This window comes from Variovorax sp. GW821-FHT10B04 (assembly GCF_059415645.1).
Genome location: NZ_JBWKNQ010000012.1, coordinates 169,202 through 220,119 on the forward strand (window position 1 = coordinate 169,202; position 50,918 = coordinate 220,119).

52 protein-coding genes and 1 tRNA gene (1 of these 53 cut by a window edge) are annotated in these 50,918 nt (G+C 68.1%); 27 read left to right on the forward strand and 26 right to left on the reverse strand.

Annotation, left to right across the window (positions count from 1 at the left end):
* Positions 1–388, reverse strand: the beginning of a protein-coding gene (locus tag AC07PZ_RS25435) for a CapA family protein (protein ID WP_495297937.1). The gene continues 2,702 nt to the left of window position 1, outside the view; only the first 388 of its 3,090 coding nucleotides appear in the window; the start codon lies at positions 386–388; its stop codon lies beyond the left edge, outside the window.
* Positions 389–501: 113 nt separating this feature from the next.
* Here AC07PZ_RS25435 and AC07PZ_RS25440 point away from each other — a divergent pair, with 113 nt between their 5' ends.
* Positions 502–1,206 (forward strand): glutathione S-transferase N-terminal domain-containing protein, encoded by a 705-nt coding sequence (locus AC07PZ_RS25440; protein ID WP_495297938.1) that lies wholly within the window; start codon positions 502–504, stop codon positions 1,204–1,206.
* 56 nt (positions 1,207–1,262) lie between these two features.
* Here the strand turns inward: AC07PZ_RS25440 and AC07PZ_RS25445 are convergent, their stop codons facing one another.
* Positions 1,263–2,810: a helicase HerA-like C-terminal domain-containing protein gene (locus AC07PZ_RS25445; RefSeq protein ID WP_495297939.1), complete on the reverse strand. Its 1,548-nt coding sequence runs from the start codon at positions 2,808–2,810 to the stop codon at positions 1,263–1,265.
* A gap of 96 nt (positions 2,811–2,906) precedes the next feature.
* Here AC07PZ_RS25445 and AC07PZ_RS25450 point away from each other — a divergent pair, with 96 nt between their 5' ends.
* The 11 genes from AC07PZ_RS25450 to AC07PZ_RS25500 all read left to right on the forward strand — a co-directional run bounded on the left by AC07PZ_RS25450 (position 2,907) and on the right by AC07PZ_RS25500 (position 13,802).
* Complete coding sequence (locus tag AC07PZ_RS25450) at positions 2,907–3,218, forward strand: phosphopantetheine-binding protein (RefSeq protein WP_495297940.1); 312 nt, start codon at positions 2,907–2,909, stop codon at positions 3,216–3,218.
* Positions 3,218–3,868 carry a COG4648 family protein gene (locus AC07PZ_RS25455; protein WP_495297941.1) on the forward strand — a complete coding sequence of 217 codons (651 nt, stop codon included), beginning with the start codon at positions 3,218–3,220 and terminating at the stop codon, positions 3,866–3,868. Before AC07PZ_RS25450 ends, AC07PZ_RS25455 begins: the two co-directional genes overlap by 1 nt.
* A complete protein-coding gene (locus AC07PZ_RS25460) occupies positions 3,865–5,565 on the forward strand; it encodes an ApeI family dehydratase (protein ID WP_495297942.1) in 1,701 nt (566 codons plus the stop codon). Before AC07PZ_RS25455 ends, AC07PZ_RS25460 begins: the two co-directional genes overlap by 4 nt.
* Positions 5,562–6,575, forward strand: a complete 1,014-nt coding sequence (locus AC07PZ_RS25465; protein ID WP_495297943.1) for a lysophospholipid acyltransferase family protein — start codon at positions 5,562–5,564, stop codon at positions 6,573–6,575. Before AC07PZ_RS25460 ends, AC07PZ_RS25465 begins: the two co-directional genes overlap by 4 nt.
* Positions 6,547–7,191, forward strand: a complete 645-nt coding sequence (locus AC07PZ_RS25470; protein WP_495297944.1) for a LolA-related protein — start codon at positions 6,547–6,549, stop codon at positions 7,189–7,191. The genes AC07PZ_RS25465 and AC07PZ_RS25470 overlap by 29 nt, the downstream gene beginning before the upstream one ends.
* Positions 7,188–9,560 (forward strand): MMPL family transporter, encoded by a 2,373-nt coding sequence (locus AC07PZ_RS25475; RefSeq protein WP_495297945.1) that lies wholly within the window; start codon positions 7,188–7,190, stop codon positions 9,558–9,560. Before AC07PZ_RS25470 ends, AC07PZ_RS25475 begins: the two co-directional genes overlap by 4 nt.
* Before the next feature lie 48 nt (positions 9,561–9,608).
* Complete coding sequence (locus AC07PZ_RS25480) at positions 9,609–10,403, forward strand: polysaccharide deacetylase family protein (RefSeq protein WP_495297994.1); 795 nt, start codon at positions 9,609–9,611, stop codon at positions 10,401–10,403.
* Positions 10,400–11,155, forward strand: coding sequence for a class I SAM-dependent methyltransferase (locus AC07PZ_RS25485; protein WP_495297946.1), 756 nt, complete (start codon positions 10,400–10,402; stop codon positions 11,153–11,155). The genes AC07PZ_RS25480 and AC07PZ_RS25485 overlap by 4 nt, the downstream gene beginning before the upstream one ends.
* Positions 11,152–11,631 carry a hotdog family protein gene (locus tag AC07PZ_RS25490; protein WP_495297947.1) on the forward strand — a complete coding sequence of 160 codons (480 nt, stop codon included), beginning with the start codon at positions 11,152–11,154 and terminating at the stop codon, positions 11,629–11,631. The genes AC07PZ_RS25485 and AC07PZ_RS25490 overlap by 4 nt, the downstream gene beginning before the upstream one ends.
* Positions 11,628–12,359 (forward strand): 3-oxoacyl-ACP reductase FabG, encoded by a 732-nt coding sequence (gene fabG / locus AC07PZ_RS25495; protein ID WP_495297948.1) that lies wholly within the window; start codon positions 11,628–11,630, stop codon positions 12,357–12,359. The genes AC07PZ_RS25490 and fabG overlap by 4 nt, the downstream gene beginning before the upstream one ends.
* Before the next feature lie 189 nt (positions 12,360–12,548).
* Complete coding sequence (locus AC07PZ_RS25500) at positions 12,549–13,802, forward strand: hypothetical protein (protein ID WP_495297949.1); 1,254 nt, start codon at positions 12,549–12,551, stop codon at positions 13,800–13,802.
* Between the two features lie 12 nt (positions 13,803–13,814).
* On the opposite strand, the gene AC07PZ_RS25505 is transcribed toward AC07PZ_RS25500, so the two are convergent.
* From AC07PZ_RS25505 to AC07PZ_RS25575, 15 genes are all read right to left on the reverse strand, one after another.
* Complete coding sequence (locus AC07PZ_RS25505) at positions 13,815–14,621, reverse strand: cyclase family protein (RefSeq protein WP_495297950.1); 807 nt, start codon at positions 14,619–14,621, stop codon at positions 13,815–13,817.
* A 24-nt stretch (positions 14,622–14,645) separates the two neighbouring features.
* Positions 14,646–15,413 (reverse strand): ABC transporter permease, encoded by a 768-nt coding sequence (locus AC07PZ_RS25510; protein WP_495297951.1) that lies wholly within the window; start codon positions 15,411–15,413, stop codon positions 14,646–14,648.
* Positions 15,410–16,204, reverse strand: a complete 795-nt coding sequence (locus AC07PZ_RS25515; protein ID WP_495297952.1) for an ABC transporter permease — start codon at positions 16,202–16,204, stop codon at positions 15,410–15,412. Before AC07PZ_RS25515 ends, AC07PZ_RS25510 begins: the two co-directional genes overlap by 4 nt.
* Entirely contained in the window at positions 16,197–16,985 is a 789-nt protein-coding gene (locus tag AC07PZ_RS25520) for an ABC transporter ATP-binding protein (RefSeq protein WP_495297953.1), read from the reverse strand. Before AC07PZ_RS25520 ends, AC07PZ_RS25515 begins: the two co-directional genes overlap by 8 nt.
* 2 nt (positions 16,986–16,987) lie before the next feature.
* Positions 16,988–17,962, reverse strand: a complete 975-nt coding sequence (locus AC07PZ_RS25525) for a Bug family tripartite tricarboxylate transporter substrate binding protein (protein ID WP_495297954.1) — start codon at positions 17,960–17,962, stop codon at positions 16,988–16,990.
* A gap of 47 nt (positions 17,963–18,009) precedes the next feature.
* Positions 18,010–19,020, reverse strand: a complete 1,011-nt coding sequence (locus AC07PZ_RS25530; protein ID WP_495297955.1) for a tripartite tricarboxylate transporter substrate binding protein — start codon at positions 19,018–19,020, stop codon at positions 18,010–18,012.
* A gap of 72 nt (positions 19,021–19,092) precedes the next feature.
* The gene (locus AC07PZ_RS25535) at positions 19,093–20,073 is read right to left on the reverse strand and encodes an NAD-dependent epimerase/dehydratase family protein (protein ID WP_495297956.1); all 981 of its coding nucleotides are present in this window, start codon (positions 20,071–20,073) and stop codon (positions 19,093–19,095) included.
* Positions 20,070–21,074: a fumarylacetoacetate hydrolase family protein gene (locus AC07PZ_RS25540; RefSeq protein WP_495297957.1), complete on the reverse strand. Its 1,005-nt coding sequence runs from the start codon at positions 21,072–21,074 to the stop codon at positions 20,070–20,072. Before AC07PZ_RS25540 ends, AC07PZ_RS25535 begins: the two co-directional genes overlap by 4 nt.
* Before the next feature lie 55 nt (positions 21,075–21,129).
* Positions 21,130–21,930, reverse strand: a complete 801-nt coding sequence (locus tag AC07PZ_RS25545; RefSeq protein WP_495297958.1) for an SDR family NAD(P)-dependent oxidoreductase — start codon at positions 21,928–21,930, stop codon at positions 21,130–21,132.
* On the reverse strand, positions 21,927–23,213 hold the full coding sequence (hisD, locus tag AC07PZ_RS25550) for a histidinol dehydrogenase (RefSeq protein WP_495297959.1): 1,287 nt from the start codon (positions 23,211–23,213) through the stop codon (positions 21,927–21,929). The genes AC07PZ_RS25545 and hisD overlap by 4 nt, the downstream gene beginning before the upstream one ends.
* Before the next feature lie 37 nt (positions 23,214–23,250).
* Positions 23,251–24,192, reverse strand: coding sequence for an ABC transporter substrate-binding protein (locus tag AC07PZ_RS25555; RefSeq protein WP_495297960.1), 942 nt, complete (start codon positions 24,190–24,192; stop codon positions 23,251–23,253).
* Positions 24,193–24,227: 35 nt separating this feature from the next.
* Entirely contained in the window at positions 24,228–25,043 is an 816-nt protein-coding gene (locus AC07PZ_RS25560; protein ID WP_495297961.1) for an SDR family NAD(P)-dependent oxidoreductase, read from the reverse strand.
* A complete protein-coding gene (locus AC07PZ_RS25565) occupies positions 25,040–26,077 on the reverse strand; it encodes an SMP-30/gluconolactonase/LRE family protein (RefSeq protein WP_495297962.1) in 1,038 nt (345 codons plus the stop codon). Before AC07PZ_RS25565 ends, AC07PZ_RS25560 begins: the two co-directional genes overlap by 4 nt.
* Positions 26,074–27,171 carry an amidohydrolase family protein gene (locus AC07PZ_RS25570; RefSeq protein WP_495297963.1) on the reverse strand — a complete coding sequence of 366 codons (1,098 nt, stop codon included), beginning with the start codon at positions 27,169–27,171 and terminating at the stop codon, positions 26,074–26,076. The genes AC07PZ_RS25565 and AC07PZ_RS25570 overlap by 4 nt, the downstream gene beginning before the upstream one ends.
* Positions 27,172–27,173: 2 nt before the next feature.
* A complete protein-coding gene (locus tag AC07PZ_RS25575) occupies positions 27,174–28,259 on the reverse strand; it encodes a fumarylacetoacetate hydrolase family protein (RefSeq protein WP_495297964.1) in 1,086 nt (361 codons plus the stop codon).
* Between the two features lie 138 nt (positions 28,260–28,397).
* Between AC07PZ_RS25575 and AC07PZ_RS25580 the strand changes: the two genes are divergently transcribed.
* Positions 28,398–29,294, forward strand: a complete 897-nt coding sequence (locus tag AC07PZ_RS25580) for a LysR family transcriptional regulator (RefSeq protein WP_495297965.1) — start codon at positions 28,398–28,400, stop codon at positions 29,292–29,294.
* A gap of 3 nt (positions 29,295–29,297) precedes the next feature.
* On the opposite strand, the gene AC07PZ_RS25585 is transcribed toward AC07PZ_RS25580, so the two are convergent.
* From AC07PZ_RS25585 to AC07PZ_RS25610, 6 genes are read right to left on the reverse strand one after another with little or no spacing between them, the layout of a single operon-like run.
* Positions 29,298–30,527: a beta-ketoacyl-[acyl-carrier-protein] synthase family protein gene (locus AC07PZ_RS25585; RefSeq protein WP_495297966.1), complete on the reverse strand. Its 1,230-nt coding sequence runs from the start codon at positions 30,525–30,527 to the stop codon at positions 29,298–29,300.
* A 38-nt stretch (positions 30,528–30,565) separates the two neighbouring features.
* Positions 30,566–30,805 (reverse strand): acyl carrier protein, encoded by a 240-nt coding sequence (locus tag AC07PZ_RS25590; protein ID WP_495297967.1) that lies wholly within the window; start codon positions 30,803–30,805, stop codon positions 30,566–30,568.
* Entirely contained in the window at positions 30,802–31,530 is a 729-nt protein-coding gene (locus tag AC07PZ_RS25595; RefSeq protein WP_495297968.1) for a phosphatase PAP2 family protein, read from the reverse strand. The genes AC07PZ_RS25590 and AC07PZ_RS25595 overlap by 4 nt, the downstream gene beginning before the upstream one ends.
* A 9-nt stretch (positions 31,531–31,539) precedes the next feature.
* Complete coding sequence (locus AC07PZ_RS25600; protein WP_495297969.1) at positions 31,540–32,316, reverse strand: glycosyltransferase family 2 protein; 777 nt, start codon at positions 32,314–32,316, stop codon at positions 31,540–31,542.
* Positions 32,283–33,098, reverse strand: coding sequence for a lysophospholipid acyltransferase family protein (locus AC07PZ_RS25605; protein WP_495297970.1), 816 nt, complete (start codon positions 33,096–33,098; stop codon positions 32,283–32,285). The genes AC07PZ_RS25600 and AC07PZ_RS25605 overlap by 34 nt, the downstream gene beginning before the upstream one ends.
* Entirely contained in the window at positions 33,095–34,120 is a 1,026-nt protein-coding gene (locus AC07PZ_RS25610; RefSeq protein WP_495297971.1) for a chorismate transformation FkbO/Hyg5 family protein, read from the reverse strand. The genes AC07PZ_RS25605 and AC07PZ_RS25610 overlap by 4 nt, the downstream gene beginning before the upstream one ends.
* A gap of 259 nt (positions 34,121–34,379) precedes the next feature.
* On the opposite strand from AC07PZ_RS25610, the gene AC07PZ_RS25615 reads away from it, so the two are divergent.
* From AC07PZ_RS25615 to rng, 8 genes are read left to right on the forward strand one after another with little or no spacing between them, the layout of a single operon-like run.
* Positions 34,380–35,105, forward strand: a complete 726-nt coding sequence (locus AC07PZ_RS25615) for a YebC/PmpR family DNA-binding transcriptional regulator (protein ID WP_495297972.1) — start codon at positions 34,380–34,382, stop codon at positions 35,103–35,105.
* Positions 35,102–36,391, forward strand: a complete 1,290-nt coding sequence (gene purD / locus AC07PZ_RS25620) for a phosphoribosylamine--glycine ligase (protein WP_495297973.1) — start codon at positions 35,102–35,104, stop codon at positions 36,389–36,391. Before AC07PZ_RS25615 ends, purD begins: the two co-directional genes overlap by 4 nt.
* Entirely contained in the window at positions 36,391–37,305 is a 915-nt protein-coding gene (gene hemF / locus AC07PZ_RS25625) for an oxygen-dependent coproporphyrinogen oxidase (RefSeq protein ID WP_495297974.1), read from the forward strand. Before purD ends, hemF begins: the two co-directional genes overlap by 1 nt.
* Positions 37,305–37,931 (forward strand): nicotinate (nicotinamide) nucleotide adenylyltransferase, encoded by a 627-nt coding sequence (gene nadD / locus AC07PZ_RS25630; RefSeq protein WP_495297995.1) that lies wholly within the window; start codon positions 37,305–37,307, stop codon positions 37,929–37,931. The genes hemF and nadD overlap by 1 nt, the downstream gene beginning before the upstream one ends.
* Positions 37,931–38,626 carry a ribosome silencing factor gene (gene rsfS / locus AC07PZ_RS25635; protein ID WP_495297975.1) on the forward strand — a complete coding sequence of 232 codons (696 nt, stop codon included), beginning with the start codon at positions 37,931–37,933 and terminating at the stop codon, positions 38,624–38,626. Before nadD ends, rsfS begins: the two co-directional genes overlap by 1 nt.
* Positions 38,623–39,090 (forward strand): 23S rRNA (pseudouridine(1915)-N(3))-methyltransferase RlmH, encoded by a 468-nt coding sequence (rlmH, locus tag AC07PZ_RS25640; RefSeq protein ID WP_495297976.1) that lies wholly within the window; start codon positions 38,623–38,625, stop codon positions 39,088–39,090. Before rsfS ends, rlmH begins: the two co-directional genes overlap by 4 nt.
* The gene (locus AC07PZ_RS25645; RefSeq protein ID WP_495297977.1) at positions 39,087–39,686 is read left to right on the forward strand and encodes a Maf family protein; all 600 of its coding nucleotides are present in this window, start codon (positions 39,087–39,089) and stop codon (positions 39,684–39,686) included. The genes rlmH and AC07PZ_RS25645 overlap by 4 nt, the downstream gene beginning before the upstream one ends.
* 11 nt (positions 39,687–39,697) lie before the next feature.
* Positions 39,698–41,224 (forward strand): ribonuclease G, encoded by a 1,527-nt coding sequence (gene rng / locus AC07PZ_RS25650; protein ID WP_495297978.1) that lies wholly within the window; start codon positions 39,698–39,700, stop codon positions 41,222–41,224.
* A gap of 44 nt (positions 41,225–41,268) precedes the next feature.
* Here rng and msbA read toward each other — a convergent pair whose 3' ends face one another.
* Entirely contained in the window at positions 41,269–43,053 is a 1,785-nt protein-coding gene (gene msbA / locus AC07PZ_RS25655) for a lipid A export permease/ATP-binding protein MsbA (RefSeq protein ID WP_495297979.1), read from the reverse strand.
* 148 nt (positions 43,054–43,201) lie between these two features.
* Here msbA and tolB point away from each other — a divergent pair, with 148 nt between their 5' ends.
* The 5 genes from tolB (at position 43,202) to AC07PZ_RS25680 (ending at position 46,761) form a co-directional block, all read left to right on the forward strand.
* Positions 43,202–44,518, forward strand: coding sequence for a Tol-Pal system beta propeller repeat protein TolB (tolB, locus tag AC07PZ_RS25660; protein WP_495297980.1), 1,317 nt, complete (start codon positions 43,202–43,204; stop codon positions 44,516–44,518).
* 20 nt (positions 44,519–44,538) lie between these two features.
* A complete protein-coding gene (pal, locus tag AC07PZ_RS25665) occupies positions 44,539–45,066 on the forward strand; it encodes a peptidoglycan-associated lipoprotein Pal (protein WP_495297996.1) in 528 nt (175 codons plus the stop codon).
* A complete protein-coding gene (gene ybgF, locus AC07PZ_RS25670) occupies positions 45,066–45,818 on the forward strand; it encodes a tol-pal system protein YbgF (protein ID WP_495297981.1) in 753 nt (250 codons plus the stop codon). Before pal ends, ybgF begins: the two co-directional genes overlap by 1 nt.
* A 21-nt stretch (positions 45,819–45,839) precedes the next feature.
* Entirely contained in the window at positions 45,840–46,637 is a 798-nt protein-coding gene (locus tag AC07PZ_RS25675; protein WP_495297982.1) for a tRNA threonylcarbamoyladenosine dehydratase, read from the forward strand.
* Positions 46,638–46,685: 48 nt separating this feature from the next.
* Positions 46,686–46,761: transfer RNA gene (locus AC07PZ_RS25680), tRNA-Lys, on the forward strand.
* 378 nt (positions 46,762–47,139) lie between these two features.
* On the opposite strand, the gene AC07PZ_RS25685 is transcribed toward AC07PZ_RS25680, so the two are convergent.
* Positions 47,140–47,265, reverse strand: a complete 126-nt coding sequence (locus AC07PZ_RS25685; protein ID WP_495297983.1) for a hypothetical protein — start codon at positions 47,263–47,265, stop codon at positions 47,140–47,142.
* Positions 47,266–48,024: 759 nt separating this feature from the next.
* On the opposite strand from AC07PZ_RS25685, the gene AC07PZ_RS25690 reads away from it, so the two are divergent.
* Positions 48,025–49,362, forward strand: a complete 1,338-nt coding sequence (locus AC07PZ_RS25690; protein WP_495297984.1) for an ATP-dependent nuclease — start codon at positions 48,025–48,027, stop codon at positions 49,360–49,362.
* Positions 49,363–49,394: 32 nt separating this feature from the next.
* Here AC07PZ_RS25690 and AC07PZ_RS25695 read toward each other — a convergent pair.
* Positions 49,395–50,557 (reverse strand): IS3 family transposase gene (locus tag AC07PZ_RS25695; RefSeq protein WP_495297985.1). Its coding sequence is split into 2 segments (ribosomal slippage): positions 49,395–50,290 and positions 50,290–50,557, totalling 1,164 coding nucleotides; the frame shifts between segments, so codons are not numbered across the junction.
* Positions 50,558–50,918: the final 361 nt, after the last annotated feature.

A 50,918-nucleotide genomic window follows, 5' to 3' on the forward strand; every position in this document is an offset into this window, starting at 1 on the left:
GGTTGTCGAGATGCGCCAGCAGGGCGTCGGCACCGTAGTCGCCGCTGTGGCCGTTGGCCGTCGCCACAAGGTCGATGCCGGCCTCGGTCAGCACGGCGGCCATCTCGGGACGCGCGCGGCGGTAGAGCGGGGCGCTCTCGCCCTTGTCCGCGCACGGTTCGCCCTGCGTCGCAACGACGCAGGCCAGGCTGGCGATGCGCAGGTCGGCCGCACGCAGGGCGGCGATGCCGCCGAGCACCTGCTGCGGGCCATGAAGCGCCTGCAGGTCGGCGTGCAGATGGCCTCCGAGGTCGATCTCGCCGCCCCACGCGACGCACGCCCTTCCGTCGGCACGCGATGGCATGGCGGGAGCGACGGGAGCGACGGGGTCGAGGGGCACGGCTGGCATGGTTCGGATGGCGCGACAGAGCCTAGGTCGGCCTACCTGACCGCTTCCTGTCTTCGGCCGGCGGGCAACCCCGGCTGCACGCCGGCCGCGCCGCCGCGCTAGGATGCCGCCCCATGACCGATCTTTCAGCCTTCCCCATCACGCGCAAGTGGCCGGCCCTTCACCCCGACCGCCTGCAGCTCTATTCACTGCCGACCCCCAACGGCGTCAAGGCGTCGATCATGCTGGAGGAGACCGGCGTGCCCTACGAGGTGCATCGCGTCGCTTTCGACAGCAACGACCAGATGTCGCCCGAGTTCCTTTCGCTCAATCCGAACAACAAGATCCCGGCCATCCTCGACCCGAACGGGCCGGACGGCAAACCGTTCGCGCTGTTCGAGTCGGGCGCCATCCTGCTGTACCTGGCGGAGAAGACCGGCAAGTTGATTCCGAAGGACGCCGCCGGCCGCTACGAGGCGATCCAGTGGGTGATGTTCCAGATGGGGGGACTCGGTCCGATGTTCGGCCAGCTGGGTTTCTTCCACAAGTTCGCCGGCAAGGCCTATGAGGACAAGCGGCCGCGCGATCGCTACGTGGCCGAGTCGAAGCGACTGCTGGGCGTGCTGAACGGCCGGCTCGCGGATCGCGCGTGGATCCTGGGTGACGACTACAGCATCGCCGACATCGCGAGCTTCCCGTGGATCCGCAACCTGGTCGGTTTCTACGAGGCGGGCGATCTGGTCGGCTTCGGCGATTTCCCGCATGTGAAGCGCGCGCTGGACGCCTTCGTGGCGCGTCCGGCGGTCATCGCCGGGCTGGCGATTCCGAAGGCGCCCTGAGCGCGGCGGCAGCGTAGCGCGACCGTTCGGCGCCGCTACGTGCCGTTCAACGCCGCTCAACGTCGGGACTTGGCGCCGAAGATCCCGCCCAGCACCCCGCGCAGGATCTCCTTGCCGACGTTCGTTCCGATGGTCCGCACGGCCGACTTGGCCATGGTCTGTGCCAGGCCGTCGCGCTTGCCGCCGCGCGGGCCGGTCGAGCCGAACAGGATCTCGTTGAGCCCGCCCATCAGCCCGCCGCCGGATTCGTCCGCGGCCGGTGCGCCCGGCTTGCCGGCGGTCCTTCCGGCTGGGGTCGTCGTGGATGTGGCGGGCGCATTCGGCGCAGTCTCGGCGCGGCCCTTGAGCTTCTCGTAGGCCGATTCGCGATCGACGGACTTTTCGTAGACACCCGCGACCAGCGAGCCGGCGATCAGTTGCTGGCGCTGCGCCGGCGTGATCGGGCCGAGCTGGCTGGCCGGCGGCAGCACGAACACGCGTTCGGTCAGGCTCGGCCGGCCTTTTTCGTCGAGCAGGCTGACCAGCGCCTCGCCGACCGCCAGTTCGGTGATCGCCGCCTCGATGTCCAGGCCCGGCTTGGGGCGCATCGTGGTCGCGGTCGCCTTCACGGCCTTCTGGTCGCGCGGGGTGAACGCACGCAGCGCGTGCTGCACGCGGTTGCCCAGTTGGGCCAGCACCGTGTCGGGGATGTCGAGCGGGTTCTGCGTGACGAAGTACACGCCGACGCCCTTGGAGCGCACCAGCCGGACCACCAGCTCGATGCGTTCCACCAGCGCCTTGGGCGCGTCCTTGAACAGCAGGTGCGCCTCGTCGAAGAAGAAAGCCAGCTTCGGCTGCTCGGGGTCGCCGATCTCGGGCAACTGCTCGAACAGCTCCGACAGCATCCACAGCAGGAAGGTCGCGTACAGGCGCGGCGCGTTCATCAGCTTGTCGGCGGCCAGGATGTTGATCACGCCCCGGCCCGACACGGTCTGCATGAAGTCGGCGATGTTGAGCATCGGCTCGCCGAAGAACTTGTCGCCGCCCTGGGTCTCGATCTGCAGCAGGCCGCGCTGGATCGCGCCCACGCTGGCGGCGCTGATGTTGCCGTATTCGGTGGTGAACTGGCTCGCGTTCTCGCCGACGTGCTGCAGCATGGCGCGCAGGTCCTTCAGGTCGAGCAGCAGCAGGCCGTTGTCGTCGGCGATCTTGAAGACCAGGTTCAGCACGCCGGCCTGCGTGTCGTTCAGGTCGAGCATGCGCGCGAGCAGCAGCGGGCCCATGTCGGAGATCGTGGCGCGCACCGGATGGCCTTGTTCGCCGAACACGTCCCACAGCGTCACCGGGCAGGCCGATGGTTCCGGCGGCGCGATGCCGCGTTCCTTCAGCGTGGCGGCGAGCTTGTCGCCGATGTGGCCGGGCTGGCTGATGCCCGTCAGGTCGCCCTTGACGTCGGCCATGAACACCGGCACGCCGATGTGCGAGAGCTGCTCTGCGAGCGTCTGCAGCGTCACGGTCTTGCCGGTGCCGGTGGCGCCGGTGATCAGGCCGTGCCGGTTGGCGAGCGCCGGCAGCAGAAAGCACTCGGTGGTGTCGTGGCGGGCAATCAGGAGTGGGTCGGCCATGGCGGGTCCGGTGGTGGGAAGGCAGCCAGTCTATCCAAGGCGGCCTCCTATAATCCGCGGCCCTACGCGACCTTCCCAAAAAGCCCAGGAGTCCCTGTGTCATCGACCGCCCAGCCCCCCATTTCCGCCGCCGGCGATGCCTCCGAACAGACACCGCTCGAACAGGAGCTGGCCGTGCTGCTGGTCGAATCGCTGAATCTCGAAGTCGCACCCGCCGACATCGCCCCGACCGCGCCGCTGTACGGCGACGGGCTCGGCCTCGATTCCATCGACATCCTCGAAGTGGCGCTCGAAGTGTCGCGCCGCTACGGCTTCCAGCTGCGCTCGGACGACGAGCGCAACCAGCAGATCTTCCAGTCGCTGCGCAGCCTCGCGACGCACGTCGCGCAGAACCGCAGTCCGGGCTGATGTCGCGCTGGCGCATCGCGCTGCTGCTGCTGGCGGGCGGCGCCTACGCCGGGCTGTCGCACTGGATGATGGTCTGGCACGCGGCCGAGCCGTGGGCCATGGCGGCATTGCTGGGGCCGATGTGGCTCAGCGTGTTCGGCCTGATGGGCGGGCGTTTCGGCAAGCCGGGCATGGCGGCGACCGTGGTGCTGGGCATCATCGGCTTCGCGCTGGTGCTGCACGGCGACGCCGGCAACCCCGATCGCCTCTACGTGCTGCAGCACGCCGGCATCCATGCCGTGCTGTGCTGCTGGTTCGGCGGCACCCTGCGCGCCGACCGGCTTTCGCTGATCGGCCAGTTCGCGCAGCGCATCCATCCGCTGTCGCCGGGAATGCGTGACTACACGACCTTGCTCACGCGCATCTGGACGGTCTATTTCGCCGGCATGGTGGTCGCATCGATCGCGATCTACGCATGGCTGCCGTTCGGCGTCTGGTCGGTGTTCGCGAACCTGTTCACGCCGGTGTCGGCCGTGACCCTGTTCGTCGGCGAGCATCTGCTGCGCTACCGCATCCATCCCGAATTCGAGCGCACGCGCCTCATCGATGCGTTCCGCGCCGTGTACGAAGGCAACCGCGCGGACGGTGCCGCCGGGCGGAGCGGCGCGTGACGCCAGCGCCGATCCGACATCCGTTGCTGGGCGCGCGCGACCTGGACGCGCCGCTGGCCTGGCGCCACGGCGTGCCGATCAGCGGCCACGACTTCCTGGCCGACGTCGCCGAACAGGTGCCGCTGATGCCGGCGCAAGGCCCGGTCGTCAATCTCTGCGGCGATCGCTACGCGTTCGCGGTGGCGCTGTACGCGGCCATGCTGCGCGGCCACGCGAGCCTGCTGCCGCCGGACGCGCGGCCCGAAACGCTGGCACGGCTGTGCGACCCGGCCGGCCGGATCTTTGCGGTCACCGACGACCCGACGCTGCCGACGCCCGGCCTGCCGAAAGTGCTCGTGACGCCGCGCACGCACGCCGGCACGCCGCCGCAGGCCGTGCCGCTGGTCGACGGCCATCTGCATGCCGCCAGCCTGCTGACCTCCGGCTCGACCGGGGTTCCGCAGCCGCACGCCAAGACCTGGCACACGCTGGTCGGCGACGTGGCCGCCGCGGCCGGGCCGCTCGCACGGCGCCTCGGGCGCACGTCGATGGCGGGCATCAACCTGGTCGCCACGGTGCCGGTGCAGCACAGCTACGGGCTCGAGTCGACGGTGCTGCTGGCGCTGCTGGGGGGCGCCGCTTTCGACAGCGGCCGGCCGTTCTATCCGGCGGACATCGTCGCCGCGCTCGAATCGGTGCCGCAGCCGCGTGCGCTGGTCACCACGCCTTTCCACCTGAAGACGCTGTTGCTGTCGGGCCTCGCGCTGCCGCCGGTCGAGCTGATCCTGTCGGCCACCGCGCCGTTGTCGCCGCAACTCGCCGCCCAGGCCGAGCAGGCCACCGGCGGCGCGCTGATCGAGATCTACGGCAGCACCGAAACCGGCCAGTTGTCGCATCGTCGTCCGTCAGAGAGCGAGGTCTGGGAGAACTTCGGCGACATCCGCGTGCACGCCGAGCCGGGCGCCGACGGCACCGATCGCTTCGTTTTCTCCGGCGACTTCATGCCCGAGCCGATGCCGATGGCCGACGTGCTCGAGCTGATCGACGATCGCCGCTTCAAGCTGCTCGGCCGGTCGAACGACCTGATCCACGTGGCCGGACGGCGCAGTTCGCTGGCGCACCTCAACTACCACCTGAACAGCATTCCCGGCGTCGACGACGGCGCTTTCTGGTTGCCCGACGACGTGACCGACGGTGTGGTGCGGCCGATCGCCTTCGTGGTCGCTCCCACGCTGGCCGCGGCGGATGTCATCGCCGCGCTGCGCCTGCGGCTCGAGGCCGTCTTCGTGCCGCGTCGCGTGGTGCAGGTGGCGTCGCTGCCGCGCGAGGGCACCGGCAAGCTGACGGCGCGCCGGCTGCGCGAGTTCGCGCTGGCCCAGTTAGCGGCCGACGACACGCCGGTTCAGATCACGCACGAGGTGCCGGCCGACCATCCGGCCTTTGCCGGGCACTTCCCGGGCCAGCCGTTGCTGCCGGGCGCGTCGCTGCTGTCCGACGTGCTGGCGGCGGCGCAGGGTGCGCCCGCCATCGCCGCGCGGCTGGGCGCCACGCCGACCCTGGCTGCCGTGAAATTCCTCGCGCCGGTGCGGCCGGGCGATCTGCTCGCCATCGCGCTGTCGCCGGAAGCCGGCGCGGCGCGCGGCGTGCGTTTCGAGGTGCGCCGCGGCGACGTCGTCTGCGCCAGCGGCCGCTGGACGCCTGCGGAGGGCGCGGCGTGAGAAAGCAGTTCGACGATTCCTCTGCATCGGCCGAGACCGGCGCGCGGGCGCACGACGGCGCCAAGGCCCAGGCCGACTGGTCGCGCACGCCCGAGCGCAGCAACATGCTCGCGCTGCGCGTGATCGTCTGGATCGCGCTCACATTGGGCCGGCGCGCGGCGCGTCTGCTGCTGGTGCCGATCAGCCTGTATTTCCTGCTGATGCTGCCGACGCCGCGCCGCAACATCAAGCGCTACCTGTTCCGCGCGATCGGTCCGCAGGCCGGCTGGAGCGACGGTTATCGGCTGCTGCACGCCTTCGCGGCGACGGTGCTCGACCGCATCTACTTCCTGCGCGGGCGCATGGACCTGTTCGACGTGCGCATGAGCGGCAACGCACCGGTCGAGGCCGAGGTCGACAGCGGGCGTGGCGCGTTCCTGATGGGCGCGCACGTCGGCAGCTTCGAGGCGCTCGGTGCGTGCCGCCAGCACCGTCCCGGCCACGGCACGCTGCGGCTCGCGATGCTGATGTTCACCGAGAACGCGCAACGCATCGTCGCCGTGCTGAATGCGCTGGCGCTGCCCGAACTGCGACCGCACGTGATTCCGCTCGGCCGCCCGAACTCGATGCTCGCGCTGCGCGACTGGCTCGACACCGGCGGGCTCGGCGGGCTGCTGGCCGACCGCACGCTGCCGGCCGCCGAGGATGCGCCCGCGCAGCAGCGCGGCAACACCATCGAGCTGTCGTTCCTCGGGCATCCGGCGACCTTCAACGACGGGCCGTTCCGGCTGGCCGCGCTGCTGCGCCGCAAGGTGTTCTTCATGTCGGGGATGTACGCCGGTGGCAACCGATACGATGTCCGATTCGAGCCGCTGGCCGATTTCAGCGAGCGGCCCGCCGACGCGGCAGCCCGGGAACGCCTGATCCGCGAGGCGCTCGAAGCCTATGTCCGGCGGCTCGAATCCCTCTGCCGCGCGTATCCCTACAACTGGTTCAATTTCCATGATTTCTGGCTCGAAGACACGCGCTGAAGCCAGCGTGCCCAACCGGTTGCTGGCGGCCCTCAAGGTCCTCGTGGCCTTCAACGCGGGCCGCGCGCGCGCGCTGCTGCTCGCGCTGCTGTGCGCCGCCGCGCCGGCGTGGGCATTCGACATGCCCGAGCTGATGGGCCTGCTGGCCAAGCAGAAGCAGGGCGAAGCCACCTTCACCGAACAGCGCTACGTGCGCGGTGTTGATGGTCCGCTGGCTGCGAGCGGCACGCTGAGCTTCTCCGCGCCCGACCAACTGATACGGCGCACACTGTCGCCGCGGCCCGAGACCATGGCGGTGGAAGGCAACACGCTCACGCTGTCGCGCAGCGGTCGCACGCGCACCATGCCGCTCGACAGCGTGCCCGAGCTGCTCGGCCTGGTCGAGGCGATGCGCGCCACGCTGGCAGGCAACGCGTCGGTGCTGCAGCGCTACTTCAGCGTCCGGCTCACGGGTTCGGCGACCGAATGGGCGCTCGACCTGTCGCCCATCGACGGCCGGCTGTCGTCGCAGATCGCCGCGCTGCGGCTGGTCGGCCGCGCGGGCGAGGTGCTGGGCATCGAGATGGAGTTCCGCGGCGGCGACCGCTCCGTCATGACGATCGTTCCGACGCGATGAGCGCAGCCCCGAGCCGCGGCCGCCGTTCGGCGGTGCTGCTGATCTGGCTGGCGCTGGTGCTGGCCGGCGTCGCCGTGATCGCGCGCACGCAGTTCAGCGCCGACCTGTCGGCTTTCCTTCCGGCCAGCCCGGATGCGCGGCAGCGCGTGCTGATCGAGCAGTTGCAGAGCGGCGTGGCGTCGCGCACGCTGATGATCGGGCTGGAATCCGGCCGCGATGCGGCGCAGCGTGCCGACGTGTCGCGCGCGCTCGGCAAGGCGATGCGTGCCAGCGGCCTCTTCGAGCAGGTGCAGAACGGCGACCACAGCGATCTGCAGGAAGCCGGCACCTTCGTGTTCGACCATCGCTACCAGCTGTCGCCGGACGTGTCGCCCGCGCGCTTCACGGTCGATGGCCTGCGCGACGCCATCGACGACACGCTGTCGATGCTGGGCACACCGGCGGGCAACATCGTCAAGCCGCTGCTCGAACGCGATCCGACCGGCGAAACGCAGCGCATCGCCGAAGGGATGATCCCCGCGACCTCGCCGCGCACGGAAGAGGGCGTCTGGGTGTCGCGCAGCCAGCCGCGCGCGTTGCTGCTCGCGACCACGCGTGCGTCGGGCAGCGACATCGATGCGCAGTCCGCCGCGGTGGCGCGGATCGAGGCCGAATACGAGCGCGCCACGCGTTCGCTGGGTGCCGGCGCGCCGCGGCTGCTGCTGAGCGGCGCGCCGGTGTTCTCGGTGCAGAGCCGCGACCAGATCAAGGGCGAGGCGATCCAGCTCGCGGCGGTGGGCGCCGTCGTGATGGGCGGGCTGCTGCTGCTGGCTTTCGCGTCGCCGCGCGCGCTGGTGATCGCGCTGCTGCCGGTGCTGACCGGCGTGGTCGCCGGTACGGCCGCGGTCGCGCTGGTGTTCGGCTCGGTCCACGGGCTCACCATGGGCTTCGGCAGCACGCTGATCGGCGAGACGGTCGACTACGCGATCTACTACCTCATCCAGGCGCGCCAAACCGTTCCCGGCGCGGTGCGCGGCACCGGCTGGCAGCGCTGGCGCGAACTGAACTGGCCGACCGTGCGGCTCGGCCTGCTGACGTCGGTCTGCGGCTTCGCGGCGCTGCTGTTCTCCGGCTTCCCCGGATTGGCGCAATTGGGCGTGTTCTCGATCGCCGGCCTGGTCGCCGCGGCGCTGGCCACGCGCCATGGCCTGCCGGTGCTGGCACCGGACGGCGCCACCGGCATGGGCATGCGGCGCCAGATGGCGCGCCTGGCCGGCGGCATCGTGCTGGCCATGCCGCGGCTGCGCCTCGCGTTCATGGCCCTCGGCATCGCGGCCGTCGGGCTGATAGCCTGGCAGGGCGGCGATCTGTGGCGTGCCACGCTGTCGTCGATGAGCCCGATTTCCAAGGCCTCGCAGGATCTCGACGCGAGCCTGCGCGGCGACATCGGCGCGAGCGATGGCGGCACGCTGGTGGTGGTGCAGTCGGCCGACGAGCAGGGCGCGCTGCGCGGTGCCGAGGCCGCGAGCGCGAAGCTCGAAACGCTGGTGTCCGACGGCCAGCTGCTGGGCTTCGAGACGGTCACGCGCATGCTGCCGAGTGTCGCCACACAGCGTGCCCGGCTGGCCAGCCTGCCGGATGCGCAGACGCTGCGCACGCGGCTCGAGGAGGCGACGGCCAACGGCCCGCTGCCTGCGGCGCGCCTCGAACCCTTCATCGCGGCCGTCGACGCCTCGCGCGGGCTCGCGCCGATCGTGCGCGCGGATCTCAAGGACGGGCCGCTCGCGCCGGTGATCAACGCCTTGCTGTTCGAGCGGCCGGGCGGCGGCTGGTCGGCGCTGATCGCGCTGCATCCGTCGGAACGCTTCGACCCGGCACGGCTGGCGGCCGAACTCGCACCGCTGCCCGAGGTGCAGGTGGTCGACATCGGCCGCGAACTCGGCAGCCTCTATTCGCGCTATCTGCACGAGGCCTTCGTGCAGGTGATGGCCGGCGCGCTCGCCGTGGCGGCGTTGCTCGGCCTGTACCTGAGGTCATGGCGACGGCTGCTGTCGGTCTGCCAGCCGCTGGTGCTGGCGGTGGTGCTGACGCTGGGTGGCATGGCGGTGCTGCATGTGCCGCTCGGCATCCTGCATCTCGTCGGCTTGCTGCTGATCGTCGCGGTGGGTTCCAACTACGCGCTGTTCTTCGACCAGTTGCAGGCCACCGGCCGTGCCGACGAGGACACGCTGGCCTCGCTGATGCTGGCCAACCTGACGACCGTGGTGTCCTTCGGGTTGATCGCGATCTCCGACATACCGGCCTTGTCGGCGATCGGGCGTGTCGTGGCGCCCGGTGCGTTGCTGGCGCTGCTGCTGTCCGCGGCCTTCATGCGCCGCCCGGCGCGCTGAACGGACGTCACCATGCCCAGGCGCGCCGCCAAGTCCTCCGTCTTTCCGATGTCGCGGGTCACGGCGGTGTTCCTCGCGAGCGCCGCACTGCATGCGGCGGCGCTGGTCGTGGCGCTGTCGGTGACCGGCGCCTGGCCCTGGGCATTGGCCGCCGTCGTGCTCAACCATGCGCTGATCACGGTGGCCGGACTGCTGCCGCGCAGCCGCGTGCTCGGCCCCAACGTGACGCGCCTGCCCCGTGCCGCGGCGCTGCGCCGCGAGGTTGCGCTGACCATCGACGACGGCCCCGATCCCGAAGTCACGCCGCGGGTGCTCGACATGCTCGACGTCGCCGGCCATCGCGCGACCTTCTTCTGCATCGCGGACCGCGTGGTCGCGCATCCGGCATTGGCGCGCGAGATCGTGGCGCGCGGCCACAGCATCCAGAATCACACGGCACGTCACCGGCACAACTTCTCGCTGCTCGGACCGCGTGGCTACGCCGCCGAAATCGCCCGTGCGCAGCAGGTGCTTGCCGATGTCGCGGGCGAACTGCCGGTCTGTTTCCGGGCGCCGGCGGGGCTGCGCAATCCCTTCCTCGAACCTGTGCTGCATCGCCTGGGCCTGACGCTCGTGAGCTGGACGCGGCGTGGCTTCGACACCCGCGAGACCAACGCGGCCAAGGTGCTCGCGCGGCTGACCCGTGGCCTGGCCGCCGGCGACATCCTGCTGCTGCACGACGGCAATGCCGCCCGCACGGTGGCCGACCGGCCCGTGATACTCGACGTGCTGCCGCCGCTGCTGCGCGCCTTCAGCGCCGCGGGACTGCAAGCCGTGACACTGCCCGAGGCCTTCGACGAATGACCGTTCTCCACGACATCCGCCACCACGCCGCCTGGCGCCAACTGCATGACCTGGCGAGTGCGCCATATCGGCGCGCCGGCCGCTTCGCCTGGCATTTCGCGCGCGGGAAGCTGGGCTACGACCCGGTGTTCCGCGGCCTGATCCAGCGCGGACTCATCGGCCGGGAACGCCGACGGGTGCTCGACATCGGCTGTGGCCAGGGGATCTTCGCGAGCCTGCTGGCATCGATGGCGGCCATGCAGGCGCAGGGCCGCTGGCCAGCGGCCTGGGCCGGCACACCCGCCGGCGCGCACTACACCGGGATCGAGCTGATGTCGCGCGACGTCGACCGTGCACGCGCCCTGGTCGGTGCGCTGCAGCCGGCACCGAACTTCGTCTGCGGCGACATGTGCAGCGCCGAGTTGCCGGCGAGCGACCTCGTCGTGATCCTCGACGTGCTGCACTACGTGGACCTCGACGCGCAGGAAGCCGTGCTGCGCCGCGTGCATGCCGCGTTGCCGCCGGGCACGGGCCGGCTGTTGCTGCGTGTCGGCGACGCCGACAACCGACGCGGTTTTGCGATCAGCCAGTGGGTGGACCATGCCGTGACGCGCGTGCGCGGCCACCGCGTGTCTCCAACCTGGGGTCGGCCGCTGCGCGAATGGACGATGCTGCTCGAGCGGCTCGGCTTCTCGGTGCAGAGCATTCCGATGAGTGCGGGCACACCCTTTGCCAACGTGCTGCTGGTGGCCGATCGGCCATCCTTGCCATGACATCTTCCCTGCAGCCAAAAACGCTCGACGCCGCTGGCATTGCGGCGCGCATTCCGCATGCGGGCCGCATGTGCCTGCTCGACCGGCTCGTCGACTGGGACGCGGACACCGTCCATTGCACCGCCACCAGTCACGGACTTCCCGGCAATCCGCTGCGGACCGCGGTCGGCCTGCTGGCGCCTGCCGCCATCGAATACGCGGCGCAGGCGATGGCCCTGCACGGTGGGCTGCTTGCGAGCGATGGCGAGCCGCCGTCCGCCGGGTTCCTCGCCAGCGCCCGCAACGTGCGGTTCGGCATCGTGCGGCTCGACGAAGTGGCCGGTGCGCTGCAGGTGCGCGCGCGGCGGCTGTCGGGCGATGCACGCCAGGTGCTCTACGAATTCGATGTCCGTGACGCGACCGATGCCGTGCTGGCCGCGGGCCGCGCCGTGGTCGTGCTCAACACGCCTTTGCCTGAGGAGAGATCTGCCCCATGAGCCTGTCCGGAAAACGTGCGTTGGTCACGGGCGCCAGTGGCGCGCTGGGCGCCGCCATTGCGCGTCGCCTCGCGCGCGACGGCGCCCACCTGTTGCTGCATGCGAGCTCCCGGCCGGAGGCCGTGGATGCCCTGGCCGCCGAGATCGTCGCGGCTGGTGGTTCCGCCGAATGCCATGTCTTCGACCTGCGCAGCGACGACGCCTGCGCCGCGGCCTGTGCCGCGATGCTGCTGGGCGGCCCGGTGCAGGTCATCGTCAACAACGCCGGTGTGCACGACGACGCCGTGCTGCCCGGCATGCGTGCCGACCAGTGGCACAAGGTGGTGGACGTTTCGCTCAACGGCTTCTTCCGCGTCACGCAGCCGCTGCTGCTGCCGATGCTGCGTACGCGCTGGGGCCGCATCCTGAACATCTCGTCGGTGGCCGCGCTCACCGGCAATCGCGGGCAGGTCAACTATGCAGCCGCCAAGGGTGCGCTCAACAGCGCGACCAAGGCGCTGTCGCTGGAGGTGGCCTCGCGTGGCGTGACGGTCAATGCCATTGCGCCCGGGATCATCGCGTCGCCGATGGCGGACGCGGCCTTCGACGAGGCGATGGTGCGGCAATTGGTGCCGGTCAAACGCGCAGGCAGGCCGGACGAGGTGGCCGCACTCGCGGGCTTTCTGGCGAGCGACGACGCGGCCTACATCACGGGGCAGATCATTTCGGTGAACGGCGGGATGGTCTGACAGCCGGTCGTTGCGACTGAGGCATTGGCGTCGAGCGGCGAAATCGGTGCGCCGAGACGCCTTCTTCCACCGTTCGTTACCTCGCCTCGCGACAGGTCGCAGGTTGCATCAAGCTCCCGGCGCGCAGCCACCCCTTCCGGGTGGCCTCGCGCGGCAGGGAGCCCCGACAACAGCTGATGCGCCTGCGCGATGTCCGCGCGCATCCCCCTTACGGCAAAGCGGCGCGTGCATGTTTTCCGGATTCCTTCCTGCCTTTGTTCGGTCAAGCCAATGAACTCAGGGGAATCCATGAAAAAGCAAATCATCGTTCAGCTCTTCTGTCTGCTCACGATCGGCGCCCTCCACGGCTGCGGGGGAGGTTCCGGCGCAGAGGCCGCGTCCAGTTCCGCGTCCAGCGCGCCGATCAGCCTGGACATCTCGGGCGGTTCGAACACATCGAACACGACGGCGCCACAGGTGGCCGATGTGGCGGTCGTCGCCGATGGGAGTGACGCCGCCGTCCGACCGCAGCCGACCATCCGGCGCGCGCTCGACACGGTCAATCCTGTCGCGGCCAGTGGCGATCTCGACATCGAGTTGTCGACGTACCTTGCCACGGCAGAAACCATCGCCTACACGCTGGAGGACGCGAGCGGAACCGTGGCCGTGCCGCTGTCACCGCGGACGGCGGCATCGGGCACCTACTTCCCGAACACGCCCACGCTCGTCAGGCTGGCCGTGCCCGCGACCATCGCACCGGGCACGTACACGCTGAAGGCAAAAGGCCGGCTGGCGGCCGGTGCATCCGCGCCCCGGGACATGCCGGAAGCGACGCTGACCATCGCAGTGAACGCGCTGCTGGTGAAGATGGCAACGCTGACCGGCACGCACGGCAGCCAGACGATGAGTCTGAAGTTCGAGACGGCAATGCAAGGCCGGTTGTACGTCTACCCGTTGAACCGGGCATCCGAAACCTGCCGCCGTTTGACGGGCGGGGAACTCGCCTCGGTCGCGAACGCAGGCATGTTCACGGTGCCTTCGATGTTCCTGGCGAACGAGGTTGCCGAGACTGCGGATCATGGTCGCTACCTGGATTCGGACACCGTCTGCGCACAGTTCATTCGCAGCGGCGACTCCGTGGCCGAAGCGCCCTATACCTTCAACCTGCGCTGGCTCGCGCGACCTTCGGGCGACGCCGTCTTCTCGTTGGAAGCCGACCCGCTGTCCGTCGCCGCGGGCAGTCTGAGCCTGATGTCCGTGCCGTCCCTGGATTGGGCCGATCGCCGGCAGATCTATACGGCTGGCGACGTGCATCAGCAAACCACGTCCAGCAGTGACCGGATCAGCCTGGTCCAGTCCAGCGGCAGTTGGGCATACCGGCTCACGGGCATATTGCCCACGGACGAACCGGCGTACATCGTGCAGGCCGAAGGCAAGCCGCCGATCGTCTACACGCTGAATTGATATCAGCGGGCTTCAGGCGTTCGGCAGCGCTGCGTCCTCGAATATCGCCACCGCCCGCGTCCACCCCGCCGACGCCGCGCGGATCTTGTGCGGGAAGCAGCTGATCGTGAAGCCGTCGGGTGGCAGCGACTCCAGGTTGTGCAGCTTCTCCAGGTGGCAGTAGCCGATGTCGCGGCCGGCCTTGTGGCCTTCCCAGAGCAGGCTGCGGTCGCCGGTTTCGGCGAACTTCTTCGCGGTGTACGAGAAGGGCGCGTCCCAGCTCCAGGCGTCGGTGCCGGTGACGCGGACGCCGCGCTCCAGCAGGTACATCGTCGCCTCGTAGCCCATGCCGGCGCCGGCGCTCACGTAGTCGCCGTGGCCGTAACGCGATCCGGCGCGGGTGTTGACGACCACGATCTCCATGGGCGCCAGCGTGTGCCCGATGCGGGCCAGTTCGGCCTCGACGTCGGCCGCCGTCGCCACGTAGCCATCGGGGAAGTGGCGGAAGTCCAGCTTCACGCCGGGCTGGAAGCACCAGTCGAGCGGCACCTCGTCGATCGTCATCGACGGCCGGCTGCCGCCGAGCTTGCCGTCCATGGTGGAGTGGAAGTGCCAGGGCGCGTCCAGGTGCGTGCCGTTGTGCGTGGTCAGCGTGACGCGCTCCACGGCTGCGGCCTCGCCGTCGGGGAAATCCTCCGGCCGCGTGCCGGGCAGCATCTGGACGAACTCGTGCACGGTGTCGGCATGCGTCTCGTAGACGATGTGCGGCGCGAGCGGTGGCGGGTCGGAAAGCACGTCGTTCTCCAGGTAGATCGACAGGTCGACGAAGCGGCGGGGCATGGTGGGGTCTTTCTTCGGATCGGATCAGCGGTTCTGGAAGCGCAGGAAGCGGCGTTCCGCGAGCGCCAGCAGCGCATTGCTCGCGAAGCCGATGGCGCCGAGCAGGATCACGCCGGCGAACAGTTCGCTGGCGCGAAAGGAGCGCGCCGCCAGCAGGATGGCCTGGCCCAGGCCGGGCTGGGAGGCGAGCATCTCGCCGACCACCGAGATGATCAGCGCGACGGTCATCGCCAGCCGCATGCCGGCGACGATGTCGGGCAGCGCGTTGGGCAGGCCGACCTTCCAGACGAAGGCGGCGCGCGACAGCTGCAGCGCCTGTGCCACTTCGCGCAGCCGCTCATGCACCGACGCGAAGCCGTGCACGGTCGCGAGCAGCACCGGCCACATCGCGCCGAACGCGACCACCGTCAGCACCATCGTCGGACCGAGGCCGAACAGCGAGATGGCGAGCGGCATCACGGCGGAAGCCGGCAGCGGGCGCACGAATTCCAGCGTGGGCTGCAGCCAGGCGCGCGCGGCGGCCGAGCTGCCGATCAGCGCACCGAGCGCGACGCCGGCGAGCGACGCGAGCAGCCAGCCGACCAGCATGCGTCCGGCCGTCGCGAGCGTGAAGCTGGCAAGTTCGCCGCCGAGCCAGCCGTCGCGCAGGCTGTGCACGGCGGCCATCGGCGTCGGCAGAAAGACCGCGCTGACCCAGCCGCCATGGCTCGCGACGCTCCACGTGGCCAGCAGAGCAGCGAGCACGGCCAGCGACGAGGCCGCGGCGCCCCAGGGAATACGGCGCGCGCTCATCCCCGCACCTCGCCCATGGCGCGTGCGGCTGCGCGCTGCGCCCCTTGCGCGGCAGCGTTGACCGCTACGCCGACGACACCGATCCAACCGAGCCAGGCCAGCATCAGCGCCGGGTCCAGGCTTTGCTGCGCAATGATCAGCGCGTAGCCCATGCCGTGCGGGTTGGCGGCGATCTCGACCGTCACGGCCACCACCAGCGCGACCGCGACCGACAGCCGCAAGGCGACGAAGAGCCGGGGCAGCGCGGCCGGCAGCACGATCTTGCGGATGCGTGCCGCGGGCGTGAGTTCGAGCGCGCGCGCCACTTCCAGCAGCCGCGGCTCGACCTGCCGCACGGCTGCCTGCGACAGGATCAGCATCGGCCAGAACACCGCGAATGCGATCACGCCGATCTCCATGCGGAAGCCGAAGCCGAACACCAGCATCGCGAGCGGAATCAGCGCGACCGACGGGATCGGCCGCAGCACCTCGATCGTCAGGAAGCCGGCCTGCGCGGCGCGGCGCGACAGGCCCAGCAGCAGGCCGATCGCAACACCGGCCAGCGTGCCCAGCAACAGCCCCGCGGCCGCGCTGCCCAGCGTGAAGGCGGTGGCGCGCAGCAGCCCGTCGGGCGCCATCGACGGCAGGAGCTGTGCGAAGGACGCGGCGGCTGCACTCGGCGCCGCCAGCGCTTCGCTGCCGCGGCCGGCCGTGCGTGCGTACAACTCGAGCGCGGCCAGCAGCAGCGCGGGGAAGGCCCAGGGCCGCAGCCAGCGGCAGGCCGCGCGGGGCAGGGCGGCGGCGCTAGCCATGGCGCTGGCCCCCATGGCCGAGGAAGCCGTAGAGCTCGCGCCGCAGCCGCAGGAATTCCGGATGCTCGCGGGTGTCGAGCTGTTGCCGGGGCCGCGGGATCGGCACGTCGACGATCGCCGCCAGGCTGGGCCAATCGGGCGTCGGATGTGCGCGCAGCGCGATCACGCGGTCGCTCAGGTAGATGGCTTCTTCCAGGTCGTGCGTGACGAAGAGGACGGTCAGCCCGCGCTCGCGGACCAGCCGCGAGACCTCGTCCTGCAGGCTCTCCCGCGTCATCGCGTCGAGCGCGCCGAAGGGCTCGTCCATCATCAGCAGATCGGGCTCCTGCGCCAGGCAGCGTGCAATCTGCACGCGCTGCTGCATGCCGCCGGACAGCTCCGCCGGGTACTTGCGTGCATGCGCGCCCAGGCCGACCGTGTCGAGCACGCGCGCGATGCGCGCCGGCCGCTCGGCCGCCGGCACGCCGGCGGCCTCCAGCGCCAGCGCGACGTTGCCTTCCACCGTGCGCCAGGGCAGCAGCGCGCGGCCATAGTCCTGGAACACGAAAGCCGCCTCGCGCGAGGGCCGATCGACGCGCCGGCCGTGATGCAGCGCCTGCCCGGCGCTCGGCGCCACGAAGCCCGCCGCCGCGCGCAGCAGCGTGGTCTTGCCGCAGCCGGACGGGCCGATGATGCAGACGAACTCGCCGCGCTCGATCGCCAGGCTGGTCGGCGAGAGGATCTCGCGGCCGCCGAGCCGGATCGACAGCGCATCGAATTCCAGGATCGTGTCGACCCCCATCCTCAGCCCAGCTTCACGCCGGTGCGCTGCACCACCGGAATCCACTTGGCCTGCTCGGCCTTCACGAAGCCGTCGAAGTCGGCTGCGCTGCTGCCGGTCGGCGCACCGCCCAGGCTGCGGTAGCGCTCGACGGCCTCGGGCGACTTCGCGATCTGTGCGCAGGCCGTGGCGATGCGGTCGATGAAGCCGCGCGGCGTGGCGGCCGGCGCCATCAGGCCGAACCAGGTGAAGGGCTCGAAGTTGGCGATGCCCTGTTCGGCATAGGTCGGCACGTCCGGTATCAGCGGCTGGCGCGCCTTGCCGGTGATGGCCAGCGCCTTGAGCTTGCCGGCCTGGATGTTGGTCATCGAGGCCGGCAGCGCGTCGAAGATGACCTGGGTGTCGCCCGCCAGCACGCTCGCGAACGGGCTCGACGTGTTGTAGGGGATGAAGTCGATCGGCGCACCGGTGGTCGCCACGAACCATTCGCCCACCATGTGCGAGAAGCTGCCGATGCCTTGCGTCGCGGCACGCACGGTGCCCGGCTGCGCCTTGGCCAGCGCAACCAGTTCGGCGGCGTTCTTCACCGGCAGCTTCGGGTTGGCGACCAGCGCGCCTTCGAGCACGGCCAGCAGGCTGACGGCGGTGAAGTCGCTGAGCTTGTAGGGCAGCTTGCTGAACAGCGTGGGCACGTACGACAGCGCGCTGGTCGAGCCCATGTAGAGCGTGTAGCCGTCCGGTGCGGCCTTGGCCGCGTAGTCGGTGCCGATGGTGCCGGTGGCGCCGGGGCGGTTCTCGATGTAGACGGTCTGGCCGAGCTCGATCGACAGCCGTGCCGCGAAGAAGCGCGAGTCGACGTCGAGCCCCGTGCCCGCCGGGAACGGCACGATGATGCGGATCGGCTTGTTCGGGTAGTCCTGCGCGAAGGCGCGGCCGACGCCGGTGCCCAGCAGCAGGCTGGCACCCAGGGCGAGCGATTGGCGGCGATTGAGGGTCATGGTTGTCTCCGGGGTTCTTGTGGTTTCTGATGGAAAGAGGGGCAGCCTCAGACGACGTCGAGGCTCAGGTTGGCCTTGCGGATCACGCTGGCGTAGCGCGCGATCTCGCTGCGCGTGAATTCGCCGAACTGGGCGGGCGAGGTCGGCGGCAGGGCCGCGGTGCCGAGCGACGCAAGGCGCTCCTGCACGTCGGGCTGGTTCATCGCCCAGATCGTCTCGGCGTTGAGGCGCTGGACGATCGGCGCGGGCGTGTTCGCCGGCGCATACAGGCCATACCAGCTCGTGACCTCGAAGCCCGGCAGGCCGGATTCCGCCACGGTCGGCAGGTCGGGCAGCGCGCTGCTGCGCACGAGGCCGGTCTGCGCCAGCATGCGCAGCTTCTTGTCCTTGACGAAGCCCTGCACCGCGAGCGGGCTGTTGAACATCATCTGGATCTGGTTGCCGACCAGGTCGTTGAGGATCGGCGCCGCGCCCTTGTACGGCACGTGCAGCAGCTTCACGCCGCCCATCTGCGCGAGCATCTCGCCGGCCAGGTGCAGGCCGTTGCCGATGCCGGCCGAGCCGTAGGACACGGTGTCCGGGTGCGCCTTCGCGTAGGCCAGCAGTTCGGGGATGCTGTTGACCGGCAGCGACGGGTTGACCACGACCACGAACACGCCGGGCGCGACCACCGGCGCCACCGGCGTGAAGTCGCGCAGCGTGTCGAAGGGCAGCTTCTTGTACAGGCTCGCGTTGATCGCATGCGCCGAGCTGTGCAGCAGCAGCGTGTAGCCGTCGGGCGCCGCCTTGGCGACGCCGTCCGCGCCGATGATGCCGTTGGCGCCCGCGCGCGCGTCGACCACCACCGGCTGGCCGAGCCGTTCGGTCAGCTTGTTGGCCAGCAGCCGCGCCACCACGTCGGCGGTGCCGCCGGAGGCGAAGGGAATCACGATCCGGATCGGCTTCTCCGGATAGCCGGCTGCGTGCGAGACATGGGGCAGCAGCGCGGCGAAGGGTAGCGTGGCGCCCGCGGCGAGCAGGCGGCGGCGCGAGGCCGAGTGGGGTGTGGAAGGGGTCATGGTCTTGTCTCTCTTGTTTCGTTGGTCCTGCGAGGACTTGGTCCGTGATCTCAGCGGATCTCGGCGATCCGGCTATCCCGCTTGCGCGGCGGCCGAGGTCGGCACCGCCGTGGCGCGCAGCGCGTTGCGCACCAGCGCCTCGGTGCTGCCGTCATGCCGGAAGCCGAGCGCGAGCGCCGTCGGCGTGTCCAGCGGCGGATAACGGCCGAAGGTCGCTTCCACCGCTTCGACCGGCGCCCACCGCACCATCGCGCGGCGGTCTTCGCCATAGAGCCCGGCCATCGCATCCACCAGCGTCTGCAGCGACAGGTGCAGCACCGGCAGTTGCCAGACGCGCGTCGAACCCAACCGGTCGGCCGGCAGCCGGGCCGCGTGCAGCAGGTTGTCGACGCAGCAATCGACCGACATCCACCAGGCCGTCGCGTGGGGCGACACCGGGCAGGTGAAGGGCTTGCCGTCGCGCAACAGATGGAACAGGTCGCTCATGAACGCCGACACGTGGCCGTTGGCCTGCGGCGGCCGCGCGACGATGCCGGGCAGGCGCAGGCAGCGGCCGTCGATGAGTCCGCGCCGGCTCAGGTCGTTCAGCAGCAGCTCGCCCATCAGCTTGTGCGTGCCGTAGCTCATCACCGGCCGCAGCGGCGTGCGCTCGTCGACCCGTGGCGGCAACTCGGCGCCATAGACCGCCACCGTGCTCGTGAACACCACGACCGGCGGCCGCTCGCTGCGCGACAGCAGGCCGAACAGCGATTCGGTGGCCTGCAGGTTGGCCGCGTAGCCGAGCGCGTAGTCCTTCTCGGCCGCACCGCCGGGCACGCTGGCCAGGTGGAACACCACGTCGAGCGTCTGCGGTGCCAGGCTCTGCAGAAAGACCGGACTGGCGATGTCGCCCGCCCGATAGCGCAGGCGCGGATCGTCGGCGACCTCGCTGAACTTCTGGTCGACCAGGATCAACTGATCGATCGGACGGCCGAGCGTTTCGGCATCGGCCAGCAGCCGTTGCACGAGCGCCGAACCGACGAAGCCGCTCGCCCCGGTGACCAGGACTTTCATGCCGGCGCCTGCTCGCTCGCCGGCGTGGCGCGCACGAAGACGTTGTCGATCGCGCCGAAGACCGACCGGCCGTCGGCGTCGAGCACTTCGAAGCGCAGTCGCTCGCCGAAGTTCAGGAAGCCGGTGGTCGACGCGCCGTGGTCGATCATCTCGACCGCGCGCCGTTCGGCCAGGCAGGCCGAGCCGACGCTGCGGTGCGCCGTGTTCGACACCGTGCCCGAGCCGAGCACGAAGCCCGCGCCGAGCCGCCGGTTGTAGGCCGTGTGGGCGATCAGCTCGCCGAAGCCCCAGTCCATCTCGCCGCCGTTCGGGTGGCCGAACCATTCGCCGTTGCGCGACACGCGCATGTCCAGGTGCACGCGGCCGTCCTTCCAGGCGTCGCCGAGTTCGTCGGGCGTGACGGCCACCGGCGCGAACACGGTGGCCGGCTTGGCCTGCACCAGGCCGAAGCCCATGCCGAGTTCGCGGAACAGGTGGCCGCGCATGCTGACGTCGTTGAGGATGGTGACCAGCCTGACGTGCGACAGCGCCTGCGCGGCCGTCACGCCCATCGGCACGTCGTCGGTGATGACCGCGAACTCGCCTTCGAAGTCGCACTGGTCGGCTTCGGTCGGGAACTCGTAGTCGTCGTGCGCGCCGCGAAAGTCGTCGCCCTGGCGCGGCACCAGGATCGGGATGCCGGCGGTCTTCTTCACGGTCAGCTTGTAGGCCTCTTCCATGATGTTGCCGTGGTTCAGGAAGGCCGATGCGTCGACGAACTGGTGGCTGCGCGGCAGGGGCGCCAGGGCCTGCAGCGGGTCGAAGGCGAAGGCGCCTTCGGCGTCGCCGGCATTGAGCCGGGCATAGAGCGCGCGCAGTGCGGGCTCGGCACGCGCCCAGTCTTCGAGCGCGGCGCGCATCGTGGGCGCGATGTGTGCGGCGTCGGCGGCGCGGGCGAGATCGCGCGACACGACCACGAGGCGGCCGTCGCGGCAGCTGGATTTGAGGCTGGCGAGTTTCATGGGGTTCTCCGGTTTGTCTCTGGGAAGGTGTCGGATGCGTCGGCGGCTCGGCGCTTCAATGCAGCGGCCGTCCGCCGTCGACGGGAATCACGGCGCCGGTGCTGAAGGTGAGGTGGACCGCCGCGGCCAGCACGGCACCGGCCACTTCGGCCGGTTGCGCAAGGCGGCGCAGCGGCGTGCGGCCGGCCTGCTCGTCGCGCCAGCCGGCGTCCATCTGCTTGACGAAGTCGGTATCGGCCAGGCCGGGCGACACCGACAGCACGCGGATCTCCGGCGCCAGCGCACGGGCCAGCGATCGCGTCATGTTGTCGACCGCGGCCTTCGACGCGCAGTAGGCGACGTTGCTGCCCATCGCGGTCACGGCCGCGATGGACGAGATGTTGACGACCAGCCCGGCGCCCGAGGCACGCAGCAGCGGCGCGAGCGCACGCACAGCGGCGAACGGGCCGCGCACGTTGGTCTGCAGGATCTGGTCGAACAGCGCGTCGTCCAGGCCGTCCAGGTCGGCGTGCGGCACGAAGCGCGTGGTGCCGGCGCAGTTGACCAGGATGTCGCAGCGGCCCCATCGCGCCTGCACGTCGGCTGCGAGCGTCGCCAGCGCGGCGCTGTCGGTCACCGGTGCGCGCAGCGCGGCATGGCGCTGGCCCGCGGCGGCCGGCAGGCGCGCGGCCAGCGACTCGGCTGCGTCGCGCGACCCGTTGTAGCCGGCCGCCACCGTGGCGCCGGCCGCGGCCAGGCCCTCGCAGATCGCGGCGCCGATGCCGCCGGCCGCGCCGGTGACCACCGCCACCCGGCCGGCCAGCGGTGCGGCGGCCGATGGCGCAGCGGCCGGTCGCGGGGATGCGAGCGTGTTCATGCGGCAGTCGCGGCGAGCCGGCGCACGCGGATGTCGGCCTGCTCCTTGTGGCCGGAGAGCTGCTCCATCGCGCACAGGCGCGAGCAGTACTCGCCGATCAGCACCGAGGCCTCGTCGGTCAGCACGCGCTGGTAGGTGTGCGTCTTGATGAACTTGCCGACCCAGAGTCCGCCGGTGTAGCGGCCCGCGCCCATCGTGGGCAGCGTGTGGTTCGTGCCGATCACCTTGTCGCCGTAGCTCACGTTGGTTCGGTGGCCGAGGAACAGCGCGCCGTAGTTGGTCATGCGCGCGAGGTACCAGTCCGGGTCCTTCGTCATCACCTGCACGTGCTCCGAGCACAGGCGCTGTGCTTCCTGCAGCGCTTCCTCGTCGCTGTCGCAGAGGATCAGCTCGCCATGGTCGCGCCAGGCGGCGCCCGCCACGGCGGCGGTGTCGAGCCGGGCCAGCACGCGTTCGATGGCCGCCGGCAGCTCGGCCGCGATCGTCGGGCTGGTGGTGATGCAGTAGGCCGGCGAGGTCGGGCCGTGCTCGGCCTGGCCCATCAGGTCGACCGCGACCAGTTCCGCGTCGACCGTGTCGTCGCAGATCACCAGCGTTTCGGTCGGGCCGGCGAACAGGTCGATGCCGACGCGGCCGAACAGCTGGCGCTTGGCTTCCGCGACGTAGGCGTTGCCGGGGCCGACGATCATGTCGACGCCGGGCATGCTCTCGGTGCCCAGCGCCATGGCGGCCACGGCCTGGACGCCGCCCAGGCAGTAGATCTCGTCGGCGCCGGCCAGCGCCATGGCGGCGACGATGGCGGGCGATGGGCGGCCTTCGAACGGGGGCGCGCAGGCGATCACGCGCTTCACGCCGGCCACCTTGGCCGTCAGCACGCTCATGTGCGCCGAGGCGATCAGCGGGTACTTGCCGCCGGGGATGTAGCAGCCGACCGAGTTCATCGGGATGTTGCGGTGGCCCAGCACCACGCCCGGCAGCGTCTCGATCTCGACGTCATGCATCGAGCTTTTCTGGATCTGCGCGAAGCGCCGGATCTGCGCCTGCGCGAAGCGGATGTCGGCGAGTTGCTGCGGCGTGAGCTCGGCGATGCAGGCGTCGATCTCGGCCTGCGACAGCCGGAAGCTCTCGGGGCTCCAGCGGTCGAACTTCTGCGAGTAGTCGCGCACGGCGGCGTCGCCACGCGCCTCGATGTCGGCGAGGATGCCCTCGACCGTGGCCCGGACCTGGGCGTTGTTGCTGGCCTTGTTCTGGGCCGACTGGCCGGTTTTCAGATGCTGTATCACGAGAGGCTCCAAAGGTTTCGAATGGGGTTGCGGCGGCTCACTTGAAGATCAGCCGCTTCGCGTCGACGCTGTTCTTCAGCATGTCCTGGCTCTTCATCGCGTCGATCCAGAAGCGCATGTGGTCTTCGGTCGCCACGCTGGCCTGTTGCGGCACGACCAGCGTCTTGAAGACGTCCGGTGGCGCCTTGACGTACTTCGCCATGTCGGCGCGGGCGGCGGCCTCGTTCTTCGCGTGGAAGGCGTTGGCCTCTTCGAGCGCCTCGCGGAAGCCGCGTGCGGCCGCGGTGTTCTTCTGCAGCCAGTCGCGCGTGACGCCATAGGCGATCGGCATCACGCCGGCTGCCGGAAAGTCGTCCGACAGGTACGCGAACACGGTGCCCGCGCCGGACTGCACGATGCGGCTCATGAAGGGCTCGGCCGGCACCACCGCATCGACCGAGCCGCCCTTGAGCACGTCGCTCATCTGCGGCAGCGCGACCTCGACGAAGTTGATCTTCTTCGGGTCGACGCCGTGGTCGGCGAACCACTTGCGTGCCAGCACGTGCAGCGTGGCGCCCAGGCCGGCGACACCGACCTTCTTCCCGACGAAGTCCTGCGGCGTCTTCAGCGCGACGCCGCTGCGCAGCACGATGCCGGGCGTCTTGCTGGCCGGCGTGAGCACGCTGCCGCCGGCGATCACGACCAGGTCCATGCCGCTGTCGGCCGCCTGCATCAGGACCGAAGGCGTGACCGTTCCGACCTGGATCGAGTCCGATTGCAGCGCCGGCGGGATCGTCGGGTTGATCGGGATCGCCTGCAGCGTGACGTCGAGGCCGCGCTTCGCGAAAAAGCCCTGCTCCTTCGCGACGTAGAGCGGCATCAGGTCGGCGATCGGCACGAAGCCGACCGTGACCTTCGTGTCGGCCAGCGCGGCGCCGGCGGCGCTCAGGGCGATCGTGCCGGCCGCCAGCAGGCGGGCCAGTCGTTGGAATGCGTGCATGTCTGTCTCCTTTTCTTCTTGTCGATCGGTCGCGCTCAGTTGCCGTCGCCGATGGTCGTGCCGCCATCCACGACCAGGTTGTGCCCGGTGGTGAAGGCGCCGGCCGGCGACGCCAGGAACAGCGCGGCGCCTGCGATCTCGTGCGGCTCGGCAACGCGCCGCAGCGGCGTGAGCGCGGTGCGCTTGTGCAGCCGCTCGGCGTCGTCCATGAGCGGCCGGGCGAACTCGGTGCGGACCATGCCGGGCGAGATCGCATTGACGCGCACGCCCGACGGTCCCCATTCGACGGCCAGGTTGCGCGCGAGCGCCGCCAGTGCCGCCTTCGACAGGCTGTACAGGCCGATCGCCTTGTTGCCCCGGATGCTCGCGATGCTGGCCATCAGCACCACGCTGCCGGCACGCCGCTCGGCCATGCCGGGAATCACGCGGGACGTGAGCCACAGCGCGCTGCGCAGGTTCACGGTCAGGGTCGCGTCGTAGTCGGCGGCGCTGGCGCTGGCCAGCGGGCCGAGATGCGGCGCGATGCCGGCGTTGCAGACCAGCACGTCGATGCGGCCGCGCCAGGCCTGTGCCTGTTCGGCGAGCGTGTCGACCTGCGCTTCGGACGATGCGTCGCAGGCGATGCCGCGGGCGTCGAGCCCCTCGTCGCGCAGCTGCCGGGCGACGGCCTCGCAATCGGCGGCGTTCTCGCTCGAGACGACGACGGCGGCGCCGGCTTCGCCGAGCGCGCGCGCCACCGCCAGGCCGATGCCGCGCGTGGCGCCGGTGACCAGCGCGACCTGGCCGCGCAGGTCGAACAGCGCGTGTACCTTGGGCATCGTGTGCGCCTGTGGCGTGGGCAGGGCGCTCATCGCTCGTTCCAGTGCACCAGCGGCAGCCCGGCGACGGGCGACTGGAAGTACGGGATCGTCGTGCCGCGCAGGCTGCCGAGGTAGACGGTCTTCAAGTCCGGACCGCCGAAGGTCAGGCTCGCCATCCACGGGGCGAGCGTGCCGTGCGTGGCGGCCATCATCTCGGGCGTCAGCGTGCGTGCCGCGTAGTGGCGGTTGAGTTCGGCCGTGGCCGCCGGGTTCGAGTCGTCCAGCAGCGTGAGCAGTTCGCCATCGGGCGTGATGGCCACGAGCTGGTCGCTCATGATCAGCGTGACCCACAGGTTGCCGTAAGTGTCGAACGCGAAGCCGTCCGGAAAGCCGGGCAGGTGGTAGGGGCCGTAGACCTCGCGGTCGCCCAGCGAGCCGTCGGGCCGGATGCGCAGGCGCGAGATGCGGCGCGCGTTGCTTTCCACCACGTAGAGCCATTCCTCGTTGGCGTCGAGCCGCACTTCGTTCGTGCCGCCGAAGCCGTCCGCCACGATGCGGATGCCGCGCTCGTCGATCAGGGCGACGTAGCCGTCGAGCACGCCGGCGTTGATCGAGCCGGTCCAGGGCTGCATGCGCGTGGTCACGGTGAGCCAGATGCGGCCCTTCGAGTCGCGGGCGACGAAATTGGTCTTGCCCATCGGGCGGCCGTCGATCTCGGTGAACAGCGTGCGCAGCTGGCCGTCGCGCGACATCACCTCGACATGGTCGGTGCCCCAGTTGGCGATCAGGATATCGCCGTCGGCCAGGAAGCACATGCCGTTGGGCAGCGATCCCTGGGCCTGCACGTAGCGGTCGTCGAAGGACGCGTTGACGGCCTCGGTCTGCTGGCGCTCGACGCGTGGCGTGATCAGCGTCTGCGTGCCGTCCGGTGCGATGCGCATCGCGCCGCCGCGTGCGTCGGCGGCCCACAGCGTGCCGTCGCGTTCGGCCAGGATGCATTCGGGGCGCTGCAGGTCGTGGCCGACGTGCCGGATGGCGTCGCGGTCGACCTGCCAGTCGCGCAGGGGGTTGGAGGCTCGGGTCATGGTGTGTCGTTGGTGGCGGGAACGGAAAGGCCAAGCAGCGCGGCGGCGTTGAGGCCCAGGATGCGGGCGCGGTCGTCGTCGCTCAGCGAAGCGGTCGCGGCCAGCAGGCCGTGCGGGTCGTAGGAGCCCATGTCGAAGGGGTAGTCGGTGCCGATCAGCAGTTGCGACACGCCGACCACCTCGACCAGATGCGCCAGGATCTCGGGCTCGTAGACCAGCGTGTCGAACCAGATGCGGCGCAGGTAGTCGCGCGGCGCGTGCTGCATCTGCGCGGCCTCGGGGCGCACGCGGTGGGCGTGGTCGCTGCGGCCGAAATAGGCCGGCAGGTAGCCGCCGCCGTGCGCCGCGACGAGGCGCAGGCCCGGGTAGCGGTCGAGCACGCCACCGAAGATCAGCTCCGACAGCGCGACCGTGGTTTCGAGCGGCTGGCCGATCGTGTTGGCGAGATAGTGGCGGCGCGTGCGTTCGCCCAGCGAGCTGCCCAGCGGATGGATGAACACCAGCGCGCCCAGTTCCTCGGCCTTGGCCCAGACCGGCTCGAAGGCCGCGTCCGCCAGCTCGAGTCCATTCACGCTCGACGACACCTCGATGCCGCGCAAGCCCAGCGTGCGCACCAGGTGGTCGAGCTGCTGCACGGCCAGCGCCGGATGCTGCAGCGCCACCGTGCCCAGGCCGGCCAGCCGCTGCGGATGCAGCGCGCATTGCGCGGCGATGTGCTCGTTCTGCAGCCGCACCACCGACTGCGCGAGATCGGGGTCGGCCCAGTAGTAGTACTGGGTCGGCGAGGGGCTCAGCACCTGCACGTCGACGCCCATCGCGTCCATGTCCTGCAGGCGTTCTTCCAGCGTGGTCATCTTGCGGAATGCGGGCGGCAGCATGTGCGCCAGGTTGTGGGCCACCGAGGCCTCGCCCTGCGTGCGCCGCATCATCTCGGGCTCCGCCTGCTTCTGCGGCCGGTCGGCGACCAGCGCCTCGACGGCCGGTGTCAGCGTGTGGGCATGCAGGTCGACCGTGAACGGGCGGCGGCCGGCGTTCAGCGGGCGCAGCGTCGCCCCGCGGCCTGGAGCGCAGGCCGCCGTGCAAGTGTGGAGCATGGTCAGGCGCTCCGCGTTTCGGCTTCGGCCGTAGCTTCGTCCACGCAGACGTTGCGCTGCACGCCGAGCCCGGTAATCGCGCCTTCGACCACGTCACCGGCGCGCAGGAAGCGCTTGTAGTGCGTGCCGTTGCCTGCCGGCGAGCCGGTGCAGATCAGGTCGCCCGGCAGCAGCTGGATGCGGCTGGAGATGTGTTCGATCTGCCGCGCGACGTCGAAGATCATGTCCGACGTGCTTTCGTCCTGCATCACCTGGCCGTTCAGCTTGAGCTGGATGCGCAGGTCCTGCGGGTTCTTCACGAAGGCGGCCGGCACCAGGTACGGGCCCATCGGCAGGAAGGTCGGCGCGCTCTTGGCCGAGACCCAGTCGGTGCCGAGCGCCTTCGGCTCCTTCACGTAGACCAGGTCGCGTGCCGTCACGTCGTTGACCACGGTGTAGCCGGCGATGTATGACAGCGCGTCCTCCCGCCGCACGTTGCGCGCGGCGCGGCCGATGACCACGCCGAGTTCCAGCTCCCAGTCGGGCTTCTGCGCGATCGCGGGCAGCACGATCGGGTCGAATGGGCCGGTCACCGCCGAGATCGCCTTGGCGAAGGCGTAGGGCGTGCCGGTCTGCGAGCGCTCGGTCATCACGGCGTAGGCATGGGCGCGCAGTTGCTCGGGGTCGAGGCCTTCGGTGTCCGGGTTGGCGCCCGGCCCCTGGTCGACGATCAGGTCGACCACGTGCTTGAAGTAGTTGGCGCCGGTGCACATGATCTGGCGCGGCAGGTCGACCGGGGGATGCATCCGCAGGCCGCCGGCGGGTTGCCAGTGTGCGCGGAGCGCGTCCACGGCGGCGGCGTCTTCGGCGTGAAGATGAAGGGCCGCGTCCAGCGCAGCGAAGCTGGCGGGCCAGTCTTCGAGCAGGCCGAGCACGGAGTCCAGGCGCAACGCCCGTGCCGGCAGCGGCCGGCCGAGCCGTTCGCACAGCGGTGCCAGGTGGCGCACGGCGATGGCTGAATCGCCGACCACCACGGCCGCGAAGCGCTCGCCGCCCGCGGACGAAAAAGTACCCAGCGCGAACGGCGCCGTCATCTCGAAATCTGTCATGTCTCCTCCAGGTCGCCGGTTGCCCGGTCTGGTGTCATTGCTCGATGGGAGGGATCGTAGGCAGCGACCATGCATCTGTAAAATCGATTTTTACGATTCCATGAATCTGTTTCGTGGATGGTTCAATGGCGGATCGCGATGCGTTTCAACAAGCTCGACCTGAACCTGCTGGTGGCGCTGGACGCGCTGCTGGCCGAGAAGAACATCACCCGCGCCGCCCGGCGCATCAACCTGAGCCAGTCGGCGACCAGCGGCGTGCTGGCGCGGCTGCGCGACTATTTCGGGGACGAGCTGCTGATCCAAGTCGGCCGCACGATGGTCGCGACGCCGATGGCGCGTGGACTGGAAGGCGCGGTGCGCGACGTGCTGCTGCGCATCCAGTCGACGATCGCGGTGCAGCCGCAGTTCGATCCGGCGACGTCGACGCGGCATTTCCGGATCATGGCGTCCGACTACCCGATCAGCGTGCTGATCGCCGAGGCATCGCGGCGCGCCTACCGCATCGCGCCGGGGATCACGCTGGAGATCGTCGTGCCGGGCGACGAGGTGGAAGAGTCGGTGGACCGCGGCGAGATCGACATCCTGATCATGCCGACGCAATACACCTCGGCGCACCATCCACGCACGCCGCTCTACGAAGAGACCTACAGCTGCGTGGTGTGGAACGAGAACGCGCTGGTCGGCGATGCGCTGACCCTCGACCAGTACATGGCGCTCGGCCACGTGACCACGCAGTTCGGCCACCGCCGGCACCCGAGCCTGGAGCAGTGGTTCCTGCAGACCAGCGCACTGTCGCGACGGATCGAGGTGACGACCAACAACTTCAACACGCTGCCGCTGCTGGTGATCGGCACCGACCGCGTGGCGACGATGCACACGCGGCTGGCGAACATGTTCGCGGCCTACCTGCCGCTGCGGATCCTGCCGCTGCCGGTCGAATTCCCGAGCATGGTCTGGTGCATGCAGTGGCCGTCGCACCTGGGCAGCGACCAGGCGCACCTGTGGCTGCGCTCGCTGCTGCAGGCGTCGGCGTAGGCCTCAGTCGCCGCGCTGGAACAGCAGCACGGAATTCGTTCCGCCGAAGGCGAACGAGCTGCTGATGGCGGCATTCAGATGGGGCGCTTCGATGCCGCCTTCCGGCACGAGATTCAGTGCGCAGGCCGGGTCGGCGCTGCGGCCATGCGCGTTCGGCGGCAACTGGCGCCGGTGCAACGCCAGCACGGTGATCACCGCCTCGAGCGCGCCGGCGGCGCCCAGCAGGTGGCCGTGCAGCGCCTTGGTGGAGCTCACCCGCAGACTGTCGAGCGCGTCGCCCCAGACGGCGGCGAGCGCATCGCGTTCGACCGCGTCGCCGATGCGCGTCGCGGTGCCGTGGGCGTTGCAGTAGCCGATGTCCTGCGGCTGCAGGCCGGCCTGGCGTAGCGCCTGGCGCAAGGCGCGCGCCTGGCCTTCGACGTCGGGCTTGGTGAGATGGGTCGCGTCGCAGCTGCTGCCCCAGCCGGCGAGGGTGGCGTAGCTGCGGGCGCCGCGATCACGCGCACGATCGGCCGATTCGAGCACCAGAAAAGCCGCTCCTTCACCGAGTGCGAAGCCGCTGCGGTCGCTGGCGAAAGGGCGCACGGACGTCGCCGCTTCGCCGGGCGCGAAGCTGGCGAGCGTCTGCATCGCCTGCCAGGCCAGCACGACGCCGGGCACGATCAGCGCTTCACTGCCGCCCGCGATGGCGATGTCGACATCGCCGCGCTGCACCGCCTTGGCCGCCTCCGCGATGGCCAGCGACGAGGAGGCGCAGGCCACCGAATAGGTGAGCACCGGCCCGTGCGCGCCCTGGCGCATCGCGACGTGCGAGGCGGGTGCGTTGGGCATGAAGGCCGGAATGGTCAGCGGCGGCACGCGGCCACCGCCGCGGTAGGCCGCCTCCAGCGCACCCGCGCCGCCCATGCCGCAGCCGACGAAGATGCCGATGCGTTCCGGGTCGACGGCGCTGCGTGCGTGGCCGTCCGCAAAGCCCGCATCGCGCAGCGCGAGATCGGCGGCGGCCACGGCCAGCTGGCTGACGCGATCGACGCCGGCGAGCTGCAGCTTGGTGAACCAGGGTGCGGGATCGAAGTCGACGATCGCCGCCGCGGCCGGCTTCGGCAGTTCGGGGAAAACGGGCTGGATGGCGGAATCGCCGCGCATCAGCGCATCGAACAGCGCACCGGGACTGTGGCCGTGCGGGGCGATCACGCCGAGTCCGGTGACGTTCACGCCGCGCTGATCCTGCATGTCCCGCATCTCCCGCATCCCCCACATGTCCCGCTGGCTCAGGCGACCTTGGCCAGGCGTGCCTTGTCCACCAGCGTCGCGAGGTCGGCCAAGGTGTCGATGTTCGGGTTGTCGTCGGGCACTTCGATCTTGAAGTGGTCCTCGATCGCGAAGACGAATTCGGCCAGGGCCAGAGAGTCCATGCCCTTCTCGCGCATCGACGCCTGCGGGTCGAGTTCTTCGGGCGCGATGCCGTACTTCTGGTGGATCAGATCCTGTAATTCTGTGAGCGTGCTCATGGCGCAATGTCCTCCTTCTTGGGTCCCTCGGTCGATGATATCTGCTGTGTAAAGGGCCAGAGCTCGGTGCCGCTGCGGGGCCGCCAGCGCAGCGATGGCAACGCAAAAGCGATGCCAAGCAGCGCGCCGGCCAGCGCATCGAGCACCACGTGCTGCTTGACCGCCAGCGTCGACCAGGCGATGGCCGCGAACCACAGCAGGTTGAGCAGCCGAAGCACCATCGGCGTGCGGGCGTCGCGCAGCACCTGTTCCACGCGGATCACCGTGAACATCGCGGCCGCCACGTGCATCGACGGACAGGCGTTGCCCGCCGCGTCCACGCCCTGCAGCATCGCGAAGCCGGCATAGCCGGACACGTCGATCAGCAGCGGCGGCACCGCCGTGGGCCAGACATAGAAGATGCCCAGGCCGGCCAGGCACATGGCGCTGATCCAGAGGCCATAGACGACGAGCTCGCGAAAGGTCAGCGACAGCCCGGGACCGACGCCGATGTACAGCCACAGCGACAGGTAGGCGAACAGCGCGCCCGGCTGAAACGGGATCAGCCGGTCGAGCGCGGTCAGCGGCATCACCATGACCGGATGCGCCGGGTGGCGCAGCAGGTGGAAATAGGCGACGAAGAAGAGGCTGGTGAAGGCGGTCGTGCCGATCACCTTCAGCAGAAAGAATCGGCGCATGCGCAGGCCGATCTCGGCGGTCCAGCGCGGTGTAGGGACGACGGCCATCTGTGGCTGTCAGCGCTGAAAGGGCGGAAGCCGCCGCGCGCGCCGCCAGGCCAGGCCGGGCAGCCGCAGGACGAATTCGACCATCAGCCGGGTGTGCATCCAGCTCAGCAACACGTTGTCCCGGCCGTACCGGAAGTGCGAAACGCCGCCTTCTTCCGCGCTCAGGTACTTGACCGGCGCGTCGATGTTGACGGGCTTCACGCCGCGCCAGGCCAGTCGCACGACGGCTTCGGTGTCGAAGTCGAAGCGGCGCATCCAGGGCTGGGCGGCCATCACGGCGATCAGGCCGTCGATCGGGTACACGCGGAAGCCGTAGAGCGAATCGCCGATGCCGGCGAACAGCGTTTCGAGCTGGGTCCAGCCGTTGGAAACGCGCCGGCCGCGCACCCGCAGCAGCGGTGCGCTGGCATCGAACACCGGCCGGCCGAGCACCATCGTGTCCGGCCGCGCGATCGACGCCTGCATGAAGTCGGGAATCAGGTCGGCCGGATGCTGGCCGTCCGAATCCATCGTCAGCGCGTGCGTGAAGCCGGCGTCGCGCGCCATTCGCAGGCCGTGCAGCACGGCGGCGCCCTTGCCCTGGTTCTGCGGCAGCACGAAGACGCGCAGGCCGGGGTCGTGCGCGGCCATCTGCTGCAAGCGCTCGCCGGTGCCGTCGGTGCTGCCGTCGATCACGACCCAGACGGGGGTCCACATGGCGCGCGCCGCCGCGACGGTGGAAAACACGCGCTCGCCCGTGTTGTAGCTGGGGATCAGGACAAGGTGGGTGCGCGAGTCGACTGGCATGCGGGCTGCGCGTCGGGTGCGCGCTGTTCCATCTGGTGGCGAAAGTACTGTTCGAGCTGGCGCAGCAACGCATCGCTGTCCTGCGAGGGCGCGAAGCGCTGGCCCAGCCGCAGCCGGAACACCAGCGGCAGCGCCGGCACGCGCCAGAGTGGCCAGCCCTTGCTCAGGTACTGCGTGTCGGTGTCGATGAAGACGGTCTGGATCGGCGCCTGCGCACGCTTGGCGATCAGCGTGACGCCGGGCCGGAAGGCGTTGATCGGCTTGCTGACCGTGCGTGTTCCCTCCGGGAACAGCACCAGCTGACCGCCGTTCTGCAGGTCGTCGACCGCGTTCTTGATCATGGTGCGCGGCGAATCGTTGGCGATGTAGCGCGCCAGCCGCGCGCCGCCGCCGAGGAAGACGTTGCGCATCAGGTCGGCCTTCATGATGCAGGCGCTGCGCGGCAGCCGTGCCACGAGCAGCAGGGCGTCGAGCATGGTCGGGTGGTTGGCGATCAGGATCAGGCCGCGCTCGTCGCGCAGGGCGTCCAGGCAGCCGTCGTCGATGCGCATGGCGCCCGTGGCGCAGGCCACCGCCCAGAAGCAGCGATAGGCGCCGGAGATCACGTGCCGCCCGAGCGCGCGGCCGAAGCGGGCGGGAAGCAGCGGGCGCAGCAGCACGGCCAGCAGGTTCCAGCCCAGCGACACCAGCCCGAGTCCCAGCAACAGGCCGTAGACAGGCACGGCGAGCACGATCGCCATGAGCAGCTTCGGTGCGCGGCGCGTGGCGCTGCGAGCCGTCATGCGTCCAGCCTGCCCGGCGCCACGGCGTGCGCTTCGATCTCGACCAGCAGATCCTGCCGGCACACGTCGGCTTCGAGGAAGACGGCCTGGCGCAGCGTGTGCGACTCGGCGCCGAGTTCGGCCTCCAGCACGCGGCGCACGGCGGGTGCGTCGGCCGCGTGCCTGACATACACCACGGCATCGAGTGCCGTGACGTCGAATGGCGCATTGGTGCGCTGGCGCGCGGCATCGATCACGGCGGCGAGGTTGCGCAGCGTTTCCTGTGTCTGTAACGTGACGTCGCCGACATGCACGCTCTCATGGCCGACGATGCTCGCCGTGCCGGAAATGAACAGGGCGATGTTGCCTTCGCCCAGCTCGGCCAGGGCGGCGCGCGAGAAAGTGGGCGCGCGCGGTCCGTAGGCGGACGGATAGCGGTAGGCCGAGACCTGCCGCGGGTTCTCGATCGGCACCGGCGCGCGCGGGCCCGCCAGAAAGCGGATGCCGAGGGCGCCCTGGCGGATGCCGAGCGCGCAGGCGGCAGGCGCACCGTCGAAGGCGGCCTGGCCCGCCTCCAGAAAAGCTTTCTGCCGCCCGAGGTTGAACTGCCGATAGCGCTCCAGCCCGCCGCCGTCGGCATTGATGCGAGGCAGGTAGTTCCAGATGCGCAGCAGGTGAGGGCAGCCGGTGCTTTCCAGCGCCCGGAACAAGTCCCGGTAGGCTTGATGCGACAGTTCTTCGAGCGGTCTGCCGTGTTCGCCTTCGTCGAGGTCGATGCAGCCGATCAGCCAGTGCCCGTCGGTGCGCCAGCGTGCGACGCCGGTGACGCCGGCCGTGACGCTGGCACCCCCGTGCCAGATGTCGGCGACCGGTTTGCCGGGCGACAGCACCTGGGCGTCCACTGCCGACAGCCATCCCTTGGCGGCAGCGATGCCGTAGCCCAATGCGCCAAACGGCTCGATCTCGAGGGGCTGCAAGCTGTCCGGCAGCGGCATGCGCTCCACGCGCAACGCCGGTGGCGGCAGCCGGTCGCGCGCTGTCACCGGATTCGGGCCGTGGGGCCGGCCGGGTATCGGGAGGAGGAGGAGGCAGCGCCTTGTTTCTGCGCCGATGGTGACTGGGTGGCTGCGAGGTTCATTCTGGACGGCTGATATTCCGGGAAGAGGCGCTGCCAATGCATATGTGTACTTGATGAATTATCACCAACTGCCACATCCGGCCTTGTAGGCGAAGCTCGGTCGTCGGCCCGCCGGAAGTAAACTCCATGGAGTTAGACAACATACGACAGCGAGATGGAAAGCCATGGCCGGACATAGCAAATGGGCGAATATTCAACACAGGAAGGGCCGGCAGGACGAGAAGCGCGGCAAGCTCTGGACGCGCGCAATCCGTGAAATCATGGTCGCGGCCCGCGCAGGCGGCGGCGACCTCGGTGCCAACCCGCGGCTGCGGCTGGCGGTGGAAAAGGCCAAGGCCGTCAACCTGCCGATTGACACCATCAAGCGCAACATCGACAAGGCGACCGGCAACCTCGAAGGCGTGAACTATGAGGAAATCCGTTACGAAGGCTACGGCATCGGCGGCGCGGCGATCATCGTCGACACCATGACCGACAACCGCGTGCGCACGGTCGCCGAAGTTCGGCACGCGTTCTCCAAGCACGGCGGCAACATGGGCACCGAGGGCTCCGTGTCGTTCCAGTTCAAGCATTGCGGACAGCTCGTCTTCGCGCCCGGCACGAATGAGGACAAGGTCATGGAAGTCGCGCTCGAAGCCGGTGCAGAAGACGTTCTGACCGACGACGACGGCGCGATCGAAGTGCTGACGGCCCCCGTCGATTTCGAGGCCGTGAAGAACGCGCTCGAAGCGGCCGGCCTGAAACCCGATGCCGCCGAGGTCACGATGCGGGCTGAAAACACCATCGAACTGGGCGGCGACGAGGGCGCCAGGATGCAGCGCCTGCTCGACGTGCTCGAGGACCTGGACGACGTGCAGGACGTGTTCCACAACGCGGCGATACAAGAATGAAGGTACTCGTCATCGGCGGCGGCGGCCGCGAGCATGCATTGGCCTGGCGCCTGGTCCAGTCGGACCGCGTGTCCAAGCTCTACGTCGCGACCGGCAACGGCGGCACCGCGATCGACCGGCGGTTCGAGAACGTCGACATCAGCGAACCGAAGGCGCTGCGCGAATGGGCGCAGAACGAGAAGATCGCGCTGACCGTGGTCGGCCCCGAGGCCCCACTGGCGGCCGGCGTGGTCGACGAGTTCCGCGCGCATGGCCTGCGCATCTTCGGGCCGACCAAGGCCGCCGCGCAGCTCGAAAGCTCCAAGGCCTTTTCCAAGGCCTTCATGAAGCGCCACAAGATTCCGACGGCCGAATACGAAGCTTTCACCGATGCGGCCGCTGCGCACGCGTACGTCGACGCCAAGGGCGCGCCGATCGTGGTCAAGGCCGACGGCCTGGCCGCCGGCAAGGGTGTGGTGGTCGCGATGACCGCCGCCGAAGCCCACGAGGCGATCGACTTCATGCTGGTCGACAACAAGTTCGGCGTGTCGCACAACGCGGGCGGCGCACGCGTCGTGATCGAGGAATTCCTGCAGGGCGAGGAAGCCAGCTTCATCGTGCTGTGCGATGGCAAGAACGTGACGGCGCTGGCCACCAGCCAGGACCACAAGCGTCTGCTCGACAACGACCAAGGCCCGAACACCGGCGGCATGGGCGCGTACTCGCCGGCACCGGTGGTCACGGCCGAGGTGCATGCGCGTGCGATGCGCGAGATCATCCTGCCGACGGTGCGTGGCATGGAAAAAGACGGGATTCCGTACACCGGCTTCCTGTATGCCGGTCTGATGATCGATGCGGCCGGCCAGCCCAAGACGCTGGAATTCAACTGCCGGATGGGCGACCCCGAAACGCAGCCGATCATGATGCGCCTGAAGTCCGACCCGTTCGAGCTGTTCTGGCACGCCACCGACGGCACGCTCGACCAGGTCGAACTGCAATGGGATCGCCGTGTGGCGCTGGGCGTGGTGCTCGCTGCGCATGGCTACCCGCTGGCGCCGCGCAAGGGCGACCGTATTGCCGGTCTGCCGCCGGAAGCGCCCGATGCCGTGGTGTTCCATGCCGGTACCGCACTGGAAAACGGTGAACTCAAGACGACCGGCGGCCGCGTGCTGTGCGTGACCGTGCTCGCCGACAGCGTGAAGCTGGCTCAGCAGCGCGCCTATGAGGTCGCGGCGCGGGTGCAGTTCGACGGCGTGCAGTACCGCAAGGACATCGGTTTCCGCGCAGTGCAGGGGCGCGGCGGCTGATGGATCTGCGCCAGTCCGCGGTCGGCGACTACCTGCGCGGGCTGCAGTCGCGCATCGTGGACACGATCGAGGCCGCCGATGGCGGCCGGTTCGTGCGCGACGCCTGGCAGAAAGGCGCCGGCGAAACGCTCCAGGGCGGCGGCCTGACCTGCATCCTCGAAGGCGGCGCACTGTTCGAGCGCGCCGGCTGCGGTTTCTCCCAGGTCAGCGGTCCGCGGCTGCCGCCGTCCGCGACGCAGCACCGGCCCGAACTGGCCGGTGCCGCCTTCGAGGCGATGGGCGTTTCGCTGGTCTTCCACCCGCGCAATCCGTACGTGCCGACCGTGCACATGAACGTCCGCATGCTGGCCGCGTTGCCGGCAAACGGCGAACCGGTCTGCTGGTTCGGCGGCGGCATGGACCTGACGCCGTTCTACGGGTTCGAGGACGACGCAACCCACTTCCATCGCGCCTGCCGTGACGCGCTCAAGCCTTATGGCGCCGACAAATACCCGCGCTTCAAGACGTGGTGCGACGACTATTTCTTCCTGAAGCATCGCAACGAGCAGCGCGGTGTCGGCGGCATCTTCTTCGACGATTTCTCCGAGTTCGAATTCGGGAAGAGCTTCTCGATGCTGAAGTCCGTGGGCGATGCCTTCCTGCCGGCGTACATGCCGATCGTCGAACGTCGGCGCGACATGCCGCATGGCGAACGCGAGCGCGCGTTCCAGCTCTACCGGCGCGGTCGCTATGTCGAGTTCAACCTGGTCTGGGACCGCGGCACGCATTTCGGGCTGCAGTCGGGCGGGCGCACCGAGTCGATCCTGCTGTCGATGCCGCCGCTCGCAAGCTGGGCCTACCAGGCGCAGCCCGAACCAGGCACGCCCGAAGCCGCGCTCTACAGTGACTTCATCGTGCGGCGCGAATGGCTCTGATGGCCCCGCCGGGTTCGCCCATGCGCATTGGCGTGTTCGGCGGCGCCTTCGACCCGCCGCACGTCGCCCACGTGGCGCTCGCCGAGGCGGCCCTCGCACAGTTGTCGCTGGACGAACTGCGCATCTTCCCGACCGGCCAAGCCTGGCACAAGACGCGCGGACTGACCGCGCCCGAGCACCGCCTTGCGATGGCCGAGCGCGCATTCGGCCCCTTGCCGCGTGTGGTGGTCGACCCGCGCGAAGTGCAGCGGCCGGGACCGACCTACACGCTCGACACATTGCATGAACTGCAGAACGAAAACCCATCCGCCCAGCTGGTGCTGATCATGGGTGCGGACCAGGCGGCGGCGCTTCCGCGCTGGCATGGCTGGCTCGAGATTCTGTCCATTGCTATCATTTCAATAGCTTATCGGCTAGAATCCGCGGTTAGCTCCGCGCGATTCGATCCTCAAACGCTGCCTGGTCTTCCGGCTGGCGCGCGTTTCGAGATGCTCGACCTTCCGCCGATGGACACCAGCGCGACCGACATTCGCGCTCGCGCTGCCCGAGGCGACGACATCACCCGGCTGGTTCCCCCAGCCGTTGCGCGCTATATTGACCAACACCACCTCTACCGTTCCGCCTGATGACCTCTGAAGCCGCCGCCAAGAAAGACACCCAGAAACTCCAGCGAGCCATCGTCGACGGGCTCGAAGACGTCAAGGCGCAGGACATCCAGGTTTTCGACACCGAGCATCTTTCGCCGCTGTTCGAGCGCGTGATCGTCGCGTCGGGCACGTCCAACCGGCAGACCAAGGCGCTCGCGGCCAGCGTGCGAGACGCCGTCCGCGAAGCCGGCTTCGGCAAGCCGCGGATCGAGGGCGAGACCAATGGCGAGTGGATCATCGTCGACTGCGGCGCGGCGGTGGCGCACATCATGCAGCCGGCGATCCGGCAGTACTACCACCTCGAAGACATCTGGGGCGACAAGCCGGTTCGCCTGAAGCTGGGAGCGGCCAAGCCCGCCGCAGCGCCGGTCGCCGACAAGGAGCCGGCCAAGAAGACGGCGGTCAAGACGTCGCTGCGCCGCGCGAGCGCAGCCAAGACCGCCATCAAGGAAGCCGAGCAGGCCGCCAGGGCCGAGAAGGAGCAGGCCAGGCCCGCCCGCTCGCGCCGCGCGCCGGTCAAGAGTTCGGCCGCACCCGCTAAGAAGGTAGCGGCAAAGAAGGCACCCGCCAAGACCGCGGCCAAGCCGACGATCGTGAAGGTCGGCAAGCCGCCGGCGAAGAAGGTCGCCGCCAAGAAGACGGCTGCCCGCAAGACGCCCGCGCGCGGCCAATGAAGCTCCTGGTGGTCGCGGTCGGGCAGCGCATGCCCGATTGGGCGCAGACCGCCTGGGACGATTACGCAAAGCGATTCCCGCCCGAACTCAAGCTCGAACTGCGTGCCGTCAAGACGGAGCCGCGCGGTTCCAAGACGATCGAGACGCTCTACGCCGCCGAACGCGAACGCATCGAAGGTGCGATTGCCAGGGGCATGCGCATCGTCGTGCTCGACGAGCGCGGCACCAACCTCACGACAAAAGCCTTGGCTGCGCGGCTGCAGGCATGGCAGGGCGAGGGCGATGACGTCGCGCTGGTGATCGGCGGGCCCGACGGGCTCGATCCGGCCTTCAAGGCTGCTGCGCACGAACGCATTCGCCTGTCCGACCTGACCTTGCCCCACGCGATGGCGCGCGTGCTTCTGGTGGAGCAGCTCTATCGCGCCTGGTCCGTCAATGCCGGCCATCCTTATCACCGCGAATGACGAAGCCCTTCATCTACCTGGCATCGCAGAGTCCGCGCCGGGCGCAACTGCTGGATCAACTGGGCGTCGCGCATCGCCTTCTGCTTGCAGGACCGGACGAAGATGCCGAGTCGCTGGAGCAGGTGCGCGCTGGTGAATCGCCATCCGTCTATGTGCAGCGGGTGACCGCGCTCAAGCTCGATGCGGCCGTTGCGCGTCATGCGCGGCAATGTTTGCCGCCGGCGCCGATCCTGTGCGCCGACACGACCGTCGCCTTCGGTCGCGAGATTCTCGGCAAACCCCATGACGCCAACGATGCGCAGCGCATGCTGGCGCTGCTGGCCGGCCGTACGCACCGCGTGCTGACGGCCGTCGCCGTGCAGGCTGGCGATCAGCGACACGCTGCGCTGAGCGTGTCGCGCGTGCGTTTTGCCGCCCTGGACGATGCCCGCATCGCGGCCTATGTCGCCGGTGGCGAGCCTTTCGGCAAGGCCGGCGCCTATGGCATCCAGGGCGCGGCCGCCGCATTCATCGAGCACATCAGCGGCTCCTACTCGGGCATCATGGGACTTCCGATGTTCGAAACCGCGCAACTGCTGGAGCGCAGCGGCATCTGAAGGAGACACGCATGCAAGACATCCTGATCAACTGGTCGCCGCAGGAGACCCGCGTCGCGGTGGTGGAGCACGGCTCCGTCCAGGAGCTGCACGTCGAACGCACGCTGGAACGCGGCTTGGTCGGCAACGTCTACCTCGGCAAGGTGTCGCGCGTGCTGCCCGGCATGCAGTCGGCGTTCATCGACATCGGCCTGGAGCGCACGGCCTTCCTGCATGTCGCGGACATCGTGGCGCCCTTCACGCCGGGCTCGCGGCCGAATGCCGCGCAGCCCGACCGCGACCATCGGCACGGCGGGACGCAGGTGCCGATCGAGAAGCAGGTGTTCGAAGGCCAGGCGTTGCTGGTTCAGGTGATCAAGGACCCGATCGGCACCAAGGGCGCGCGGCTGTCGACGCAGATCAGCATCGCGGGACGGCTGCTCGTCTTTCTGCCGCAGGACAACCATATCGGCGTGTCGCAGAAGATCCCGCCGGATCTGCGCGACGCGTTGCGCAACCGCATGCAGGCGCTGATCGATGCGGCAGCGGCCGCCGATTCGGGCGGTGTGGTCCCGGCCAATACCGGTGGCTTCATCCTGCGCACGAACGGCGAGGACGCGAGCGACGCCGAACTGGCCGAGGACATCGCCTACCTGCGCAAGACCTGGTCGCGCATCCGCGACCAGTCGTCGCGGTTGCCGCCGATGTCGCTGCTGCACCAGGACCTGAGCCTGCTGCAGCGCGTGCTGCGCGACATGACGACCGAGCAGACCCAGGCGATCCGCATCGACTCGCGTGAGCAGTTCGAGGTGCTGCTGAAGTTCGGACAGGAGTTCATGCCGCAGGCGGCCGGCAAGCTGCAGCACTACAAGGGCGAACGGCCGATCTTCGACCTGTGTTCGGTCGACGAGGAGATCGTCAAGGCCCTCGGGCGCCGCGTCGACCTGAAGTCGGGCGGCTATCTGGTGGTCGACCAGACCGAAGCGTTGACGACCATCGACGTGAACACCGGCGGCTTCGTCGGTGCGCGCAATTTCGACGACACCATCTTCAAGACCAACCTCGAGGCCGCACAGGCGATCGCGCGTCAGTTGCGGCTGCGGAATCTGGGCGGAATCATCATCGTCGACTTCATCGACATGGGTAAGGAAGAGCACCGTGAGCAGGTGCTGGCCGAGTTTCGCAAGCAACTGGGCCGTGATCGCGTGAAGACGAGTGCTGGCGGCTTCTCGCCACTCGGCCTGGTCGAGATGACGCGCAAGCGCACGCGCGAGTCGCTGGCGCACATGCTGTGCGAACCCTGCGTTGCCTGTGGCGGCCAGGGCATCGTGAAGACGGCCCGCACGGCAGCCTATGACGTGATGCGCGAGATCCTGCGCGAGGCCCGGCAGTTCACGCCGCGCGAGTTCCGGATCGTCTCGACACCACAGGTGATCGAGTTGCTGCTGGACGAGGAAAGCCAGCACCTGGCCGGCCTCAGCGATTTCATCGGCAAGCCGATCTCGCTGCAGTCGGAACCGTCGATGGGGCAGGGCCAGTACGACATCGTCCTGCTCTGACGGGCCGCTCTGCCAGAGCCCTTCCTGCCTGCGCCGTTGACTTGCTAGATGCTGGGTTCGTGCTCGGGGCGGGCTGTGCGCACGGCGTTGCTTTGCAGGCGTGCGTAAAGGCCGTCCAGCGCCATCAGTTCGCCATGCGTGCCGTTTTCTGCCACGCGGCCATGGTCCATCACGACGATGCGGTCCGCATGCTGGATGGTCGACAGCCGATGCGCGACGATCAGCGTCGTACGGCCTTTCATGAGGCGATTCAGTGCCTCCTGCACGAGCCGTTCGGATTCATTGTCCAGGGCCGATGTTGCTTCGTCGAGCAACAGGATCGGCGCGTCCTTGTAGAGCGCGCGAGCGATTGCCAGGCGTTGCCGCTGGCCGCCCGACAGTTGCGTGGCGTTGTGACCTAGCACGGTGTCGATGCCCTGCGGCAAGCCCTGCACGTGTTCCCCCAGGTTTGCCGCGGCAACGCACTGAAGCACGCGCTCGCGGTCGACGTCGGCGCCGAGCGCCACGTTGGCGGCGAGTGTGTCGTTGAGCATCACCACGTCCTGGCTGACCATGGCGAACTGTGCGCGCAGGCTGGACAAGGTCCAGTCGGCGATGTCGTGATCGTCCAGCAGGATCTGGCCGGCCGTCGGCGCCACGAAGCGCGGCAGCAGGTTCACCAGCGTGGTCTTCCCGGAACCTGACGAGCCGACGAAAGCCACGATCTCGCCGGGCCGGATGGTCAGATTCACGTGATCGAGCGCGCGCGCTTCGTCCTCGCCGCGATAGCTGACCTGCACGTCGCGCAATTCGATCTTGCCTTGCGCGTGCCCAACCGAAAACGCTCCCTGCGACTCCGGCGCGACCTCGTCGATGAGCGACATGCCGCGTTCGAGCGCGGCCAGGCCACGCGTGATGGGGTTCGCCATGTCGGCGAGCCGACGGATCGGCGCGATCAGCATCAGCATGGCCGTGATGTAGGCGACGAAACCGCCGACCGTCAGACCCTGCTCGCCGCTTTGCCACAACGCAATCATCACCACCACCGACAGCGCGACTGCCGCCAGCAGCTGCGTCGCGGGTGTCATCGCGGCCGAGGCGATGGTCGATTTGACTGCCAGGCGGTTGAGCGTCTGGCTGAGGCGGTCGAAGCGCTCGGCCTGTCCGGCCTCGGCGCCGTGCAGGCGGACCATGCGGTAGGCCAGCACGTTCTCCTCGACCACGTAGGCCAGGTCATCGGTCGCTTTCTGGCCGAGCCGTGTCAGGTGATAGAGCCGCTTCGACAGCACCTTCATGATCCAGGCCACGCCAGGCGCCAGCACACCGATGATGAGCGTGAGCTTCCAGTTGAGGAAGAGCAGGTAGAAGAGCAGGGCGACCAGCGTGAACCCGTCGCGCGACAGGCCCAGCACGGCCTGCACCAGCAGCATGGCGCCGGTCTGGACTTCATAGACGACGGTGTTCGACAACGTGCTCGCCGATTGCCGCGAGAACAGCCCCAGTTCGGCGCCCAGCAGACGCTGGAACAGCACGCTGCGCAGGTGCTGCATGCCTTCGTTCGCGATGCGCGCCAGCGCGTACTGCGACACGAACTGGGCGAGGCCGCGAACGGCGAACAGCAGGATGATCGCCACCGGCACCATCCAGAGCGCGAGCTGCCCTTTGGTGAAGCCCCGGTCGAGCAGAGGCTTGAGCAAGGCCGGCATCAGCGGCTCGGTGAGTGCTGCGATGAGGGCGGTGACGACGCCGAGTACCCACCAGCGTCGTGATCCACCGAACCAGACCATCAGGCGAGAAAGACGACGGGTCAGGGGCGGACGCGTGGTCTCGTCTGCGGAGGAAGGCTGCATGGCGGCGGATTCTACGGGGCGCTCCGGCTGCAACCCGGACGGCGTGAAGGGCGCTCACCTTTTGTGACGAGGGCTTGCGGCCGATGTGTAACATGTAGCCCTCGTCAAGCCCGGTGAAACTTTTGTCCCGGAAACCTCTCCGAACTGCATGAACAAGCCGTTGACCGATTCCTCCCCAACTCCTTCTTCATACTTCTCTGCCCGCCGCACGCTCGTTGCGGCAATCGCTTCCTCTCCCATGCTTTCGGCGCTGGCCCAGTTCAGGGTCGAGGTGTCGGGCGTTGGGCTGACGCAGTTGCCGATCGCGCTCGCGCCTTTCAAGGGGCAGGAGTCGTCGCCGCAGAAGATCTCCGATATCGTGCAAGCCGATCTCGAACGCAGCGGTCAGTTCCGTGGCGTCGACGCGTCGGGCCAGTCGCTCGACGAAGCCTCGCGACCCGATCTGAGCCTGTGGCGACAACGCACGGCGGATTCGCTCGTGGTTGGCAGCGTGGCCCGGCTTGCGGATGGCCGGTTCGATGTGCGCTTCCGTCTCTGGGACGTCGTGCGCGGACAGGATCTCGGTGGCCAGAGCTACACCGTGCCCCAAGGCGACCTGCGCCTTGCGTCGCACCGGATCGCCGACTATGTGTATGAGAAGCTCACCGGCGACAAGGGCATCTTCTCGACGCGCATCGCCTACGTGACCAAGGCCGGCAGCCGCTTCACTCTGTGGGTGGCGGACGCCGATGGGGAGAACGCGCAAGCTGCGCTCGCAAGCCCCGAGCCGATCATTTCGCCTGTCTGGTCGTCGAATGGTTCGCAGCTTGCCTACGTTTCCTTCGAGTCGCGCAAGCCGGTTGTCTACGTGCACAACGTGGCGAGCGGACAGCGCCGCCTGTTGGCGAACTTCCGGGGCTCCAACAGTGCGCCGGCCTGGGCGCCCGATGGCAATTCGCTCGCCGTGACGCTCAGCCGCGATGGCGGGTCGCAGCTGTACACGATCCCTGCCGGGGGCGGCGAGCCGACGCGGCTCACGCAAAGCAACAGCATCGACACCGAGCCGGTGTTCTCCTCCGATGGCGGCACGATCTACTTCGTCAGTGACCGTGGTGGTGCGCCTCAGATCTACAAGATGCCTGCGAGCGGCGGTGCGCCCGCGCGCGTGACATTCAGCGGCTCCTACAACATCTCGCCGTCCATCAGCGCCGATGGGCGGTGGTTGGCCTACATCTCGCGTGTCGGCGGCGCATTCAAATTACACGTTATGGAGCTTGCGACGGGCAACGTCTCGGCTATCACTGACACAAGCGCGGACGAAAATCCCAGCTTTGCTCCCAACAGCAAGCTGATCGTCTACGCCACGCAACTGCAAGGCCGCGAGGCCCTCATGACCACCACGCTCGATGGAAAGATCAAGGCGCGGTTGGCGGGGCAGGCGGGGGATATCAGGGAGCCGGACTGGGGTCCGTTTCAAAAGCAATGATTCACTTGAGGAGTATGGAAATGTTGAAGCGTACGATTTATTCACTGGCCATCGTGGCCCTGATCGCCGGTTGTTCGTCGGGCACGAAGCTCAACGACACACCGGTGGTCGACCGCACCGCGGGCACCGCCGGCCAGATGGGCGGTTCCGGTGGCGCGGCCAGTGGCGTGGCACCGGTCACGATCGACCCGAATGCGCAGAATGCGGCTGGTCCTGTCGGTGTCGCACGCATCATCTATTTCGACTATGACAGCTACACGGTCAAGCCTGACTTCCAGTCGCTGATCGAAGGTCATGCCCGCTTCCTGAAGGCCAACCCGCAGCGCCGTGTCTCGATCGAAGGTCATACCGACGATCGCGGTGGCCGCGAGTACAACCTGGCGCTGGGCCAGAAGCGTTCGGAAGCCGTGCGCCGCGCTCTGACGCTGCTTGGCGTGCGCGATGCACAGATCGAGGCCGTGAGCTTTGGCAAGGAAAAGCCCGCAGCCACTGGCTCCGGTGAGTCCGTGTGGGCGCAAAACCGTCGCGCCGAGATTTCCTACCGTTGATGGCACGCGGTCTTTCTCTGCGGGGGGCGGCTCTGGCAGCTGCCTTGCTGTGCGCATCTCTGGGTGCGAACGCCGCGCTGTTCGAGGATGACGAGGCGCGTCGCGCGATCCTCGATCTTCGCCAGCGAGTCGAGACGATGCGCACGCAGTCGGAGCAGCGTATCACCGACGAGAACGGTCAACTCCGTCGCAGCCTGCTCGATCTGCAAAATCAGATCGAATCGATGCGTGGTGAATTGGCGCGAATGACAGGTCAGAACGAGCAGCTCACGCGCACGCTGTCTGACCAGCAGAAGCGTCAGACTGATCTTGAAGACCGGCTGAAGAAGAACGAGCCGGCGAAGGTAGCTGTCGATGGGCGCGAGTTCACTGCCAATCCGCAGGAGAAGGCCGATTTCGATGCGGCGCTGGGCATCTTCCGCAGCGGGCAGTTTGCGCAGGCACAGACGGCGTTTGCCGATTTCGTGAAGCGTTACCCTGCCAGCGGCTACAACCCGTCGGCGCTGTTCTGGCTGGGTAATGCGCAATACGCAACGCGCAACTACACAGAGGCCATCGCGAACTTCCGTTCGATGCTCTCATTGGCTCCGGACCATGCCAAGGCACCCGAGGCCGTGTTGTCGATCGCGAATTGCCAGATCGAGTTGAAGGACACGCGCGCCGCTCGTCGCACGCTGGATGATCTGGCCAAGGCGTATCCGCAATCCGAAGCGGCGCAGGCCGGTCGTGAGCGGCTGTCGCGTCTCAACTGACAAGTATCGATTTGCGCGCGTGTGAACGACATCGTTGAGGAGGCCGCCGACCTGGAGCGCCGCTTCGGTGGGCTGGAGCGCCTTTATGGCGTGATAGGGGCCGGGCGCATCCGGCGCGCGCACGTACTCGTCGCAGGTATTGGCGGCGTTGGTTCCTGGGCTGTCGAGGCGCTGGCCCGCAGCGGCATCGCCAGTTTGACGTTGGTGGACCTCGATCACATCGCTGAATCGAATATCAATCGTCAGATTCACGCGCTCAACGACACGATAGGGCAAGCCAAGGTCTTGGCGATGCGTGATCGCATCTCGCAGATCAATCCCGCGTGCCGCGTGTTGACGATCGACGACTTCGTGGAGCCAGGCAACTGGTTGACCATCGTTGCGGCAGCGGAGCGGGAAAATGGACCGCTGACAGCGGTCGTGGACGCCTGTGATCAAGCCAGTGCCAAGCTTGCAATGGCTGCGTGGGCTCGCGAATCGCATCGCTCTTTCGTGACTGTGGGCGCCGCCGGAGGCAAACGGCACGCGCATCGGGTTGAGATCGAAGACCTTGCTTCCGTCACGCATGATCCCTTGTTGGCCGGGGTGCGCCAGAAACTGCGCAAGTTTCACGGGGCGCCTCGTGACGGGAAGAAGATGGGCGTCGCGTGTGTGTTCAGCCGGGAAAGCGTTGCGCCGCCAGACGCATCGTGCGCGATCGATGGCGATGGCTCACTCAACTGCCACGGTTATGGCTCGGTTGTCGCGGTGACTGCAACTTTTGGGCAATGCGCATCTGGATGGGTCTTGGACCGAATTTCTACAGATAGCACGCTATAATCAAAGGCTTTGCAGGATTCGACGCCTGCAAGATCGAAGAAAAAAGATGGGACGTTAGCTCAGTTGGTAGAGCAGCGGACTTTTAATCCGTTTGTCGTGGGTTCGACCCCCGCACGTCCCACCAAAATTTAGTTGTAAATCAAGCACTTAGCGCAGAAATGCCTAAGTGCTTTTTTTCATACTAGAGTCTCATTGCCAGATCGTTGCCAGAATTTGACTGAGTTGCGTATTGGCAAGGAAACAACCCAAACTGAGCATGATGAGTTGCACGGTTAGATGTAAGTTGGCGCTCTGCCATCGCTAGGATCAACGCTGGCAGGTGAAGGTAGTGCGGATGATCCCGATTCGGCGCCGCGGCTCACCTACCGTGCCGCGTGGCCCTTTCGGAGAAAGAGCGACCGTTTGCAGGAGATCGAGTCGAGGTTACCCACTTGTGCACCTGGAGGGAGGGTGTTGAGCTGTGCATGACCCAGCCACCAGGCCGCCAAGGCCAGCGGCAGGCTCAGCGGAAAGATTGACCGCCAGCCAGCCGCCCAGCGGCGGCCCGACCGCCGCCAAGGTTGCCGATGGCATGGCCGCGGGCCTCGTTGGAAAGCGCGGCGCCCAGGATGGCCAGCGAATTGGGCATCAGCAGCGCAGCACCCACCCCTGTAGTCCGTGAGAGGCTAGCAGCGCCGGCCGGCGAGGCGCCAGGGCATAAGCCACCGATGCGAGCGCGATGATGGCTATGCCCCAAGATGCGCCGCAGTCCTTAATGGTCGGTCGCCTGCGGCGCCGCCGAAGAGCAGCAAGGCGGCGGCAGATAGGCGTCGATGGTCCACTACAGCGCCACGGCGTCAGCGTGCAGCCCGCGGCGATGTCGGGCAGCACTACGTGACAACGAGCCATTAACGAACGCCGGGCTCGAGTCTCGCGTGGTCGTGACCAGGGGGAGCCTTGGATGGCGAGGCTGTGCGGAGGCGGGGGCGGTATCCAGGGCAAGCTTATCGTGCGCGACGCGCTGAATCAGTCGAACTTGACCCGATCCTTGAAGATCAGCCGCCTATGACATCTACTACTGTATTCGCGACTACCCGGTGGGGTTGAGGCGCTTGCGGAGGACTGCCGGCCCTTGTTGGCGCATGACTCTGGCATGGTGGGATACAGCTTCATCGCCAACAAGTTCGAAACGGTTGATAGTTTCGGCTCCACCTGTGTACGAAAATTCGAGAAGACTTGGGCGAGCGCAGCCTGGATCAGTGGCAATAAGACGTGTTTGGGTAGGTAGACGCCTGGCTGAGCCTTTGGAACTGAGAGGGTGACAGTGGTTTTAACCACACAGATCCGCAAATTGAGCATTCATCGTTTCAGAGGCATCCAGTCTCTGACATGGCTACCTGCGGAGGGCATGAATGTCATCCTTGGGGGCGGTGACGTTGGAAAAACTACCGTCCTCGAAGCGATTGCGCTGTTGCTTTCGCCGTCGAACACGGCGGTCATCTCCGAGGCCGACTACTGGGCCCGGGACAGTGCGCAGGAGTTCGTCATTGAGGCTGTGATGACGCTTCCCGACCCAACCGGCATAGGTTCTCAGAATACCTTTGCCTGGCCGTGGGCCTGGAACGGGAAAGACGCTGTTGCGCCATCGGCCGACGTGGAGGGCGATCAGCCGGCGCCCGGCGAGCCGGTGTATCGCGTGCGTGTACGGGGGACCACGGAGCTGGAGCTGGCTTGGGAGGTCATGCAACCCAACGACGAGTTCGACCATTTCTCCACGGCCGTTCGCCGGCGTATAGGCCTGGTCCGAATGAGCGCTGATGAGCGCAACGACCGCGATCTGCGCCTTGTCTATGGATCCGCGCTGGATCGGCTGTTGGCAGACAACGCCTTGCGGGCGCGTATTGGCAAGGAGGTTGCAGGGCTCAATTTGCATGACTCGCTCAATGACAAAGGCAAGGAAGCGATCAAATCGCTGGATGTGCGCATGGCTGGTGCTGCGCTTCCCAGCGATTTGAAACTTGGTCTCACGACCAGCCAGGGGTTGTCCATCGGCGCGCTCATCGGCCTGATGGCGACCAAGAATGGGGTGGCATTGCCATTGAGCAGTTGGGGCGCGGGTACCAGACGGATGGCCGCGCTCGAAATTGCATCAGCAACGGACAAGGAGGCAAGTGTCACGCTCATCGATGAGATCGAGCGCGGGTTGGAGCCTTACCGTTTGCGCAAGCTCATCAACATCCTGGCCGGTCAACACGGGCAGATCTTCCTCACGACGCACAGCCCTGTTGCAATCTCCTGCGCGGAGGACGCACACCTTTGGTATCTGGACAGCCTGGGCTCCATCGGTGCACTTCCTCGGGAAAAGATCGGGCCGCAGCAAAAGCGAGATCCTGAGACGTTCCTGGCGCGCGTGGCCGTCATTGCTGAAGGGCCCACCGAGGTTGGCTTTTTGCAGTACCTGCTGGAAAAAGCTTTCGGGGGGAACCCGCTCGACCACGGGGTGCGAGTCTGCGATGGTCAGGGTAACGGTGCGACCTTGGATCTTCTCGAGACGCTCGCATCTTCCGGCTTGCTGTTTGCAGGCCTGGCAGACGACGAGGGCACAGCCCCGGAGCGTTGGAAGAAGCTGAAGGAAAAGCTCAAAGGGCGGCTGCACCAGTGGCCGAAGGGCTGCACTGAAGATCATGTGATCGGGGCAGTTCCCGAAGCAAATCTTCTCGAACTGCTCAAGGATGCAGAAGGCTAACTGGGCTTCCCCCGGTTTCCCGGACGCTTTGCCTAGCCCTTTAAGCGCTGCCGCTCCTCGAATTGAACCGGGCTGAGGTAGTTCAATTTTGAGTGTTTCCTCAACGGGTTGTAGAACCGCTCGATGTAGTCGAAGACATCGGCTCTGGCCTGCTCCCTGGTCCGGTAGACCGTGCGAGCGCAGCGCTCGGTCTTCAGCGTCGAGAAGAAGCTTTCCATCGCCGCGTTGTCCCAGCATTCACCGCGCCGGCTCATGCTGCAGATGATGTTTTGGCTCTTCAACAACTGCTGGAACTCGTCGCTGGTGTACTGGCTGCCCTGGTCCGAATGGTGCATCAGCGCAGCCGGTTTGCCTCTTCGCCACAAGGCCATCAGCAGCGCATCGCTCACCATTCGAGCCTGCATGGTGTCGCTCATCGACCAGCCCACAATGCGGCGCGAGTACAGGTCCATCACCGCTGCGGCATAGAGCCAGCCCTCTGCCGTCCAGATGTAAGTGAAGTCTGCAACCCACTTCTGGTTGGGCTTCAGCGCCCCGAACTCGCGCTGCAGGTGGTTCGGCGCAATGTGGTTCTCCAGCCTGCTCGCGGTGTCTCCAGGAAGCCTGCGGCGCTTGCGCCTGGCTTGCAGGTTTGCTGCCTTCATCAGGCGTGCGACGCGGTTGACTCCACAGTGTTCGCCCGCAGCCTTCAGGTCGTGCCATATACGCGGGCTGCCGTAGGTGCGGTCGCTGAGCTCGAAGCTCTCCCGAATGCTGCGTGTGAGCCTCGCATCGGTCTGGCTGTGCTCGCTGGCGGCACGACCGAACCATTCATAGAACCCGCTGGCCGAAACGTTCATTGCCCGGCACATGACCCGCGTGGGCCACACGTCGCGATGGCGAACGATAAAGGCGTACTTCACTGCGGGTCCCTTGCAAAGTAGCCGAGCGCTTTTTTTAGGATGTCGCGCTCCGTGGTGACCCGACGGAGCTCCCGTTGAAGGCGCTCGACCTCAGATGCCGACTCGCTGCGCAATGGCTTGTTGGGTCGCATGTCGAGCACACCTCCATGCTCCTGGCTGACCCACCGACGCAGCACGCTCTGCTCGATGCCGAGGTCCCGCGCAATGTGCGTGACCTTCGCTCCGGGATGCTTGACCAGCTTCACAGCTTCCCGCTTGAACTCGTCCGTAAACGTTCTTCTCGTCCTTGGCATGTCTGCCTCCTAAACACATCATGTCATTCCATGTGTCCGGGAAACCGGGGGAAGCCCACTACCTCCGCGCGCAGTCGTTCAACTTCTTCACGCAACGCACGGTTCGAGCTGGCGCTGTCCGTGTCCGGCAGCTCTGAATTCTGCTTGCCAGCCTTCATAGAATGCGCCTTTCTGCTGCCCTCGAGTGCCGCGGCACCGCCGCCATCGAAGGCGCGCCGCCATACGACAACCTGGTTCGGATTGCGAATATCGTAGATCGCAGCAACCTGCCGGCTGGAGAGCCTCTGCCCGGCGTCAACTATTCTGAGCGGTCAGCGTCAACTATCTTGATCGGTGCGGTCGAGTGTGGTCATTGAGTAGT

What these genes read in the sequence shown, in the direction of transcription:
- AC07PZ_RS25530 (WP_495297955.1), bottom strand. Translation starts at nt 19,020, where the DNA reads ATGACCCCTTCCACACCCCACTCGGCCTCGCGCCGCCGCCTGCTCGCC.
- rng (WP_495297978.1), top strand. Translation starts at nt 39,698, where the DNA reads ATGCAAGACATCCTGATCAACTGGTCGCCGCAGGAGACCCGCGTCGCG.
- AC07PZ_RS25520 (WP_495297953.1), bottom strand. Translation starts at nt 16,985, where the DNA reads ATGGGGGTCGACACGATCCTGGAATTCGATGCGCTGTCGATCCGGCTC.
- AC07PZ_RS25565 (WP_495297962.1), bottom strand. Translation starts at nt 26,077, where the DNA reads ATGACCCGAGCCTCCAACCCCCTGCGCGACTGGCAGGTCGACCGCGAC.
- AC07PZ_RS25555 (WP_495297960.1), bottom strand. Translation starts at nt 24,192, where the DNA reads ATGCACGCATTCCAACGACTGGCCCGCCTGCTGGCGGCCGGCACGATC.
- AC07PZ_RS25455 (WP_495297941.1), top strand. Translation starts at nt 3,218, where the DNA reads ATGTCGCGCTGGCGCATCGCGCTGCTGCTGCTGGCGGGCGGCGCCTAC.
- AC07PZ_RS25685 (WP_495297983.1), bottom strand. Translation starts at nt 47,265, where the DNA reads ATGCCCAATTCGCTGGCCATCCTGGGCGCCGCGCTTTCCAACGAGGCC.
- AC07PZ_RS25535 (WP_495297956.1), bottom strand. Translation starts at nt 20,073, where the DNA reads ATGAAAGTCCTGGTCACCGGGGCGAGCGGCTTCGTCGGTTCGGCGCTC.
- AC07PZ_RS25500 (WP_495297949.1), top strand. Translation starts at nt 12,549, where the DNA reads ATGTCCGCGCGCATCCCCCTTACGGCAAAGCGGCGCGTGCATGTTTTC.
- AC07PZ_RS25480 (WP_495297994.1), top strand. Translation starts at nt 9,609, where the DNA reads ATGTCGCGGGTCACGGCGGTGTTCCTCGCGAGCGCCGCACTGCATGCG.
- purD (WP_495297973.1), top strand. Translation starts at nt 35,102, where the DNA reads ATGAAGGTACTCGTCATCGGCGGCGGCGGCCGCGAGCATGCATTGGCC.
- AC07PZ_RS25510 (WP_495297951.1), bottom strand. Translation starts at nt 15,413, where the DNA reads ATGAGCGCGCGCCGTATTCCCTGGGGCGCCGCGGCCTCGTCGCTGGCC.
- AC07PZ_RS25470 (WP_495297944.1), top strand. Translation starts at nt 6,547, where the DNA reads ATGATTTCTGGCTCGAAGACACGCGCTGAAGCCAGCGTGCCCAACCGG.
- AC07PZ_RS25615 (WP_495297972.1), top strand. Translation starts at nt 34,380, where the DNA reads ATGGCCGGACATAGCAAATGGGCGAATATTCAACACAGGAAGGGCCGG.
- msbA (WP_495297979.1), bottom strand. Translation starts at nt 43,053, where the DNA reads ATGCAGCCTTCCTCCGCAGACGAGACCACGCGTCCGCCCCTGACCCGT.
- AC07PZ_RS25595 (WP_495297968.1), bottom strand. Translation starts at nt 31,530, where the DNA reads ATGGCCGTCGTCCCTACACCGCGCTGGACCGCCGAGATCGGCCTGCGC.
- nadD (WP_495297995.1), top strand. Translation starts at nt 37,305, where the DNA reads ATGGCCCCGCCGGGTTCGCCCATGCGCATTGGCGTGTTCGGCGGCGCC.
- rlmH (WP_495297976.1), top strand. Translation starts at nt 38,623, where the DNA reads ATGAAGCTCCTGGTGGTCGCGGTCGGGCAGCGCATGCCCGATTGGGCG.
- AC07PZ_RS25645 (WP_495297977.1), top strand. Translation starts at nt 39,087, where the DNA reads ATGACGAAGCCCTTCATCTACCTGGCATCGCAGAGTCCGCGCCGGGCG.
- AC07PZ_RS25690 (WP_495297984.1), top strand. Translation starts at nt 48,025, where the DNA reads ATGAATGTCATCCTTGGGGGCGGTGACGTTGGAAAAACTACCGTCCTC.
- AC07PZ_RS25445 (WP_495297939.1), bottom strand. Translation starts at nt 2,810, where the DNA reads ATGGCCGACCCACTCCTGATTGCCCGCCACGACACCACCGAGTGCTTT.
- AC07PZ_RS25585 (WP_495297966.1), bottom strand. Translation starts at nt 30,527, where the DNA reads ATGCAGGATCAGCGCGGCGTGAACGTCACCGGACTCGGCGTGATCGCC.
- hemF (WP_495297974.1), top strand. Translation starts at nt 36,391, where the DNA reads ATGGATCTGCGCCAGTCCGCGGTCGGCGACTACCTGCGCGGGCTGCAG.
- AC07PZ_RS25440 (WP_495297938.1), top strand. Translation starts at nt 502, where the DNA reads ATGACCGATCTTTCAGCCTTCCCCATCACGCGCAAGTGGCCGGCCCTT.
- AC07PZ_RS25575 (WP_495297964.1), bottom strand. Translation starts at nt 28,259, where the DNA reads ATGACAGATTTCGAGATGACGGCGCCGTTCGCGCTGGGTACTTTTTCG.
- AC07PZ_RS25485 (WP_495297946.1), top strand. Translation starts at nt 10,400, where the DNA reads ATGACCGTTCTCCACGACATCCGCCACCACGCCGCCTGGCGCCAACTG.
- tolB (WP_495297980.1), top strand. Translation starts at nt 43,202, where the DNA reads ATGAACAAGCCGTTGACCGATTCCTCCCCAACTCCTTCTTCATACTTC.
- AC07PZ_RS25600 (WP_495297969.1), bottom strand. Translation starts at nt 32,316, where the DNA reads ATGCCAGTCGACTCGCGCACCCACCTTGTCCTGATCCCCAGCTACAAC.
- AC07PZ_RS25570 (WP_495297963.1), bottom strand. Translation starts at nt 27,171, where the DNA reads ATGCTCCACACTTGCACGGCGGCCTGCGCTCCAGGCCGCGGGGCGACG.
- AC07PZ_RS25490 (WP_495297947.1), top strand. Translation starts at nt 11,152, where the DNA reads ATGACATCTTCCCTGCAGCCAAAAACGCTCGACGCCGCTGGCATTGCG.
- AC07PZ_RS25515 (WP_495297952.1), bottom strand. Translation starts at nt 16,204, where the DNA reads ATGGCTAGCGCCGCCGCCCTGCCCCGCGCGGCCTGCCGCTGGCTGCGG.
- AC07PZ_RS25605 (WP_495297970.1), bottom strand. Translation starts at nt 33,098, where the DNA reads ATGACGGCTCGCAGCGCCACGCGCCGCGCACCGAAGCTGCTCATGGCG.
- pal (WP_495297996.1), top strand. Translation starts at nt 44,539, where the DNA reads ATGTTGAAGCGTACGATTTATTCACTGGCCATCGTGGCCCTGATCGCC.
- rsfS (WP_495297975.1), top strand. Translation starts at nt 37,931, where the DNA reads ATGACCTCTGAAGCCGCCGCCAAGAAAGACACCCAGAAACTCCAGCGA.
- AC07PZ_RS25580 (WP_495297965.1), top strand. Translation starts at nt 28,398, where the DNA reads ATGCGTTTCAACAAGCTCGACCTGAACCTGCTGGTGGCGCTGGACGCG.
- AC07PZ_RS25525 (WP_495297954.1), bottom strand. Translation starts at nt 17,962, where the DNA reads ATGACCCTCAATCGCCGCCAATCGCTCGCCCTGGGTGCCAGCCTGCTG.
- fabG (WP_495297948.1), top strand. Translation starts at nt 11,628, where the DNA reads ATGAGCCTGTCCGGAAAACGTGCGTTGGTCACGGGCGCCAGTGGCGCG.
- AC07PZ_RS25590 (WP_495297967.1), bottom strand. Translation starts at nt 30,805, where the DNA reads ATGAGCACGCTCACAGAATTACAGGATCTGATCCACCAGAAGTACGGC.
- AC07PZ_RS25505 (WP_495297950.1), bottom strand. Translation starts at nt 14,621, where the DNA reads ATGCCCCGCCGCTTCGTCGACCTGTCGATCTACCTGGAGAACGACGTG.
- ybgF (WP_495297981.1), top strand. Translation starts at nt 45,066, where the DNA reads ATGGCACGCGGTCTTTCTCTGCGGGGGGCGGCTCTGGCAGCTGCCTTG.
- AC07PZ_RS25540 (WP_495297957.1), bottom strand. Translation starts at nt 21,074, where the DNA reads ATGAAACTCGCCAGCCTCAAATCCAGCTGCCGCGACGGCCGCCTCGTG.
- AC07PZ_RS25560 (WP_495297961.1), bottom strand. Translation starts at nt 25,043, where the DNA reads ATGAGCGCCCTGCCCACGCCACAGGCGCACACGATGCCCAAGGTACAC.
- AC07PZ_RS25545 (WP_495297958.1), bottom strand. Translation starts at nt 21,930, where the DNA reads ATGAACACGCTCGCATCCCCGCGACCGGCCGCTGCGCCATCGGCCGCC.
- AC07PZ_RS25475 (WP_495297945.1), top strand. Translation starts at nt 7,188, where the DNA reads ATGAGCGCAGCCCCGAGCCGCGGCCGCCGTTCGGCGGTGCTGCTGATC.